This window comes from Flavobacterium poyangense, assembly GCF_011751075.1.
Taxonomy (GTDB): domain Bacteria; phylum Bacteroidota; class Bacteroidia; order Flavobacteriales; family Flavobacteriaceae; genus Flavobacterium; species Flavobacterium poyangense.
On sequence record NZ_JAALLN010000023.1, the window covers coordinates 1 to 57671 of the forward strand.

General features: G+C 34.0%; 47 protein-coding genes, 1 tRNA gene and 1 rRNA gene (1 of these 49 running past the window's edge). 29 read left to right on the top strand and 20 right to left on the bottom strand.

Annotation, left to right across the window (positions count from 1 at the left end; translation table 11 throughout):
• Together rrf and G3A47_RS20665 are read left to right on the top strand one after the other, a co-directional pair.
• Window positions 1-73, top strand: a 5S ribosomal RNA gene (gene rrf / locus G3A47_RS24765); the annotation flags it as partial.
• An 87-nt stretch (window positions 74-160) separates the two neighbouring features.
• Window positions 161-246 (top strand) — tRNA-Leu (locus G3A47_RS20665).
• A gap of 302 nt (window positions 247-548) precedes the next feature.
• Here G3A47_RS20665 and eptA read toward each other — a convergent pair.
• Both eptA and G3A47_RS20675 read right to left on the bottom strand, forming a co-directional pair.
• A complete protein-coding gene (gene eptA / locus G3A47_RS20670) occupies window positions 549-2069 on the bottom strand; it encodes a phosphoethanolamine--lipid A transferase EptA (protein WP_166925874.1) in 1521 nt (506 codons plus the stop codon).
• Entirely contained in the window at window positions 2056-2721 is a 666-nt protein-coding gene (locus G3A47_RS20675) for a phosphatase PAP2 family protein (RefSeq protein ID WP_306783662.1), read from the bottom strand. Before G3A47_RS20675 ends, eptA begins: the two co-directional genes overlap by 14 nt.
• A gap of 481 nt (window positions 2722-3202) precedes the next feature.
• On the opposite strand from G3A47_RS20675, the gene G3A47_RS20680 reads away from it, so the two are divergent.
• Both G3A47_RS20680 and G3A47_RS20685 read left to right on the top strand, forming a co-directional pair.
• Window positions 3203-3655, top strand: coding sequence for a DUF1569 domain-containing protein (locus G3A47_RS20680; protein WP_166925877.1), 453 nt, complete (start codon window positions 3203-3205; stop codon window positions 3653-3655).
• 15 nt (window positions 3656-3670) lie between these two features.
• Window positions 3671-4105: a nuclear transport factor 2 family protein gene (locus G3A47_RS20685; RefSeq protein ID WP_166925878.1), complete on the top strand. Its 435-nt coding sequence runs from the start codon at window positions 3671-3673 to the stop codon at window positions 4103-4105.
• A gap of 184 nt (window positions 4106-4289) precedes the next feature.
• Here the strand turns inward: G3A47_RS20685 and G3A47_RS20690 are convergent, their stop codons facing one another.
• Window positions 4290-4931, bottom strand: coding sequence for an endonuclease III domain-containing protein (locus G3A47_RS20690; RefSeq protein WP_166925880.1), 642 nt, complete (start codon window positions 4929-4931; stop codon window positions 4290-4292).
• Window positions 4932-4980: 49 nt separating this feature from the next.
• Window positions 4981-5847: an alpha/beta fold hydrolase gene (locus G3A47_RS20695; RefSeq protein WP_166925882.1), complete on the bottom strand. Its 867-nt coding sequence runs from the start codon at window positions 5845-5847 to the stop codon at window positions 4981-4983.
• Between the two features lie 140 nt (window positions 5848-5987).
• Between G3A47_RS20695 and G3A47_RS20700 the strand changes: the two genes are divergently transcribed.
• The 6 genes from G3A47_RS20700 to G3A47_RS20725 all read left to right on the top strand — a co-directional run bounded on the left by G3A47_RS20700 (window position 5988) and on the right by G3A47_RS20725 (window position 15848).
• Window positions 5988-7415: a glycogen synthase gene (locus tag G3A47_RS20700; RefSeq protein ID WP_166925884.1), complete on the top strand. Its 1428-nt coding sequence runs from the start codon at window positions 5988-5990 to the stop codon at window positions 7413-7415.
• Window positions 7405-8685, top strand: a complete 1281-nt coding sequence (locus G3A47_RS20705; protein WP_166925886.1) for a glucose-1-phosphate adenylyltransferase — start codon at window positions 7405-7407, stop codon at window positions 8683-8685. Before G3A47_RS20700 ends, G3A47_RS20705 begins: the two co-directional genes overlap by 11 nt.
• A gap of 139 nt (window positions 8686-8824) precedes the next feature.
• Window positions 8825-10729: a 1,4-alpha-glucan branching protein GlgB gene (gene glgB / locus G3A47_RS20710; protein WP_166925888.1), complete on the top strand. Its 1905-nt coding sequence runs from the start codon at window positions 8825-8827 to the stop codon at window positions 10727-10729.
• Between the two features lie 197 nt (window positions 10730-10926).
• Window positions 10927-13326 (top strand): glycoside hydrolase family 31 protein, encoded by a 2400-nt coding sequence (locus G3A47_RS20715; protein WP_166925890.1) that lies wholly within the window; start codon window positions 10927-10929, stop codon window positions 13324-13326.
• An 84-nt stretch (window positions 13327-13410) separates the two neighbouring features.
• Complete coding sequence (locus G3A47_RS20720; RefSeq protein WP_166925892.1) at window positions 13411-14223, top strand: M48 family metallopeptidase; 813 nt, start codon at window positions 13411-13413, stop codon at window positions 14221-14223.
• A gap of 320 nt (window positions 14224-14543) precedes the next feature.
• Window positions 14544-15848: an MFS transporter gene (locus tag G3A47_RS20725; protein WP_166925894.1), complete on the top strand. Its 1305-nt coding sequence runs from the start codon at window positions 14544-14546 to the stop codon at window positions 15846-15848.
• A gap of 214 nt (window positions 15849-16062) precedes the next feature.
• On the opposite strand, the gene G3A47_RS20730 is transcribed toward G3A47_RS20725, so the two are convergent.
• From G3A47_RS20730 to G3A47_RS20745, 4 genes are all read right to left on the bottom strand, one after another.
• Window positions 16063-16791: a head GIN domain-containing protein gene (locus G3A47_RS20730; RefSeq protein WP_166925896.1), complete on the bottom strand. Its 729-nt coding sequence runs from the start codon at window positions 16789-16791 to the stop codon at window positions 16063-16065.
• Between the two features lie 17 nt (window positions 16792-16808).
• A complete protein-coding gene (locus tag G3A47_RS20735) occupies window positions 16809-17870 on the bottom strand; it encodes a DUF4097 family beta strand repeat-containing protein (protein WP_166925898.1) in 1062 nt (353 codons plus the stop codon).
• Complete coding sequence (locus G3A47_RS20740; RefSeq protein ID WP_166925900.1) at window positions 17854-18393, bottom strand: anti-sigma factor; 540 nt, start codon at window positions 18391-18393, stop codon at window positions 17854-17856. The genes G3A47_RS20735 and G3A47_RS20740 overlap by 17 nt, the downstream gene beginning before the upstream one ends.
• An 88-nt stretch (window positions 18394-18481) precedes the next feature.
• Complete coding sequence (locus G3A47_RS20745) at window positions 18482-19036, bottom strand: RNA polymerase sigma factor (protein ID WP_166925902.1); 555 nt, start codon at window positions 19034-19036, stop codon at window positions 18482-18484.
• Between the two features lie 652 nt (window positions 19037-19688).
• Here G3A47_RS20745 and lon point away from each other — a divergent pair.
• The 8 genes from lon (at window position 19689) to rpsA (ending at window position 28895) form a co-directional block, all read left to right on the top strand.
• The gene (lon, locus tag G3A47_RS20750; RefSeq protein ID WP_166925904.1) at window positions 19689-22142 is read left to right on the top strand and encodes an endopeptidase La; all 2454 of its coding nucleotides are present in this window, start codon (window positions 19689-19691) and stop codon (window positions 22140-22142) included.
• Between the two features lie 139 nt (window positions 22143-22281).
• Window positions 22282-23301 (top strand): type IX secretion system protein PorQ, encoded by a 1020-nt coding sequence (gene porQ, locus G3A47_RS20755; RefSeq protein WP_166925905.1) that lies wholly within the window; start codon window positions 22282-22284, stop codon window positions 23299-23301.
• A 116-nt stretch (window positions 23302-23417) separates the two neighbouring features.
• Window positions 23418-23915, top strand: coding sequence for a murein L,D-transpeptidase catalytic domain-containing protein (locus G3A47_RS20760; protein WP_409994012.1), 498 nt, complete (start codon window positions 23418-23420; stop codon window positions 23913-23915).
• Between the two features lie 50 nt (window positions 23916-23965).
• A complete protein-coding gene (gene cmk / locus G3A47_RS20765) occupies window positions 23966-24658 on the top strand; it encodes a (d)CMP kinase (RefSeq protein WP_166925909.1) in 693 nt (230 codons plus the stop codon).
• A 69-nt stretch (window positions 24659-24727) separates the two neighbouring features.
• Window positions 24728-25990, top strand: a complete 1263-nt coding sequence (locus tag G3A47_RS20770; RefSeq protein WP_166925911.1) for a nucleoside permease — start codon at window positions 24728-24730, stop codon at window positions 25988-25990.
• A gap of 132 nt (window positions 25991-26122) precedes the next feature.
• Window positions 26123-26455, top strand: coding sequence for a type II toxin-antitoxin system RelE/ParE family toxin (locus G3A47_RS20775; protein WP_166925913.1), 333 nt, complete (start codon window positions 26123-26125; stop codon window positions 26453-26455).
• Window positions 26456-26463: 8 nt separating this feature from the next.
• Window positions 26464-26790 carry a helix-turn-helix domain-containing protein gene (locus G3A47_RS20780; protein ID WP_166925915.1) on the top strand — a complete coding sequence of 109 codons (327 nt, stop codon included), beginning with the start codon at window positions 26464-26466 and terminating at the stop codon, window positions 26788-26790.
• A 329-nt stretch (window positions 26791-27119) separates the two neighbouring features.
• Entirely contained in the window at window positions 27120-28895 is a 1776-nt protein-coding gene (gene rpsA / locus G3A47_RS20785) for a 30S ribosomal protein S1 (protein WP_166925917.1), read from the top strand.
• 372 nt (window positions 28896-29267) lie between these two features.
• On the opposite strand, the gene G3A47_RS20790 is transcribed toward rpsA, so the two are convergent.
• Window positions 29268-29801, bottom strand: coding sequence for an ExbD/TolR family protein (locus G3A47_RS20790; protein WP_166925919.1), 534 nt, complete (start codon window positions 29799-29801; stop codon window positions 29268-29270).
• Window positions 29802-30091: 290 nt separating this feature from the next.
• Here G3A47_RS20790 and G3A47_RS20795 point away from each other — a divergent pair, with 290 nt between their 5' ends.
• The 6 genes from G3A47_RS20795 (at window position 30092) to G3A47_RS20820 (ending at window position 40489) form a co-directional block, all read left to right on the top strand.
• The gene (locus G3A47_RS20795) at window positions 30092-33610 is read left to right on the top strand and encodes a patatin-like phospholipase family protein (RefSeq protein WP_166925921.1); all 3519 of its coding nucleotides are present in this window, start codon (window positions 30092-30094) and stop codon (window positions 33608-33610) included.
• A 670-nt stretch (window positions 33611-34280) separates the two neighbouring features.
• Window positions 34281-35360, top strand: coding sequence for a hypothetical protein (locus G3A47_RS20800; RefSeq protein WP_166925923.1), 1080 nt, complete (start codon window positions 34281-34283; stop codon window positions 35358-35360).
• Between the two features lie 88 nt (window positions 35361-35448).
• The gene (locus tag G3A47_RS20805; protein WP_166925925.1) at window positions 35449-36753 is read left to right on the top strand and encodes a hypothetical protein; all 1305 of its coding nucleotides are present in this window, start codon (window positions 35449-35451) and stop codon (window positions 36751-36753) included.
• 102 nt (window positions 36754-36855) lie between these two features.
• A complete protein-coding gene (locus tag G3A47_RS20810; protein ID WP_166925927.1) occupies window positions 36856-37926 on the top strand; it encodes a hypothetical protein in 1071 nt (356 codons plus the stop codon).
• A 105-nt stretch (window positions 37927-38031) separates the two neighbouring features.
• The gene (locus tag G3A47_RS20815; RefSeq protein ID WP_166925928.1) at window positions 38032-39741 is read left to right on the top strand and encodes a hypothetical protein; all 1710 of its coding nucleotides are present in this window, start codon (window positions 38032-38034) and stop codon (window positions 39739-39741) included.
• A gap of 193 nt (window positions 39742-39934) precedes the next feature.
• The gene (locus tag G3A47_RS20820; RefSeq protein WP_166925930.1) at window positions 39935-40489 is read left to right on the top strand and encodes a fasciclin domain-containing protein; all 555 of its coding nucleotides are present in this window, start codon (window positions 39935-39937) and stop codon (window positions 40487-40489) included.
• 284 nt (window positions 40490-40773) lie between these two features.
• Here the strand turns inward: G3A47_RS20820 and G3A47_RS20825 are convergent, their stop codons facing one another.
• The 8 genes from G3A47_RS20825 to G3A47_RS20860 all read right to left on the bottom strand — a co-directional run bounded on the left by G3A47_RS20825 (window position 40774) and on the right by G3A47_RS20860 (window position 49121).
• Window positions 40774-41619: an EamA family transporter gene (locus G3A47_RS20825; RefSeq protein ID WP_166925932.1), complete on the bottom strand. Its 846-nt coding sequence runs from the start codon at window positions 41617-41619 to the stop codon at window positions 40774-40776.
• Between the two features lie 208 nt (window positions 41620-41827).
• Complete coding sequence (locus G3A47_RS20830) at window positions 41828-41968, bottom strand: SsrA-binding protein (RefSeq protein ID WP_166925934.1); 141 nt, start codon at window positions 41966-41968, stop codon at window positions 41828-41830.
• 91 nt (window positions 41969-42059) lie between these two features.
• Window positions 42060-43517 carry a serine hydrolase domain-containing protein gene (locus G3A47_RS20835; protein ID WP_166925936.1) on the bottom strand — a complete coding sequence of 486 codons (1458 nt, stop codon included), beginning with the start codon at window positions 43515-43517 and terminating at the stop codon, window positions 42060-42062.
• Window positions 43518-43534: 17 nt separating this feature from the next.
• On the bottom strand, window positions 43535-45331 hold the full coding sequence (locus G3A47_RS20840; protein WP_166925938.1) for a M56 family metallopeptidase: 1797 nt from the start codon (window positions 45329-45331) through the stop codon (window positions 43535-43537).
• A gap of 10 nt (window positions 45332-45341) precedes the next feature.
• Window positions 45342-45707, bottom strand: a complete 366-nt coding sequence (locus G3A47_RS20845; protein ID WP_166925939.1) for a BlaI/MecI/CopY family transcriptional regulator — start codon at window positions 45705-45707, stop codon at window positions 45342-45344.
• A 29-nt stretch (window positions 45708-45736) separates the two neighbouring features.
• Window positions 45737-47362: a M56 family metallopeptidase gene (locus tag G3A47_RS20850; RefSeq protein WP_166925941.1), complete on the bottom strand. Its 1626-nt coding sequence runs from the start codon at window positions 47360-47362 to the stop codon at window positions 45737-45739.
• Between the two features lie 7 nt (window positions 47363-47369).
• Entirely contained in the window at window positions 47370-47738 is a 369-nt protein-coding gene (locus G3A47_RS20855) for a BlaI/MecI/CopY family transcriptional regulator (RefSeq protein ID WP_166925943.1), read from the bottom strand.
• A 165-nt stretch (window positions 47739-47903) separates the two neighbouring features.
• Window positions 47904-49121 (bottom strand): MDR family MFS transporter, encoded by a 1218-nt coding sequence (locus tag G3A47_RS20860; protein ID WP_166925945.1) that lies wholly within the window; start codon window positions 49119-49121, stop codon window positions 47904-47906.
• A 97-nt stretch (window positions 49122-49218) separates the two neighbouring features.
• On the opposite strand from G3A47_RS20860, the gene G3A47_RS20865 reads away from it, so the two are divergent.
• The 5 genes from G3A47_RS20865 (at window position 49219) to G3A47_RS20885 (ending at window position 52931) form a co-directional block, all read left to right on the top strand.
• Window positions 49219-49818: a DUF1684 domain-containing protein gene (locus G3A47_RS20865; RefSeq protein WP_166925947.1), complete on the top strand. Its 600-nt coding sequence runs from the start codon at window positions 49219-49221 to the stop codon at window positions 49816-49818.
• Entirely contained in the window at window positions 49818-50474 is a 657-nt protein-coding gene (locus G3A47_RS20870) for a TatD family hydrolase (RefSeq protein ID WP_166925949.1), read from the top strand. Before G3A47_RS20865 ends, G3A47_RS20870 begins: the two co-directional genes overlap by 1 nt.
• Before the next feature lie 79 nt (window positions 50475-50553).
• The gene (locus G3A47_RS20875) at window positions 50554-51270 is read left to right on the top strand and encodes a tRNA threonylcarbamoyladenosine dehydratase (protein ID WP_166925950.1); all 717 of its coding nucleotides are present in this window, start codon (window positions 50554-50556) and stop codon (window positions 51268-51270) included.
• Window positions 51271-51354: 84 nt separating this feature from the next.
• Window positions 51355-52017, top strand: a complete 663-nt coding sequence (locus G3A47_RS20880) for an HAD family hydrolase (protein WP_166925952.1) — start codon at window positions 51355-51357, stop codon at window positions 52015-52017.
• Window positions 52018-52088: 71 nt separating this feature from the next.
• Window positions 52089-52931, top strand: coding sequence for a DUF2911 domain-containing protein (locus G3A47_RS20885; protein ID WP_166925954.1), 843 nt, complete (start codon window positions 52089-52091; stop codon window positions 52929-52931).
• Between the two features lie 425 nt (window positions 52932-53356).
• Here the strand turns inward: G3A47_RS20885 and G3A47_RS20890 are convergent, their stop codons facing one another.
• The 3 genes from G3A47_RS20890 to G3A47_RS20900 form a co-directional block, all read right to left on the bottom strand.
• Window positions 53357-53983: an MCP four helix bundle domain-containing protein gene (locus G3A47_RS20890; RefSeq protein ID WP_166925956.1), complete on the bottom strand. Its 627-nt coding sequence runs from the start codon at window positions 53981-53983 to the stop codon at window positions 53357-53359.
• 179 nt (window positions 53984-54162) lie between these two features.
• Window positions 54163-55893, bottom strand: coding sequence for a sodium:solute symporter family protein (locus G3A47_RS20895; protein ID WP_166925958.1), 1731 nt, complete (start codon window positions 55891-55893; stop codon window positions 54163-54165).
• Between the two features lie 121 nt (window positions 55894-56014).
• Window positions 56015-57671, bottom strand: the 3' portion of a protein-coding gene (locus tag G3A47_RS20900) for a PIG-L family deacetylase (protein WP_166925960.1). It continues 878 nt past the right edge of the window; 1657 of the gene's 2535 nt are visible here — the last part of the coding sequence; its start codon lies beyond the right edge, outside the window; the stop codon is at window positions 56015-56017.

Consider the following 57671-nt stretch of genomic DNA (forward strand, 5'->3'; position numbering starts at 1 on the left):
CCCGAACAGAGAAGTTAAGCCCGCCTGCGCAGATGGTACTGCAGTTATGTGGGAGAGTATGTCGTCGCCTTTCTTTTTAAAAACCCTGTCGTAATAAACAGGGTTTTTTATTCTTTTCTTCAATACTAGAAAAGATATCTTCTCTGAAGATACTACTAATGCTCGGATGGTGAAATTGGTAGACACGCTGGACTTAAAATCCAGTGAACAGCAATGTTCGTGCGGGTTCAAGTCCCGCTCTGAGTACTAAAAACTCCAATTAGTTTAGCTAATTGGAGTTTTTTTTTGAAATAAATTTAGGAAAAACTTGAATTTACAATGAAATGGTAAAAAAAATCAACAAAGAAACGTCATCTTGAGACGAAGTTGAATCTTTGCAAGCATTACATTAGTTAAAACGCAAGGTTCACTAAGATAAAAAAAACAGTTTCGATAAAAGCTTTGCGTGCTTGGCGATAAAAACCAGCAAAAATCCTTGCGAACATTGCGGTTAAAAAAACTGTACATTTTGAGAGAAGAACAGTTTTTTAAAACTAGGGTTTTGTAAATTATTTAAATATACTCATCTTCTCCTCATAAACCGGACTTTGTATGTTTAAGAAATTTAAAACGCTATGAAAAACATAGTTCTGTGAAATTAATTTTTCAGACTTTAGTTGTTTTGAATTATCTGATAACCAGACTATAAAAGGAATTTCGTATTGTTCTTTTGGTGCAATACTCAAAGGTAATCCGTGCATATAGAGATTATTTTCTCCTAAAGATTCTCCATGGTCCGATACAAAAATCATGGCACTGTTATAGTCTTTTAATTGTTTCAGATCTTTAATCACCTTAGACAAAATGTAATCTGTATAAACAATAGTATTATCGTATGCGTTGATTAATTCTATCTGCGAGCATTTTCCCAGATCAACACTATTACAAACAGGCTTAAAAGTTTCAAATTTAGGCGGATACTTTTTGCTGTATGTTGGTCCGTGGCTTGTGCTTGTATGCAGTACTACCAATATTTTATTTTTTTTACTGGTCAGTATCTGCTCTTTAAGACCGTTTAAAAGAATTTCATCATAATTGCATTCCTCGCCTTTGCAGTTTTTTTGTAAAAAATCTCTCTTTTGATAATTTTTTATGTGCACAGGAGGTTCTCCCCAGTTTGAGGTCCTCCAAATTACCTCTACATTATTTCTGTATAAATAATTAGGAAGAATTTCATATAAAACATCAGTATTTTTGTATTCTAAAATACATTTTACACCTGCAGTTGTATAAGTAGCTCCAGAATTTGCATCAAAATGATATACATTAGGAGTTGTAGAAAGAAGCGGATTTGTATTTTTCTTATAACCGTAAAGTGAAAAATTTTGTCGCCTTGCAGATTCACCTATTACTAAAACTACGACAGATTTTTTAGTATCATTTATCGTTGCATTCGGCAATAGAATTTCTTTTTCATTTTTTTTGTATTTATGAATATAAAAAAGTGATGTATTTACAGTATACGACCATGGCATTGCTAGTCCGCCTAATGTTTTAGAGTTTTTATCAATCCACAACCAGTTGGTTGCATTTGCGAAAACTAGAATTAGAATGAATATCAAGGTAAGCGCAGAGGTAATCAAGAACTTCTTCAGTGTTACATTAATTATTTTGACTTTAATAATAAAAATGCCGGGAATAATCCCCAGAAAAATAATATACAATAGTAATTTTATAGAAAAAAAACTGCTGGACTCTTCATAATTAGTGTTAAATACGTTTCCAATCATGCTTTCATCAATTATAACACTATACGTACTAACAAAATAAATCGCGACCGCGTTAATAATAAAGAAAAAGAACACTAAAATTTTTCCAACTAAACGAAACAGGAAAAAAATCAGATAAAAAGCAAAAGCATTCAAAACCAGCATTACTATAATTAAGCTAATAATCAGAACGATTCCGTTGAAGCTTTGATAATCGACATTCTTAAAAACAAAAATGAAAAATGGAAGATGAAAGAAGAAAAAATTAAGAAGACTTATCAATAAAGCGAAGTGAGTTAGTTTTAAATTATCTTTTAACATACACAATAGTAATTTTAAATAATGAAATGACTAAACTAAAAAAGGATAAATAAAATAGGAACAAATTTTCATGAATTATTTTATTAATTACTGAAATAGAACAAATTAGAAGTAACAAGATAAAAACCGGATAATACTTTTTGTTGTTAATCCATTTCCATATTTTATATTTTCTATAGATAAAAATACCCAAAATTCCCGATATAGAACCTAAAATGCAACCTATGATAACATCCAACGGATGATGGGCTCCTACCGCAACTCTGGTAAACGCAAGGGTTAATCCTGTACTGATTATCAGTATAAACCACAAAATTTTAGACTTAAACTTATTTGGGCTAAAAGCAAACAATAAAACTGTGAGAATTGAAAAAATTGTAATACAATGCCCCGAAGGTAAGCTGTTATGACCAGACAATGTTTTTCCGATAATAACAAAACTTTTATCATCAAATACCGCTGCAGGTCTTGGGACATCAAATACTTCTTTTACCAGACAAGAAAATAGAGTTGCAATTAGTAAAGATGATAATAAAGCTTCCCATAATTTAGGTGCATAGATAATAAAAATGGTAAGAAAGGATAAAAAAATGGAGGCATCACCAAATTGGGTAAGATTATATTCGGTAGTAGGGAATTGTGATAATTTCAAATTTAGAAAAAAGAAACAATTCTTTTGAATTTGTACATATTTAGTAACGCATAAAGAATCCTGACTGTAAAGATATAAAACGATTGAAAATAAAAAAGTTATAGGTATTGAAACCAGAGATAGTTTTAGGTTTGAAAAATTTTTAACAACAATTTTGTTCATTATTTTTTGCGTACGAATTGATTTTCTATTTGGTAACGTTAGCTCTATGGTTTAGAAATGATGTCAAAATTTAAGTTTTAAGTTTTAGTCATTGAAAACAAACTAATAACTGTTTCATAGAAAATTATAGATGAAAGAAATGCAGCAAGAATAAGAGGGTTAAAAATCCAGTAACTAGTATAATAGTGGGAGCTGCATTTTTCTGAACTAAATATATTTTTAACATAAATGCCCTAACTTTTGTCTGCGATCTGTTATTTTGAAAAGAAATTTTATATTTTTACTACTTGCTTTTACTTAACAATAGAATTTTACGATTATGCAAAATATTTTTCTTAAAGAAGATTGTGATCAATTTATTGGACGAATTAATCAACTTAAACCAGATTCGAGAGGGCTTTGGGGTAAAATGTCAGTAGATCAGATGCTTGCTCATTGCAATGTGGCTTATGAAATGGTGTACGATGATATTCACCCGAAACCCGGTTTTTTTATGAAGTTTATTCTTAAGACGTTGGTAAAAAAAGAAGTAGTGAGCGACAAGCCTTTTTCAAAAAATAATAAGACTGCCCCGCAATTTATAATACAAGGAGATCGTGATTTTGAAGCTGAAAAAAGAAGGATAATTGTTTATTTGGTTAAAACTCAAGAGCTTGGTGTAGGTGAATTTGAGGGAAAAGAATCAAATTCTTTTGGTAAATTAACTTCGAAGGAATGGAATAATTTGTTTGCAAAACATTTGGATCACCATCTGAATCAGTTTGGTGTTTAAAAAAATTAGATTTTTATGAGAAATTATATCATGGTCCTATTTTTATTTATCGGACTAATTTCGAATGCGCAAAAACAAGATGTTCAGAAAAGTATTGAAGTATTCTTCGAAGGTTTTCATCAAAAAGACTCGATGAAAATTAAATCGGTTTGTTCGGATAATATTATTTTGCAGTCCATTAGCGAGAACTCTTTAAAAGGGAACAAATTATCTAATGAAACGGCAAAAGATTTTTATAAAGCCATAGTGTCAATTCCTGCTACAGTTAATTTTCGGGAGAAAATATTGAGTTATAATATTCAGATAGACGGGTCAATGGCTCATGTTTGGGCTCCTTATGAATTTTATCTTAATGACAAATTAAGTCATACCGGAGTAAATACATTTACTTTGTTTAAAGAAAAAGAGACATGGAAAATTATTTATTTAATCGATACAAGAAGAAAATAATATTTAATTAAGCTATTGATACTTAATTTAATTTGTTTGAAATATATTTAACTGATTGTCAAATTATGAGGTCTTCGAATTCGCTCAGACTGACAATTGAAATTTTAAATACGTGAAATACGTTTCTTGTTTTCAAAACTATGTTCCTATCTGTTAAAAGATAATTACTAAAATGAGGTAATTATTAGGCTTGAGTCGAATAGTAATTACAAACAGCTGTTATTAAACACTCTTCACATTTAGGTTTTGGCCTGCAAGTTTCTCTTCCAAGAAATGAAATTGCCATTCCAATTTCAGACCAAATTGACTTAGGGAGTACGAGCATAAGGTCTTTTTCTGCTTTAATGCCATCTTTAGCTTCTTTGATTAGTCCGATTTTTGGAGCTACTCGAATAACATGAAGATCGGCAATAATTCCTTCAGCAGCTTTATTTGTTTCCCTTAAAATTACATTAGCAGATTTTCTTCCAATGCCTTTTAAAGCGGTTAATTCTTTCATAGTCAAAGGAATATTTTGATCTTTTTGGATGGTTTTTGCTATTTCAAGGAGCCATTGCAATTTTGTCGGATAATTTTTAACCTTGCTAATATAAGATTTAAACACTTCAGGATCTGCGTATGCTAAACTTTCAAGTGTTGGAAATTTTTCGAATAGAGCAGGAGCGATTGAATTGATATTGGCGTCAGAATCTTGCGCAGACAACACTACCATTACAAGCAATTGGTAGGTGTTTTTATAGTCTAAAGGATGTTTTTTGCCTTTGTATTTTTTTAGAATAGGCTCCAATTTTGCTTCCCAGTTTGGTGTTTCTTCAAATAAATCCATCTCAGTTTTTCTTTAAAAGTGAATTATTAAAAATATAACTCTCACAAAATTAGGTTGTTTCTATGAATTCTATTGTCTTTTTGATCACATTTTGATTTCCAAGAATTTTTCGGTGCCCTAAACCATCCGTAAGTGTCAAAGTTCCGTTTTCCAAATGTTTATGAATATGAATTGCTGCTGTCACAGGCACCTCAGGGTCATCGTTGTCATGAATTACAAGTACCGGAATTTTAACTTCAGAAGCGGCTCTATAGGCTGAATAATGATCCATTTTTGTATGATATTTACGCTCAAAATGATCGCGTAAAAGCGTACTCATCTTAGGTTTTAGGCCTACTTTTGAAGTAAAATCATCTAATATATCCTGTACAATATCACCACTTCCAATAATCACCGCTTTTTTTACTTTTAGTCCATCTTTAATGGCGTTTAAAACCGACATCCCTCCTAATGAATGTCCAATTGCATATTCAAAAGGGCCGTACAATTTTTCGATCTCTAATATTGATTCAATAAAATCGGACATTATCGTTGTTTTTCCTTCCGATTTTCCATGTGCAGGAGCATCAAAGCTTATTGTTGAATAACCTTTTCGTAAAAGTTCATCGGCAATTTTAAACAATTGAGTACCACGCCCGGACCAGCCATGAACAAGAATAATCTTTCGTTCGCTTTTTCCATATTCATAGACAACAATATTTTTATTTATTGCAGGAACAAAAACGGTATGTTGAATGCTTTTGTAGTTCATTTCTGATTCCCTTTTAGGAATCTTGTGTTTTATAGGTGTTGTGAAAAGTTTTGCAGCATATTTTACAGCCAGTTTTGTAGAGATAAAAGCACAAATTTTACAGGATATTATAATAAACCGTGGAATTTTTAAAGATTGAATAGGATTAGAAGCCTTTTTTGTCATATTGGTAAATTTTGTATCAAGCTCAGTTTGTGGTTATTTTTCCTTAAATTTAAAGAACATAAAAGTAGTACAATTAATAAATTTTTGCTCCAAAAAAGTACACGAATTTAGTTTAGTAAGGGCGTTTTTAAAATTTTACAATGGAAATATTTCATCTTAGTGCAGAATGTTATCCTATGGCAAAGGTCGGAGGTCTGGCAGATGTTGTGGGGGCATTACCAAAATATCAAAGTAAAGCCGGTCATCTGGTTCGTGTTGTGGTACCTTGTTACGATACAAAATTTAAAAGGGAAAACGAATTCGAATGCGTTCATTGGGGAAATGTCAAATTGGGGAATTTTAATTTTCCGTTCAGCGTCTTAAAAGAAACAACAAACCAGTTGGGCTATGAACTGTATCTGATTGAGATAAATGAATTATTCGATCGGTCAAATGTTTACGGTTATGAAGATGATATTGAACGTTTTTTGTCTTTTCAGATAGCAACTTTAGATTGGATTATGGCGCGGGAAACAGTTCCCGATATTATAAATTGTCATGATCATCATACCGGATTAATTCCTTTTTTGGTAAAGTATGCTTATAAATATGAAAGTTTAAGAAAAGTTAAAACCTTGATTACCATTCATAATGGCTTGTATCAGGGATGGTTTGGTTTTGATAAGTTGCATTATCTGCCGGAGTTTGATTTAATTCATGTTGGCTTTTTAGAATGGGATAATTGCATCAACTCTTTAGCTGTTGGTATTAAGTGCGCACAGGCAGTTACGACCGTTTCACCAAGTTACTTAAATGAAATTAACAATTCCGCAAATGGTTTGGAGGGATTGTTTAATCAGGTTCGGACTAAATCAAAAGGAATATTAAACGGTATTGATATCGAAATTTGGGATCCTTCTAAGGATAGTATGATTGCAGAAAACTATTCGGTGAATACTTTTAGTTTGGGAAAACAAAAAAATAAAGAGAAGTTGTGCGAGCAGTTCGAATTAGATCCTTCAAAACCTTTGTTTAGTTTTATCGGAAGACTGTTTGAAGAAAAAGGAGGAGACTTATTACCTCAGGCTTCTGCATTGGCTTTATCGGAGCATTTTGAAAGCATCAATATTCTGATTTTGGGATCCGGAAATCCGGAAATTGAATCTCAGTTAGTGCAATTGAGAAATGATTATAATGGCAATTACAATGTTTTTATTGGTTATAATGAAGAATTGGCACATTTGATTTATGCGGGCTCTGATTTTATCTTAATGCCTTCTCGTGTTGAACCTTGTGGTTTAAATCAGATGTATGCGTTGCGTTATGGAACCGTGCCCATTGTTAGAAGAACCGGTGGATTGCGCGATACTGTAATTGATTTTGGGGACGATGGAAACGGGATTTGCCATGATCAGGCTTCTGTCGGGGATATCTGTTACTCGATTAATCGGGCTGTAAAACTGTATGCAGATAAATTAAATTTTAATAAAATAATTGAGAAGGGAATGAACACAGACCATTCCTGGGAAAGGGTGTGTGAGGAATACATCGAAATTTACAACTTAATAATTCAGAAAAATGAAGTTTAAAAAGAAAAATGTAGTTGCCATTATTTTAGGAGGAGGACAAGGATCACGTTTGTTCCCATTAACAGAAACCAGATCAAAACCGGCTGTTCCCATTGGAGGAAAATACAGATTGGTCGATATTCCAATTTCAAATTGTATTAATTCCGATATTTTCAAAATATTTGTATTAACACAATTCAATTCAGCTTCTTTGAATGCACACATTAAAAACACATTTAATTTCAGCATTTTCAGTCAGTCTTTTGTTGATATCCTGGCCGCTGAACAAACGCCTGATAATCCAACATGGTTTCAGGGAACGGCAGATGCGGTTCGACAGTGTATGGCACATTTTCAGAAACATGATTTTGAGCACGCTTTGATTTTGTCAGGCGATCAGTTGTATCAGATGGATTTTAATGAAATGCTGGAAGCTCATATTGCGAGTAATGCTGAAATTTCTATAGCTACACTGCCCGTAAATGCAAAGGATGCCCCTGAATTTGGGATTCTTAAAACCAATCACGAAAGTTGTATTGAAGCTTTTATTGAAAAACCGGATGTTTCGCTTTTACCACAATGGGAATCGGAAGTAAGTGAGCAAATGCAGGCCAAAGGCAAAAAGTATTTGGCTTCTATGGGAATTTACATCTTTAATAAAAAATTATTGGAAGAGTTAATGGCCAATCCGGACACAAAAGACTTCGGAAAAGAAATCATTCCGCAAGCGGTTGGCAAACATAAAATTCTAAGTTATCAGTACGAAGGATATTGGACCGATATTGGAAACATAGAATCCTTTTTTGAAGCCAATATTGGTTTAACAGCAGATATTCCGGAGTTTAATTTGTTTGATAATGAAAATAAGATTTTTACACGTCCAAGGTTACTTCCTCCGTCTAAATTTAGAAACACAACAATTAATCAATCGTTAATTTCTGAAGGAAGTATCATCAATGCCAAAGAAATTAAGAGTTCGGTGATTGGTATTCGTTCCAGAATTGGTGAAGGAACAATTCTTGAAAACTGTTATGTGATGGGGAACGATTTTTATCAGGATCTCGATGAATTGAAAGAAGAGAACGAAATAAATAAAATACACGTAGGAATAGGAGAAAATTGTTTTATAAAAAATGCCCTGATAGATAAAAATGTACGTATCGGAAACAATGTGCATATCAATGGCGGAAAACATTTGGCCAATTTCGGGAATGAATTATACAGTATTAAAGACGGAATAGTTGTCATTAAAAAGGATGTGATACTTTCGGACGGTTTTAGAATAGAATAGATAATTGTGGAAGGTTTCAAGTTTCAGGTTTCATGTTAATATAGGAACTTGAAACCTGAAACTTAGAGACCCCGTTGGTCTAATTTTACGAACGCCTCAGATTAAAAATAGAATTTAATTGTTGCCTTAAAAACCAAATATGAATAAAGTTATTACGCACTCTCTTTTTACTGATTTTGACATCAATTTGTTTAAGGCCGGAAAGCATTATAGGTTGTATGAAAAGCTCGGAGCACATTTGACAGAAGTTAATGGAGTAAAAGGAGTTTATTTTGCGGTTTGGGCTCCTACAGCTGCCAGTGTTTCTGTTGTTGGTGATTTTAATTACTGGAAAGAGGAGGAACATGAGCTACAGGTTCGCTGGGACTCTTCGGGAATATGGGAAGGGTTTATTCCGAATCTTGAAAAAGGATCACTTTACAAATATAAAATTCGATCCAATATAAATGGAGCAGTGACCGAAAAGGCTGATCCCTTTTCTTTGTACTGTGAAAAACCACCGCATACCGCTTCTGTAGTCTGGGATTTGAATTATGAGTGGAAGGATGAAAACTGGATGCAGTCGCGTCAGGAGCATAACGATCTCGATAAACCTTACTCTGTTTACGAAGTACATTTAGGTTCCTGGAAACGGGCAGAAAACAATCGTTTTTTGACCTATTTGGAGCTTGCCGAAGATTTGGTTTCTTATGTTAAAGAAACAGGATTTACGCACGTAGAATTTATGCCTGTTATGGAGTATCCGTATGATCCTTCCTGGGGGTATCAGTTAACGGGCTATTTTGCCCCGACTTCACGTTTTGGGAAACCACAGGATTTCATGGTCTTGGTAGATAAATTACATCAGGCCGGAATAGGAGTGATTTTAGATTGGGTTCCGTCTCACTTTCCTGATGATGCACACGGTTTAGGCTTTTTTGACGGATCGCATTTATACGAACATCCGGATCGAAGAAAAGGGTACCACCCCGATTGGAAAAGTCTGGTTTTTAATTATGGTCGTAATGAAGTTCGTGCCTTTCTGATTAGTAATGCTGTATTTTGGTTGCAGCAGTATCATGCAGACGGTTTAAGAGTAGATGCCGTCGCTTCGATGTTGTATCTTGATTATTCCAGAAAAGAAAGCGAATGGGAAGCTAATATTTATGGTGGAAGAGAAAATCTGGAGACCATTAGTTTTCTGAAAGAGTTTAACGAAGTGATTTATGCCAATTTTAATGGAGTCCAGACAATAGCTGAAGAAAGCACTTCTTTTCCGATGGTTTCCAGACCTGTTTTTACCGGTGGTCTGGGTTTCGGAATGAAATGGATGATGGGTTGGATGCACGATACTTTAAAGTACTTCCAAAAAGAAACAGTCTACAGAAAATACCATCAGAACGAATTGACTTTTTCGATGACCTATGCTTTTAGCGAAAATTTTATGTTGCCGTTTTCGCATGATGAAGTAGTCTACGGGAAAAAATCAATTGCGAACAAAATGCCGGGTGATGAATGGCAAAAGTTCGCCAATTTGCGTTTGTTGTATGGTTATATGTTTACGCATCCCGGAACCAAGCTGTTGTTTATGGGCTCTGAATTTGGACAAAGTGATGAATGGAATTTTGAGAAAAGTCTCGATTGGCATTTGTTGCAATACGATTATCACTCCGGAATAAAAAAAGTAATCACAGATTTAAATCAGTTGTATAAATCACGACCGGCATTGTACGAAAAACAATTTAGTAATGAAGGTTTTGAATGGATTAACTATTCCGATCATCAGAACGCAGTGTTGGCGTATATTCGAAAAGGAAATATTCCGAAAGAGAATTTGGTCGTTGTTTGTAATTTCACGCAAGTGATCCGCGAAAACTACAGAATCGGAATTCACCAGAAAGGAAAATTAAAGCAGATATTTAATAGCGATGATAAAAGCTATGGAGGAAGTGGAGTTAGTAATTCAGGATTCCTCAAAGTAGAAGCATCACCTTACGATGGAAGAGATTATTCTATTGAATTAACCTTGCCGCCATTGAGTGTGACGATTTATTCTTTTGAATAATACCAATTTGTTTTTTTGAGATGGGATTTTATCATTTTTGTGCCCCGAAACTATCGATTTTTTGCTTTTTTAAGAAGTAATTGATCACTCCAACAGAGAAATCGTTTTCGTGAATAAACCTCATATTTATAGAGGTTTAGCTGGTTTTTTTGTATGTTTGGAAGAGGTAGAATTGTTATAATTAATTTATCAGCAGTATGATTACAAACACATCATTAGAATACAAAGGCGATTTATATCCATCAAAAATTGTCTCGTTTGAACAGGATGGTGATTCCATTTTTTTTCACACAGACAATAAAGTAATCTTAAAAGTTACTATTCTTCGAGACAGTTTAATTCGGTTTCGTTTTACCACAAAAGGATATTTTAGTACTGATTTTTCATATGCGATTGATAAAACACAGTTACACGGATATAATTTTCTTGAGCTAACAGAAGAAGATACCTATTTCCAAATCAGAACAAGCAAAGTAAAATGTAAAATTCAAAAGGTCGATCTTCGTTTGTCTATTTTTGATTTGAACGATTTTCTTATTCTCGAAGATGAACTTGGTTTTCACTGGGAAGAAAGTTACGAATATGGTGGCAACATCGTAAAAATGAGTAAATCTTCCAAAGACGGGGAATGTTTTTATGGTTTGGGAGATAAGGCTACTCAAATGAATTTAAAAGGCAAAAGAGTTGAAAATTTTGCTACTGATCAATATGCGTATCAAAAAGAACAAGATCCATTATATAAGGTAGTTCCATTTTATGTTGGTTTACATAACAAACAGTCCTACGGTATTTTCTTTGACAATACCTTTAGGACTTTTTTTGATTTTTGTCAGGAAAGAAGGAATGTGACGAGTTTTTGGGCAGAAGGGGGAGAAATGAATTATTATTTTGTTTATGGCCCTCAAATGCAGGATGTTGTAACAACCTATACCGATCTTACAGGTAAGCCGGAATTACCACCACTGTGGGTTTTAGGATATCATCAATGTAAGTGGAGTTATTATCCGGAAAGTAAAGTAAGAGAAATCACATCAAAATTTAGGGAGCTCCAAATTCCATGCGACGCCATTTATCTGGATATCGATTATATGGAAGGCTTTCGCTGTTTTACCTGGAATAAAGACTATTTTCCCGATCCTAAACGAATGGTAGCCGAGTTGGCCGAAGAAGGTTTTAAGACGGTTGTCATCATCGATCCGGGTATAAAAATAGACAAAGACTATTGGGTTTATAAAGAAGCATTAGAGAAAGATTATTTCTGTAAAAGAGCCGATGGGCCTTATATGAAAGGGAAAGTATGGCCGGGAGAATGTAATTTTCCGGATTATACCAATCCTACCGTGAGAGAGTGGTGGGCGGGATTATTTAAGGAATTAATTTCAGACATTGGTGTAAAAGGGGTTTGGAATGATATGAATGAACCAGCCGTGATGGAAGTTCCTAATAAAACTTTTCCGATGGATGTTCGTCATGTTTATGATGGAAATCCATGCAGTCATAGAAAAGCGCATAACATTTACGGTACACAAATGGCCAGAGCCACTTATCATGGCGTAAAACGATTTGCTTACCCAAAACGACCTTTTGTAATCACAAGATCGGCTTATTCCGGTGCACAACGTTACACCTCGTCCTGGACAGGTGATAATGTTGCCACTTGGGAACATTTATGGATTGCTAATATTCAGGTACAACGCATGTCTATCTCGGGAATGGGTTTTACCGGTTCTGATATTGGTGGTTTTGCAGAGCAGCCGACGGGGGAATTATACGCACGTTGGATTCAATTGGGGGTTTTTCATCCGTTTTGCAGAACACATTCTTCGGGAGATCATGGCAATCAGGAACCTTGGGCTTTTGATGAAGAAGTGATTAATATTACCAGAAAGTTTGTCAGCCTTCGTTATCAGTTATTGCCGTATTTGTATACCATGTTCTGGCAATATATTGAAGAAGGAATTCCGATGCTGAAACCTTTGGTTTATTACGATCAGGAAGATACGCAAACCCATTATCGCAACGATGAATTTATTTTTGGAAACCAAATATTGGTTTGTCCGATATTGGAGCCTAATTCTTTAGGAAGACGTATGTACATTCCACGAGGAGAATGGTATAATTACTGGACCAATGAGTTCTCAAACGGAGGAAGAGAAGTATGGGTGGATACGAAGTTTGATGAAATTCCGATTTTTGTAAAAGGAGGCGCTATTATTCCAAAATATCCCGTTCAGCAATATGTCGGAGAATTAGAATTTGACGAGCTGACACTGGATTTGTATTTCAAAAACGGAAAGGAAAAGTCGTTTGTATACGAAGATTCTCAAGACGGTTATGATTATAAAAAAGGACGATATAGCTTTTTATCTTTCACCACTATCGGGAAAGAGAAGGAATTAATTGTACAGTTGCATAAAGAAGGTAAATTTGAAACCAATTATAGTAAATACAAGATCAATTTAATTGGACTGCCATTTAAAGTAACAGAAATCGAAATTGACAATGAGAAAGTAGCATTTGATGAAATTAGCTTTTTAGAAAGCCGGTTTTTGATAGTGGATAAAGAGTTTAGTGAGCTCCACATCATAGGAGTATAGTGCTATTTTGATATATTTTAATTGAATTATGTAAGTACGGATTTCAGAATAGTTGTATTTTTGTTTCTTTAAATATCACAAATTATGAAAAAATATGTGTTAGGAGGAACAGCTGCTATCCTTTTGATGGGCTGTGCAACAAATCCGATTACAGGAAAACAAAGTTTGAACTTTGTTTCAAACAGTGAGTTGTTTCCGTCTTCTTTTCAGCAATACAATCAATTTTTGACTGAAAACAAGGTCATTGCAGGAACAGCAGATGCGAAAAAGGTAGAGCTTGTTGGTATGAAAATTAAGGCTGCTGCAGAAAAATATCTGACTTTTTTAGGGCAAACACAATATTTAAATGACTACCGTTGGGAGTATAAGTTGGTTGACAATAAAGAAGTAAATGCCTGGTGTATGCCGGGAGGCAAAATTGTGGTGTACTCGGGTATTTTACCTGTAACAAAGGACGAAGCCGGTTTAGCGACTGTAATGGGGCATGAGGTTTCACACGCCTTAGCCAATCACGGAGCGCAAAGAATGAGTGCCGCACAATTACAACAAATCGGTAGTGTTGCTTTAGGAGCAGCTACCAGTGGAAAAACCGAACAAACACGACAAATATTCGCACAGGCGTACGGACTTGGTACACAGGTAGGAGTAATGCTTCCTTTTAGCAGAAGCAACGAAACAGAAGCCGATAAAATCGGATTGACACTTATGGCAATTGCCGGTTATAATCCCGACGATGCTGTTGCCTTTTGGAGCAGAATGTCTGCCAAATCCGGCGGAGCATCAACCCCTGAATTTATGAGTACACACCCGTCTGACGCGACCAGGATTGCCAATATAAGAGCATTAATCCCTGAAGCAAAAGCAACCGCACTTAAGGTTGGGGGTATTAAGAAATGATAATTTTAGTTTCAAGTTTCAAGTTTCAGGTTTCAAGTTAACGCTAAAACTAGGCACAACAACTTGAAACTTGAAACTTGAAACTTGAAACTTGAAACCTGAAACCTGAAACCTGAAACCTGAAACAAAACTTTGCTTTTACAGTTATAAATTAAAACCTGAAGCTTACAAAACAAAAATATTTTTCTCCTGATTTTTGTAGATTTTTGAAAGGCTCCGTTGATTTACTTTTTTTAGAAAAAAGAGGTTCTTAATATTGTAATAATGAATTCTTCATAAAAAATAGATAAATTCGCAGCTTAATTAACCAACCTATTTCTATGAAAAATTTACAAAAAGGAGATAAGAAATTGTTAAATGCCTGGGCGTTTTACGATTGGGCTAACTCTGTGTATACACTTACTATTGCATCTGCAGTCTTTCCGATTTTTTATGATGCCTTATTCTCAGACGATAATCATTATATTGATGTTTTTGGAATGCATTTAAAAAACTCCGCTCTGATTAGTTTTATAACAGCGGCAGCATTTTTAGTTGTTTCCTTTATTTCTCCTTTGTTATCGGGAATTGCTGATTATGTTGGAGATAAGAAAACCTTTATGAAGTTCTTTTGTTATACTGGAGCTTTATCTTGTATAGGATTGTATTGGTTTGAATTAACAAATATATACGTCGGCTTATTGTTTTATTTCCTTGGGCTTATTGGATACTGGGGAAGTTTAGTTTTTTATAATTCGTATTTACCGGATATTGCTTTTCCGGAACAACAAGATAAAATCAGCGCCAGAGGATATTCAATGGGATATATTGGGAGTGTGATTCTATTAGTTATCAATTTGGTGATGATCATGGGGGCAGAAGATGGGGAATCAAAGATGCAGGCGATGCGCTATTCTTTTGTAATGGTTGGAATTTGGTGGATTGTATTTAGCCAGTACACGTATTACTTTTTACCTAAGGGAAGTAAAGAAAACAGTCAAAAACTAACTAATGCTATTGTATTTAATGGTTTTAAAGAATTAAAGAAAGTTTGGGCTTTGTTAAATGAAAATATTCCATTGAAACGTTATTTAGGAGGTTTTTTTGTTTCAAGTATGGCGGTGCAAACGGTAATGTTGGTAGCCACTTATTTTGGAGCTCAGGAAATTCAATGGGCATCTGAAGAAGAAGGTACAACAGGCTTAATTATTTGTATTTTATTGATACAATTGGTAGCCGTTGTAGGAGCCGTTCTAACTTCGAGAGCTTCTAATAAATGGGGTAATATTCCAACTCTAATTGTGATCAATATTATTTGGGCCGTATTTTGTATTGGAGCTTTTTTTATTACTAAGCCAATGGAATTTTACGCAATGGCAACAATGGCAGGTTTGGTAATGGGAGGAATTCAAGCTTTGTCACGTTCTACCTATTCAAAATTATTACCGGAAACAGAGGATACAGCTTCATTTTTTAGTTTCTATGATGTCGCTGAAAAAATCGGAATTGTAATCGGAATGTGTGTGTATGGAATTATTGATCAGATTACCGGAAGTCCGCGTGCTGCAATTGTAGTTTTATGCGTTTTCTTTATTACGGCAATTTTCCTTTTAAGAAGAATACCCAAAAATGCTACTTCAAAGTAATGAACGTATGTGGATTTAAATAAGTGAAACGCCTTTTGATCGCTTTTTAAATTATGTTTCTATGCGTTAGAAAATGATTAGACCCAACGGGTTAATTATAATATTAGTAATGAAGAATCCCCTAATGAATCCGTTAAGATTTATTAGGGGATTAGTTTTTACAATCATTTGTTATGTGCTACTTTACAAATGATTGCTTTTTTAAATACTAATTTTAAACTTTTGAAATATTACCTGAACCTGAAACTTTTACATCACGTTTTTCCGGATTACCACCGTATTTGATATTACCTGAGCCTGAAACTCTTGCCGTTAGACTTTCATTACAATTTACACGACTATTCCCTGAACCGGAAACATTTACCTGAACATTTTTAGATTTCAAATCACCTGCATCGATGTCTCCGGAACCGGAAAGTTTGGTAGTAAAATTGTCTGCTGTACCTTTCAAACGTACATTTCCTGATCCGCTTAAACTCAAATCAAAATCATTTGAGTCAATTCCCAGATTAAAGTTTCCTGAACCTGAAAGTTTAGCTTTGAAAGTATCGCTTTTAATGTTGTTTTTAGTTTGAATATCACCCGAACCGGCTAAACTCACTTCTGATATTTTCTCAAACGGTACGGTAATTTGTACTCTTTTGCTTTTGCGAATAGAAGTGTTTTTTTTGGTGTAAATTTTTAGAATGTTGTCTTCAACTTCCACTATAATATAAGACATAAGATTCTCTTCTGCTTTTATAGAAATTGTCCCTTCTTTCCCGGAAACCAAATCAACATCAAAAGAACCGGAAATTTTTACACTGTCATAATCAGAAGTATTTCGGGTTTCGGTAACTATTTTACCGTTTCCGGTTACTTTGTTAGAACTGGACCACTGTGCATTAGCCATAAAACTTAAAAGAAATGCGCCGCAAACTAATAATTGAACTGATTTTTTCATTTTTTACACTTTTTTGGTTATTGTTTTCTAGTTAATGTTACACTGCCGTAATTTGAATTGACAGCAATTTTATTTTGTCCTCTTTTTTTATAGAAGCCGTTTATTTTTTTAGTACTATTTTTACTTTCCGAAACCGAGATGTCTAAAGAACCATCATTTCTAATATTTCCGTATCGGGTGTTGATATCAAAATCAAAAGCAAAATTGGTATCATATCCCAATGAAACATCAGAGTATTCAGAGGTAACAGTAATCGTATTAGCTTTTTCATTAATGACTCCTACATTGAGTTTACTGTAGGTGAGATCGGCACTTAAGCTATTTAAAAGCTCTCCGACATTAACCGTGATATAATTTCCGGAGCCCGCAACAGATCCTATTTTTTCAAACTTAAATTTCCCGTAATTACAATCGTACTTAATACTTTGACCACCGACAACAACAAGATCGGTATAATTGGTATCGAGGTTGATTTTTCCCGCATCCGTGACTTTTAATCCGGAATATCTGGCTTCAATAGTCCCGCCTTTAATATATTCAATACTTGAATTTTGACAATATTCAATGTGAACCATATTGTTATTTCCATTTAATTTACCGAGACCAATTTTGCCGTATTTGCAAAAAATATCAGTAGTTGACACCAGGTCACCCGTAACAATATTCCCGTATTTATTACTCAGCTTCACAGTTCCGTTTTTTGGAATTTTGATTACGTAGTTGATCTCAAAGCTATTATTACTTCCTTTGCTCATAATAGACGAACTTCCGAGCGAAGTAACAGCACTCACCATTGATTTTAAAGCGTTGATGTCTACTGTAATGCTATTGAGTCTTTCGTTAACCCAGTTTTCATTTTTCCCGGTCACTTTAATGGTAATGTCCAGATCAATTTTGTCTTCATCCCATGTTGTTACGGTTATATCGCCGTACTTATTCTCAATATCAATTCCTGCGTTTGAATTGACGATATAGGTTTTCTTGATTGTTTTTTGCTTTGAAATGAAATCGAAATTATTTGAGAAAGCCAAAAAAGGCATCAAAAGAATAAGAATTAAGAAGTTATAGTGTTTTTTCATGTGTCGTATTTTTTAAATTTTCATTTTCTTCTATTCGCTGCAAAACCGTTTGCAAAAATGATATTCGGGTTTGAAGATTGCTGATCATGGCGTAAATAATCTGCTTGTTTTCGCCGTTTTTTTGCAATTCGTTTATGATTTTCTGGTAATCGGCATCAAAAACTTTCATCTGATTTAAAGCATCGTTTATAATTTGCTCGTTTTCAGGTGAACTTTTTTCTTTTAATTTAACCAGTTCGTTATCTATTAAAATGTTGAAAATAGAATCCGTTCGTTTGGTTTCTCTTGAAGCAAACTGAAACTGCTTTGGTTTTGGATCATTGTTATAAAAGAGAGAGATTCCTATCAGTAAAGCAATAGAAGCAGCAATTCCCCAAATAGCATAGTTGTTTTTCTTCGGCTTCTTTTTGTGGTTTAATTTATTTAGGAAATCAAGCTGATGATCCGGATTGATTTCCTGTACATCCCATTGATTTTCAAATTTTTTAAAAAGTTGGTCTAAATTGTCATTTTCCTTTTTCATACATCTATAATTTATTTTTTACGGGCGATATAACATATCGCTTTACGACTTGGCTGTGCTTTGTTTGCGTTGGTTTTTCATGGAAGTTTTATATTTCCTCCAGTTTCTTTCGCAAGCTTTCTTTGGCTCTGCTTAAAGTGGTTCGACAGTTGGGATAGCTGATATTCAAAATTTCACAAATCTCTTCCTGATCATAACCTTCAATAAAAAAGAGGGTCAAAACCATTCTATAGTTGTCTTTTAACTCTGAAATAGCATCTAAAACCTGCTTTACTTTTAAGGAGTTCAAATCAATGTTTTCTGAAAAAAAACTGTCAGAGTCCTCTGTTTTGTAAAGTGTCTTGCTTAAATCCTCAAGCTGAAAAGCATTATTCTTTTTATAAAAATCAATACTGTAATTGACAATTATTTTTTTTAACCACGCACCAAAAGCGACTTCCTGCTTATAGTCATTAATCTTTGTAAAAGCTTTCAAAAAACCTTCCTGCATGACGTCTTGTGCAAAATGTTCGTCTTTTACAATTCTATAAGCCACATTATACATGGCTTTGCAATAGCGATTGTAAACTTCAAATTGTGCTTTTTGATTTTTTTCTTTACAAAGCGTGATTAATTCTTCGATATTTTGGTTAGTTATATTCAAGTAATGGTTGCTAGTTTTTTATAAGGACGGTACTTTTTTTGGTTTGTTACAGTTTTGATGATTTTTTTTTAAAATTATTTAAGTCAGGTTGTGAGATGTGGGATGTGGGATGTGGGATGTGGGTTGTAGGTTGTGGGTTGTGAGATTTAAAATGTTAATCTTAGATTTGATACGTTTTACTTTATAGCTGTATTTTATAAGACAGGCATAGCAAGTAATAAAGATTATAGTAATTGTCGGAATACAGTAGGTAAAAGGAATTTCACGCACGTTTCTAAGTAAGATATGCAATCCGTGAAATAGAATTCAGTATTCCCTTTTTTGTTTTGGCCAGCATTTTACTCATTAAGTTTTTTTTGCTTGCTAAAAAAAACAAATAATTTCTCAGACTCACATCTCATAACTCACAACCCACAAGTAGCAACTTGAATTACACAGTCATAATAATGAAGATTCAAATTAGTAAGTAAGCTTTAAACAATGCACACAATAAAATTAATGTTAAAATTTGTTTTGGCACAATGATTGTCTATTTTTACGGTCTATCTTGTGGAGGATACACTTATGAGTATTTTGCAAAAAACTACAGTATCTAAGAGTGTATCTACAGTTAGGATTGAACTTTTAATGACAAAACGACTTATATATTATTATGTCAAACCATAAAATACTTACTATTGACAATCTGTCACTTCAGGAATTTGATTCCGAGGCAGAATTAATTCCATTATTGACACCAGAAGACGAAGAAGAAATGAATAACGAGGAGCTTCCGCTTTCGTTACCTATTTTGCCTTTGCGTAATACTGTTTTATTTCCCGGTGTTGTTATTCCTATTTCAGCAGGAAGGGATAAGTCTATAAAATTGATTAATGATGCAAACGCCGGTGGTAAAATCATAGGGGTTGTTTCTCAAATTAATGAAGAAGATGAAGATCCGTCTAAAGATGATATTCATAAAATCGGAACTGTAGCAAGAATTCTGCGTGTTCTAAAAATGCCTGACGGAAATGTTACCGTAATTCTACAAGGAAAAAAACGTTTTGAAATTGACGATGTCGTTTCAGAAGATCCTTATATTACAGCAACTATAAAAGAAGTGTCAGAAGAGCGTCCGGACGAAAATGATACGGAATTTACGGCAATTTTAGATTCTGTAAAAGAGTTGGCAATTCAAATCATTAAAGAAAGTCCAAACATTCCTTCAGAAGCTACTTTTGCTATTAAAAACATTGAAAGCCAGTCGTTTTTAATCAATTTTGTTTCTTCTAATATGAATTTATCGGTAAAGGAAAAACAAGGTTTGTTATCGATAAATGGGTTAAAAGACAGAGCGCTTGAGACTTTGCGTTATATGAATGTAGAGTTGCAAAAATTAGAATTGAAAAATGACATTCAGTCAAAAGTTCGTTTTGATTTAGATCAGCAACAGCGTGAGTATTTCCTTCATCAGCAAATGAAAACCATTCAGGAAGAATTGGGAGGCGTTTCGCAGGAAGAGGAGATGGACGAAATGGGGCTGAAGGCAAAAACTAAAAAATGGGACGAAAAAACGCAAAAACATTTCGAGAAAGAATTGTCTAAAATGCGAAGAATGAACCCACAATCACCTGATTTTGGGATTCAGCGTAACTATTTAGAGCTGTTTTTAGAATTGCCTTGGGGCGAATATTCTACAGATAAATTTGATTTAAAACACGCTCAGAAAATATTAGATAAAGACCATTTTGGACTTGAGGAAGTTAAGAAAAGAATGGTAGAACATTTGGCTGTATTAAAACTTCGTAACGATATGAAATCGCCAATTATTTGTTTGACAGGACCTCCGGGTGTTGGTAAAACATCTATTGGTCGTTCTGTTGCGGAAGCTTTAGGGCGTGAGTATGTTCGTATTTCATTAGGTGGTTTACGTGACGAAGCAGAAATTCGCGGACACAGAAAAACCTATATCGGTGCTATGCCGGGAAGAATTATTCAAAGTTTGAAAAAAGCAGGAACTTCAAATCCGGTTTTTATTTTAGATGAGATCGATAAACTTTCAAGCGGAAACAGCGGAGATCCTTCTTCTGCCTTGCTGGAAGTTTTAGATCCGGAGCAAAACAATTCTTTCTATGACAATTTCCTTGAAATGGGATATGATTTGTCTAAAGTAATGTTTATTGCGACTTCAAATAATATGGCAGCCATTCAACCTGCATTGCGAGACAGAATGGAAGTGATTAAAATGTCAGGATATACTATTGAAGAAAAAGTAGAGATTGCCAAAAGACACCTTTTTCCAAAACAATTGGAAGCACACGGTTTAACCGCTAAAGATTTGACAATTGGTAAAAAACAGTTGGAGAAGATTGTAGAAGGTTATACGCGTGAATCCGGTGTTCGTAATCTTGAAACTAAAATTGCTCAGGTTATTCGTAATGCTGCAAAAGCAGTTGCAATGGAGGAGGAGTACAATAAAAAAGTGACAGACGAAGACATTGTAACGGTTTTGGGCGTGCCAAGATTAGAACGCGATAAATACGAAAATAACGATGTTGCCGGAGTGGTTACAGGTTTGGCCTGGACCAGTGTTGGTGGAGATATTTTATTTATAGAATCATTAATCTCCGAAGGAAAAGGAGCACTTACTATTACCGGAAATTTAGGTAATGTAATGAAAGAATCCGCTACAATTGCTCTAGAATATATAAAAGCAAATGCCAAGAAATTAGGTCTTAATGTAGAGCTGTTTCAAAAATATAATATTCATTTACACGTTCCGGAAGGCGCTACACCTAAAGATGGTCCAAGTGCCGGTATAGCAATGCTGACTTCATTGGTTTCTTTGTTAACGCAAAAGAAAGTAAAGAAAAGCCTTGCTATGACAGGAGAGATTACACTTCGTGGTAAAGTTTTACCTGTAGGTGGAATTAAAGAGAAGATTTTGGCAGCCAAAAGAGCGAACATCAAAGAAATTATTTTGTGTCACGAAAACAAAAGTGATATTGATGAGATAAAAGCAGAGTATTTAGAAGGACTGACTTTTCATTACGTAAAGGAAATGAGCGAAGTTCTGACTTTGGCCTTGACGGATCAAAGTGTTAAAAATGCTAAAACACTTAAATAAATTCCAATTTTTAAATTCCAAATTCCAAATTGACACCTCAGTTTGGAATTTGGAATTTTTTTATTGGATTTTTATTTTTTATAGGATATAATTTTATCTTCGCACCTGCGTTATTCTCCTATAGGAACGCCTCAAAAGCATGTTGAAACGACTTGTTGTATTTTTTATGGTAATGATTTGTTCGATTTCTTTCGGGCAGATAGGAGGTCGTTACACCTATCAGTTTCTTAATTTAACTACTTCACCAAGGCAGGCAGCGTTAGGAGGAAAAACGATTACGATTTACGATGAAGATGTTAATCAGGTTATGTTTAATCCGGCTACTTTAAACGAAGATATGGATAATCATCTGGCCATGAATTACGGGAGTTATTACGGGCAGGCTTCTTACGGGACAGCTTCGTACGCTTATACTTACGACAGACATCTACAGACTTTTTATGCAGGAGTGAGTTATGTGAATTATGGTACATTTGAGGGATATGACGAAAACGGTCAGACAACTTCAGATTTTACAGGTAGTGAAGGTGCGCTTTCTTTAGGATATGCTTATAATATTCCTTTTACAGATGTTCATGTGGGAGCGAATGTGAAGTTAATAACCTCTACGTTAGAAAGTTATAATTCTATTGGAGGTGCAATTGATTTAGGTTTTTTGTATATAATTGAAAAAAATGACTTAAATTTGGCTCTTGTAGTTCGAAATATCGGAACTCAGTTTACAACTTATTCAGGAATACAGGAAAAATTGCCCCTTGAAATTATTGCGGGAATATCGCAAGAGCTAGAGCACGTGCCGCTTCGTTGGCATCTTACTTTAGAAAATTTGCAACAGTGGAATGTTTCATTTTCGAATCCGGTTCGAGGCGAAACTAATTTAGACGGTACAGCGAGTAAAGAGAAAGTTTCTTTTGTAAACAATGCCTTACGACATGTTATTGTAGGTGTTGAACTTTTTCCGAAGAAAGCATTTAATATTAGATTGGGGTATAATTTTAGAAGAGGGGAAGAATTAAGAATTGAAGAACAACGTAATTTTTCGGGAGTTTCTTTAGGATTTGGTTTAAAAATGAATCGATTAAAGTTTAATTACTCCTATTCAAAATATACTTTAGCGGCTAATACCAGTCTTTTTGGACTAATGTTTAACTTTCAATAGGTGATTTTATGAAGCTATTTTATTTAATTCTCTTGGTAACTGCAGGTTTTTTTAATACCTCAAATGCTGTATTGGAAGACGAAGACGACGTCCTGACTGCTGTTGATATTGAAAGAATGAATTCTAAGATCAGCGAAATCAAAGAAAAGATTGCTGTTGGCTCTACCTATAATACAAAAATTGCTTTTTTAATTGATATGAAAATCAAATCAGGCAGAAATCGCTTTTTTGTTTATGATCTGGTAAATGATGCTATTATAGATCAGGGACTTGTGGCTCACGGATCAGGATCAGAGACCGCTATTAAAGGGGATTTGAAATTTAGCAATGAACCCAATTCAAACTGCACTTCATTAGGCCGATATTCTATTGAAAAATGTTATAAAGGAATGTTTGGTAAAGCTTATCGTTTGTCAGGATTAGACGCTACCAATAGCAATGCACTAAAAAGAGCCATAGTGCTACATTCCTATTCTGCCGTTCCTTGTGAGGAGCAAGATTACTATATCTCAAATAGTAAGGGATGTCCGATGGTTAATGAAGACTTCTTTAAAAGAATAGAAAAATTAATCGATACTTCTAAATCGAAAATTATTCTGGATATCTATTATTAAAGACACATACACACACTTTTATTATAAATTTTAAAATCAAAAAGATTATTTTGAAAAAAATAACCATTGCAATTGACGGATTTTCGTCAACAGGAAAAAGTACGTTAGCAAAACAGTTGGCAAAAGAATTGGAATATGTATACGTCGATACAGGAGCAATGTACAGAGCAGTCGCTTTATTTGCAATGCAAAATCAATTAATAGGGCCTGAATTCCTTGATAAAGCAGGTCTTGTGGGTTCTCTTCCTAAAATTCAATTAGAGTTTAAATTCAATGCAGATTTAGGATTTGCAGAAATGTACCTGAATGGTGATAATGTTGAGAAACAGATCAGAACCATTGAGGTATCCAGCTATGTGAGTAAAGTGGCTGAAATTTCAGAAGTGCGTTCTAAATTGGTAGAACAACAGCAGGAAATGGGAAAAAATAAAGCTATAGTAATGGATGGCAGAGATATTGGTACGGTAGTTTTTCCTAACGCAGAACTTAAAATTTTTATGACAGCAAGTGCTGAAACGCGTGCGCAAAGACGTTTTGACGAGTTGCAGGAAAAAGGAGATGATGTTTCATATGAAGAGGTTTTAAAAAATGTTGTCGAAAGAGATTATATCGATACGCATCGTGCAGATTCTCCATTAGTAATTGCAGATGACGCAATTGAAATCGATAATTCTTATTTAAGCAGAGAAGAACAATTTTCAGCTGTTCTTGAATTAATAAATGATGTTGTTAAAACGGTTTAATTTTTTGTAGATATCATTTTTAATGGTAGTTTTACCGCTTTATTTATTTTACAAAGACAATTTTTTTATATGAATATAAAATTAAGGCTGACAATTATGAATTTTCTCCAATTTTTTGTTTGGGGAATATGGTTGATTTCATTAGGCGGATATATGGGCCAGGTTTTTGGTCCTTTAGAAGGAGGTAGTATTGGTTTGTCAATAGGAAGAACCTATGGTTCTATGGGTTGGGCCAGTTTGTTTATGCCAGCTTTACTTGGAATTATTGCAGATAAGTACTTTAGCGCACAAAAAGTTTTAGGAATTGCACATATAATTGCGGGTATTGCCATTTTCTTCGCTACTAAAGCAACTAATTCAACAGAGATGTATTGGATTATTTTTGCAACAAGCTGTTTTTATATGCCGACCATAGCATTGAATAATTCTGTAAGTTACGCTGTTTTAAATAAATATAATTTTGATGTTCAAAAAACATTTACTCCAATTCGTGTTTGGGGAACTGTTGGTTTTGTATTGGCAATGTGGACAACCGATTTGACAGATTGGAAATCAAACACCAATCAGTTTATTTTTGCTTCAGTGGCCATGATTGTTACCGGTTTGTTTTGTTTTAGCTTGCCAAATGTTCCGGCAGAGAATAAGAGTACAAACAAATCTTTAGCCAGTAAATTTGGTTTAGACGGCTTTGTTCTTTTTAAACAAAAGAAGATGGTGATATTTTTTGTTTTCGCCATGTTGTTAGGAGCAGCTTTACAGGTTACCAATATGTTTGGTGATACTTTTATTAGAGATTTTGGTTCTAATCCTGAGTATAAAGGTACATTTGGTGTGGATCATTCTGTATTTATTATTTCATTATCTCAAATTTCTGAAACACTTTTTATTCTTACGATTCCATTCTTTCTTAAGAGATTTGGTATCAAGCAGGTTATGATATTTAGTATGGTTGCCTGGGTATTGCGTTTTGCTTTGTTTGGTATTGGAAATCCGGGATCAGGCGTTATTTTCCTTATATTATCAATGATCGTTTACGGAATGGCTTTTGATTTCTTTAATATATCAGGTTCATTGTTTGTAGAAAAAGAAACAGACAGCAAGATCAGATCAAGTGCACAGGGGTTGTTTATGTTGATGACTAATGGCATTGGTGCTATATTAGGAGGAGAGTTTGCCGGCAGAACAGTGAGTTATTTTACAATTGGAAGTAAAGTACAGTGGCCTAGTGTATGGTTTTCATTTGCGGCCTATGCTCTTGTAATTACAATATTATTTGCTGTACTGTTTAAGTACAAACACAATCCAAATGAAATTGATGTTTCTAATCATTAAGTAAGATTATTAATGTAAAAAAAGTAGGATATTACATCTTTTTTGATTTAATTTGCTACATAAACAAAAAAAATACCACAAAAGTTTCTAAAATTAGAAACTTTTGTGGTATTTTTGTTATTACATAACCGTATGAAGTATTTTGAAACGGAATTTTTGGAGGAAGCTCAAGAATTTATATTGAAATTAGACAAAAAAGTCAGCACTAAAGTTTTGTACAATATTGATTTGGCACAAGAAAATCTGGACCCCAATTTGTTTAAAAAATTAAATGGTAGTATTTGGGAATTTAGAACAAGATATGCCGGGAATCAAATTAGACTTTTGGCTTTTTGGGACAAAAGCAATCAAGTCAGAACTTTTGTTTTTGCGACTCATGGTTTTGTGAAAAAGACCGATAAAGTTTCAAAAAATGAAATTGAAAGAGCTGAGAAAATCAGGCAAAACTATTTTGATACTAAATAATTTAAATTATGACAAAAGTAAAAATAAAATCCTATTCGCTTTCTGAAATGAAAGACAAGGTTATTGGGGAAATAGGCACAGCGGAAAGAGACAAATATGAATACGAGCTTACTATGGAACTCCTGGCGAGGATGATAAAAACGGCAAGAAAAGAAAGAGATTTGACTCAAGAACAACTTGGTGAATTAATTGGAGTAAAAAAAGCTCAGATCTCTAAATTAGAAAGTAGTGCTAATAGCGCAACAATTGATACTATAATAAAGGTTTTTAAAGCATTAAAAGCTGAAATTAGTTTTAATGTGAAAATTGAAAACCAAACTTTACAGGTTTCATAAACTTTCCGGAGGAGAGAAGACAAACCTAACAAGTTTTGAAATCCTGTTAAGTTTTGTACCGGTAACACGATGTAAACGAAAAAGAAGACAAAAGTTTTTGCGGATTACGTAAATTTTCCGTTTCAGCAAACCCGACAGGCTTTGAAACCTGTCGGGTTTGTTAATTTTGATTTGTTTTATTTTGCCGGTACAAATAAATGTAGTACTTTTGCAGTCCTTTTGGCAGAGTAGAGTTTCCACTAGGTATCAACAATTTATGTAAAACAACTTCTGTTTTTTCTATCGCTTAATGAAACTCAAGAAAAACAGAATACAAATTTTTTATCAGCATGTCTGAACAATTGAAATCACAAGAAGAGTTTTTAGCAAATTTTAACTGGCACAATTTCCAAGAAGGAATTGATGCAGTAGATGAGAAAAACTTATTAGAATTCGAAGAACTAGTTTCAAAAACTTTCATCGCTACAGATCAGGAAGAAGTAGTAGAAGGTGTAGTTGTTAGAATTACAGATAGAGACGTTATCGTTGATATCAACGCAAAATCGGAAGGTGTTATTTCTTTAAACGAATTCCGTTACAACCCAAACTTAAAAGTAGGTGACAAAGTAGAAGTATTAATCGACATCCGTGAGGACAAAACTGGTCAATTAGTATTATCTCACAGAAAAGCACGTACTATCAAATCTTGGGATAGAGTTATCGCTGCAAATGAAACAGGAGAAATCGTTAATGGTTTTGTAAAATGCAGAACTAAAGGTGGTATGATCGTTGACGTTTTCGGTATTGAGGCTTTCTTACCTGGATCTCAAATTGACGTTAAGCCAATTAGAGACTACGATGTATATGTAAACAAAATGATGGAATTCAAAGTGGTAAAAATTAACCACGAATTCAAAAACGTTGTTGTATCTCATAAAGCGCTTATCGAGGCTGATATCGAAGTACAGAAAAAAGAAATCATCGGTCAATTACAAAAAGGACAAGTATTAGAAGGTGTTGTTAAAAACATTACTTCTTATGGTGTGTTTATTGACTTAGGTGGTGTTGACGGATTAATTCACATTACTGACCTTTCTTGGAGTAGAATCAACCACCCAAGTGAAGTTCTTGAATTAGACCAAAAATTAAACGTTGTAATCCTTGATTTCGATGATGAGAAAACAAGAATTCAATTAGGATTGAAACAATTAAACGCTCACCCATGGGATGCTTTAGATGCTAATTTAACTATTGGTGATAAAGTAAAAGGTAAAGTAGTTGTAATCGCTGATTACGGTGCATTTATTGAAGTTGCTGAAGGTGTTGAAGGTTTAATCCACGTTTCTGAAATGTCATGGTCAACTCATTTACGTTCTGCTCAGGATTTCGTAAAAGTTGGAGATGTTGTTGAGGCAGTTATCTTAACTTTAGACAGAGACGATCGTAAGATGTCATTAGGTATCAAACAATTGACTCAAGATCCATGGACTGATATCACTTCTAAATACCCAGTAGGTTCTAAACATACAGGTATCGTTAGAAACTTTACAAACTTTGGTATTTTCGTAGAATTAGAAGAAGGAATTGATGGATTAATTTACATCTCTGACTTATCTTGGACTAAGAAAATCAAACACCCATCTGAATTTGTAAATGTTGGTGAAAAACTTGATGTAGTAGTATTAGAATTAGATGTTGAAGGACGTAAATTATCTTTAGGTCACAAACAAACTACTGCTAATCCTTGGGATCAATACGAAGATTCTTTCGCTGTAGGAACTATCCACAATGGTGAGATTTCTGAAATCGTTGACAAAGGAGCTACTGTAGAATTCGGAGATGATATCGTTGCTTTCATTCCTACTCGTCACCTTGAAAAAGAAGACGGAAAGAAATTGAAAAAAGGTGATACTGCTGATTTCAAAGTAATCGAATTCAACAAAGAATTCAAAAGAGTAGTTGCTTCTCACACTGCTATCTTCCGTGAAGAAGAAGAGAAAAACGTGAAAGCTGCAACTGAAAATACTTCATCTGCATCTACTAATGCACCAGCTGCAACTTTAGGAGATAACAATGATGTATTAGCTGCATTAAAAGCTAAAATGGAAAAAACTGAGAAAAAATAATTCTTAGTTTCCTTTAAATAGAAAGTCCCACAGTGATGTGGGACTTTTTTTTTGCTATAACTTTAAAGTTTAAATTCCAAGTTTCAAATTCCAAATTCCAAATTCCAAGTTTCAAGTTTCAAGTTTCAAGTTTTAGAAAAATGTTATCAAAAATTCGTTGAATAGTTTTTTTCTTCGGATTGCAGTTAAAAATTAAAAAAAGCTTATTCTGTTATTTTAAAAGCGTTTCTGGACAGAAAATATTCTATTATTTAGAGAAATTTGCAAAGGTTCTTATCTGTTTTTACAGATTGATTATTAAGTTTTTTTTGAGGAAACTTCGGTTTCCTCTTTTTTGTTGATCATATGGTTTTATGGTTTGAGTATATTAAATTATTTAGAGGCTAATAATTCAGATTCTTCAGGAGTGAAATCATTAACAATTACATAAGTATTAATTTTTGCAATTGCCATTTCATCTAGAATATCGACCAGATTCCCGTAGTTCGATTTTTTACCCGGTTTTATGATTACCGTTATTCCTCTTCCCGGTTTTCCCATAGCTGCAGAATAGTTTAGTACTGCTTTATTTCTCAATAATAATTCTTTACGAATACCATTAGTTCCATAGCTTATTTTCTTAGGAGCTTGAAGCGGATAGTCTAGTAATCCTGAATACGTTATAATTTTGTCATCTTTATCAAGTAAAATTGTCATCATTCGAACCTCAAGGCCTGCACCACAATTTACACGTCCGCAAGTAGTATAATCGTTATCAGGTAGATTTAGATCCATAACTTTTGGTTTAGCCAGTTCGGTTACCATCATAAAGAATATAATCAGCAGAAAAGAAACATTTACCATGGCAGTTAAATCAACTTTTGAGCTTAGTTTTTTACTTCTGATTTTTTGTGGTAGATTTTGCATAATAAAGATGTTTTTTCTTAAAACTATGAAAAATATATCAAGTTGTATGTGGTTTTGTGAAATATATTTTTGCTTTTTAATATAATGCATTTCAAGAGCTTTGTAAACAGGTACTTATACGTGATTTTTAAATGTGCTTTTTATGTAATTTAGTTTATCGTTTTCAAAATTAGAAAGACTACTATTTTGAAATAAGAACTCTAATGGATACTTAACTTTCTCTGCTATTGGAGAAGAATTGTTCGAACTTTTTAGCATTTGTACTACATTAATATTTAACCTTATTTGCTATGGATATAGTAACCGATTTAACAGCTGAGGCAATATCCTATTTGACCCTTTTTCAGGATATCTTAAAAAGCAATCCGCAGAACACTTTTCCAAAAGAGTTACTGAACAAAGAATCATGGAAAAATCTTGGAGAAAATATAGAGGATGACTATGGCATCAATGGACTGACTCCCGGTCAGATTGATATGATAACAGATCTGGTCTGGCATAGTCCAAGTAAATTTGGAGATAAGAAACTGACGAAAGTATATTTAGCGATACTATATGATCTTTTGAAATGGCTTGCCGCCAATATTGATAAAAAACATATGGATAAGTCAGGAACGACTGAGCTTTTATTATTTAGGGTTCCCTTTTTTTGGAGACAACAAATACGAGCCGCACTTTATAAAGGAACATTAGAAGAACGAAAAAAACTGGTAGAAATACTCAGATACATGCCGGTTCAGGTGGTACAGGCAATGGCCGGGCAAAATAAATCCTCATACGAGATACGTCTCTATCAATTTTACGTCTCTAAAGAAAAAGATTATGCAGAGCTTCTGAGCGATATTGATTTAAAAAATCATAAAACATGGTGGAGTAAGGAAAATAGAGAAGCTGCGATTGATTATCTCACAAATGATAAAAAACTTCTCAGACAGTTACTCAATGATAACCCAAAAGATAAAATAAAAAGAGAATTCACGTTGCCATTTGAGACATTGTTTAATGACGAGCTTAATGAAATCGAAAAAGCACGTGAAAAAAGGAGGAAAGAGTGGCAGGCCTCGGTGACGAATGATGAAAATATATTTAAGAGTGCTGCTGCGGAAAAAACATTGCATGAAGGAAACAAAGGCGATCCTATGATAAGAGCTGTGGATATGAAACTTTTAGGCATTGCTTTCTCGGGAGGAGGGATCCGTTCGGCTACTTTTAACCTGGGGATACTCCAACGATTGGCAAGCCTTGACGTCTTAGAAAAAATTGATTACATTTCTACAGTTTCAGGAGGTGGTTACATAGGCACATGGTATACGTCGTGGATTAAACGTTCTGGATCTTTTAGTAAAGTTACCGATCAGTTATGTCCTGAAAAGTCGTCCGATCCGTTTGCTGATGAAGTTCGTCCGATCCGTTGGCTCAGAATGTTCAGCAATTATCTGTCTCCAAACGTGGGAATGATGTCTCCGGATGCCTGGACGTCCGGGATGACCTGGTTAAGAAATACTCTTGTCAATCAAACCCTTTTATTGCTGGTATTACTAACTGTTTTTTCCCTGATTTTGGACCTTTACAAAGGCTGGGAGATGCTAGGAGGTTATTTTAAAGAGCTAGAAGAGAAGGATAGAATCCCGTTTTTTTGGTTGAATACTCTTATGTTGTCTGTCGGAGCGCTTATTGCGGCTCTCGCGATGCGATCCTACTACAAAGTAAAGCAAAAAAGGAAAGTGGTACGGTATGCAAAAATTTGGAACGTATTTAATATTGATGTTTCTTTTCTTACAAATGTAACAGGTACTCTGCCTTATTTGCTTATTATATGGACGATTATTTGCGCCTTTCTGGTGAGTACATTTATTTTTAATGTAAACATAAATGAAGTCTGCGGTAAACATGAGGATATTAATTTCTGGTTTATTTTTAACACTTCTCTTCCGTCATTTATTGCGTTGATTTTTGTTGCATTTATGGGAAACTATCATAAAAGATATGATCTTGTCCAGCTAGGTAAAGTAAATATAATGGAGAAGAAAGTCTCTGAAGATGAACAAAACAGTATAAAAAAGGAAAAAAATAAGACAGCATTTAAAAGTTGGTTGGCGATAATTACGTCTTCGGCTGTTGCTTCGATGGTTTTAGGAGTATTGCTTTACTTGTTTTGGAAAAATTACGAAGCTATATTGGTTCTAGTCAGAAATTTTAACTCAAGAATATGTACAGATAAAGTAATGTTGTTATTTGGTCTCCCTATAGTTCTTGAAATTTTTTCCATTGCTATTATCACAAGAATGGCGATAATGGGCAGAATTTTTCCTGACTATCGTCGGGAATGGTGGGGAAGAACAGGAGGTTATGTAAATCGTTTTATACTTTTCTGGATACTTATTTGTTTTGGTGTGTTCATTATGCCTGATTTATGGGCGAATATTAAAGATAGTTTAGACGCTAAGAAAGTGGGGGCACTAATTTCTGTGCCTGTCGGCTTGGGTGGCTTGGGTGGCTGGGCCGCGATCGTGGCTTGGGGCGTGAAAAAAGCGTTTGAGTCTAAAGAAACTGATGATCCGACTAAATCTAAAAGTATTACGAATACATTTGTCAAGATGGTACCATTTATTTTTATGATTGGCGTTTTACTTATAGGTTCTGCTATCATAAACGTAATAAGAGAAGGGCATTCCGATTTTGATAATCTGATGATAACGGTTATACTATTTATAGTTACACTTATTTTGAGCTCGAGGGTTGGTGTAAATGAGTTTTCTCTTCATCACTTTTACCGAAATCGCTTAATCAGAGCCTTTATGGGTGCAACTCGCACGAGAGAAGACCGTATAAAAACAGCCAATGCATTTACCGGTTTTGACACAAATGATGATATATTGTTATCGTCTATGCAGGTTAAAGACGGGTATTTTGGTCCGTATCCGATTCTTAATACAGCACTTAATGCTACTGTGGTTTCAGCATTGGACCGACAAGATCGCAAAGCAGAATCATTTGTTTTTACCCCTTTGTATTGTGGCTACGATTTTAGTCCAACACGTCCGTCTACTTATGATGTCGACCATGTTTATGAATACGGTTATCGCCCTACAAATAAATTTTCGAACGAAAAAGGAGGTCCAACTATTGGAACCGCGATGGCGATATCCGGAGCAGCAGTTAATCCCAACTGGGGATATCATTCTTCAGCACCTATGGCTTTTTTGTTAACCATTTTTAATGTCCGTTTGGGATGGTGGATTGGTAATACGAGACTTAAAAGATGGAAAGACTCTGATCCGAGAGGTGGATTGTTGTACCTCATTCATGATTTAACAGGCAAATCAGATATTAATATGGATTATGTATGCCTTTCTGATGGAGGACATTTTGACAACATGGGATTGTATGAGCTCATTAGGAGACGTTGTCGCTATATTATTTTAGGCGATGGCGAACAGGATCAGGATGTTGCCTGTGAGGGCTTGGCAAATGCGATCAGAAGATGCCGAATTGATTTTGGTGTTGAAATAGTCTTCGATAATTTTGAGGATATTACCAAACATGCAGAAAAATCCAAAAAGAAACATATTCTTAAAGGAAAAATCAATTACCCGGGTACCAAACAGAAAGGGATATTAATTTATATAAAAGCTGGCTTAACAGGTGATGAACCTATTGATATTAGGGAATATGCCTTAGCCAATCCTGATTTTCCGCAGCAGTCTACAGCAGATCAGTTTTTTGATGAAGCACAGTTTGAAAGTTATCGTAAGTTAGGTTATCATTCTATAAAAGATCTATCGGAGCTACATTTGCCTTCAAAGTAAATACCAAAGGTAAAATTTCAAATTCCAAATTTCAAATTCCAAATTTCAATGTTGAGCACCATTTGGAATTTGGATTTTTTTTGTCCAATAAACAAAGTGTGCCTAAAATGATTGTGGCTTGTAGAAGCACAAGAGAGACTAACAACTTTCAAATTTGCGGATATAAGCTATAAAAAGCTTATTCTGTTATAAAAAAAACGTTTTTGGGCAAAAGACCATTACTTAATGAGAGATATTTGCAATAGTTCTTAGCAGTTTTTACAGATTGATTATTAAGTTTTTTCGGTTTCTGCTTTTTTCGTTGACAATATGGTTTTATAGTTTGTGTACACTAAAATTATTTAAACACTAATAATTCAATTCTTCAGGAGTATATCATTCACAATGACATAAGATTTAATTCCTGTTATTTTTATTTCATCAAGAATATCGACCAAATTACCACAATTAAATTTTTTACCTAATTATTTGATCTCTGTTATTCTCCTTTCCGGTTTATCGAGACTAGCAGAATAATTTGGTAATAATTTATTATTGATTAACAATTCTTTGCGAATTCTTTTTTCTATAGGAAATTCCTTTTGATGCTTCGTTGAGATACCTTAATAAAACCGCATACAACACTATTTTAGTATTTTAATCCAGTAAACACACCAAAATAAGTAACTATATGCCAACAATAACAAATGTCTTTTTAGACTTCGATAACACTCAATTTGATGGACATCTTCATAATATTTTGTCCGATTATCTAAACAATTATAAAGATGATGATGTTTACCTTTTATCAAAAGAAAGATTAAGGGCGGAACTTACTGGCGAACATCCAATTACAAGTGATTCTGAAGTTGCAATAATTAAAGCAATAGGTCTTTACAAAGAAAAATTGAAGTTGCACAAGCAAAATAAAAGTCTTGATTTTTTTGATGCACAGAAGCTTAATGAAGTAGTAGGAATTCTTAAAAAGAATGGGGTTAATGTTATGGTATTGACATCATCTGATTTCCCAAATGTGATCAATTCGTTATACAGAATATACAATCTAACTAGTCTTCAAGGTATTCCAATTATAAATTGTGCTGTTACTCCTAATATCCAGCAAGAGGCTAATGATAAAATTGAAAAAATAACCGCTATTGAAAAACAGCTTCTTTTAGAAAATGCAGCTAATAGAGTTATTAATTTTTTTGTAGATGATTCTTCAGAGCCTATTAGAGCGTTTAACAAAGATAGAGACAGGAGTAATAATTTTGGATTTAATGTCTTACGAGGAATGAACAAACCATTTTTAGAGACTTTTCAAAATTTTGTACTTACAACGATACAAACTAACAATAATTTGTTGGAAGAGGCTGGTCAAGCAGCGAGTTTAGAGTATATGAGTGCTTCTTATGATAAGAAAAACGTAAAAACTGATAAAAGTGCTATAAATGAACAAAAAGATAATGAGAGCATATTAGGTTTAACATCTTCGACTGACACTAAAGAAGAGAAAAAGGCAGGACTGTTACAAAAACTTAAAAGTATCAGTATTTTAAGCTCTAAAGATAAGCATGGAGCATCGGCTCCTTCTCCGGAAAGTAAGGAAGCGAGTGATCTTTCAGCCATGGCGAAACCAATCAATATTGAGCAACAGTTTGTAGAGAATCCTATTTTTATTCCGGGAGCCCAGACACATAAAAAATCACAAGAAACAGACAAGACTAAAGAATCTGCATCTAAAGAATTGAAACACACTAAAAAACTTTAGACAGATGAGAGGATCTGGAGAATATTCTTAGAGAATAAGATTTTAAAGCAAATTCATATATCAAGGATGCAATTTAAAAAATAACAATATGCAAACAGTAACAAATGTCTTTCTAGACTTCGACAACACTCAGTTTGAGGGACACTTTCAGAATGCTTTGACTAAGTATTTAAATAATTATAAAGATGATAGTATTAAGGATTTATCAAAGGAACGATTAAGAGCTGAACTTACTGGTGAAAGTTCAATTTCGAATGAGTCTGAAATTGCTATATTAGAAGCACTTCGCAAAAAAATTGAATTGAATGAAGATAATGGTTTTGACTTTTTTGATGGAAAAAGACTTAATGAAGTAGTAGGAGAGCTTAAGCGTGCTGGCGCTACTGTTATGGTGTTGACAACGTCAAGTTATCCAAATGTAATTAGAACTGTATACCGAATGAATGAACTTTCTAATTTGCAAAGTCTTTCTATTCTTAGGGTACCTATTACCACTTCGCAGCAAATTGCTCAAGATAAAATCAGTAGAATACAGAAGCTTGAAGATGAATTACTTAAAGGCGGGTATGATAAAGTTGTTAATTTCTTTGTTGATAGTTCTAAATATAATATTGATGAATTTAAAAAAGGAAGAGATTTGAATTTTAATTTCGGAATTCACGCTAAGGATGGAATGACAGAAAAGGTTCTTAGTGATTTGAAAAGAGATGTAATTGCTTTATTAGCTCTCCACAAAGAAACAATACCAGCCGAGAAAGTAAAATCAAAAAAAGCAGATTTATTAAAATTTTCGAAAGTCAACAAAAAAGACAACAAAAAAATAAACCTTGAGTTAATTAGCTCAGAAAAGAATATACCAAAAAAGGAGGCAGAATACGTAAACATAGGCCCTCTTACAGAAAAAGCTAAACAACAGTCTAAAAGCAATGAAAATCTTTTGTCTATAACAGGAAAGGTTGCAAATAAAAGTGTACTTACGAAAAAAACGAAACAGTTGTCAAAGAGTAATGATGACCTTTTATCCGCAGGTTTAAAAAGTAATAAAAACAACAGAGATTCAGACATATTCGGACAGATTTCTTCTAAAGGAGTGCTTACGACAAGTAAGGAAAAGTATACTGAGGTAAAACCTAGTTTACTTAAAACTTTTAAGGGAATTTTTAAAAAAGAGAAAAAAAATTCTGAAGCCTCATCTCATACTACTGCAAGTACAAAGGATCTTTCAAAACTGACTGCGCCAGCTAATAAAAAACAAGAAATAGCAAAACAGCACTCTGATTCTGCGACAACCAGAACACAAAGTCAGTCGCAAACGGTTGATAAAACAAAAGGAGCTATACCTAAAAAAACATATCCTCAGGTTGCTCTTAAACCTCAATCTCCAAAGCACTAGTTTAAAAAGATTTTAGAGTAAAAAGTTTAGGGAGAATATTCTAAATGACAAAAAAGTATTAAGGTATCGAGTATTGTAACGTCTAATCAATAAACATACAAAATGGAAAAAAGAATAAATATCTTTTTAGAGTTCAGCAACACGCAGTTTTCAACTGATATCGACTCTGTTGTTGAAAATTATTTAAGAGGGTACGAAAAAGATAAATATAAACTTGATAGTATTCCAAATTTATCAAAGAAACAATTAGAGGAAGAATTTACCGGTGAAAAACCACTTTCATCACTTTCTAAAGAAGCCATACAAAAGGCAATCGAATTGTATACTTCTAAGAATATTTTGCAGGAGGGAATTGTTTCTCTTCTTGGAGCAGATAAACTTGATAAAGTAGTGGGAGAGTTTAAAGAAAAAGAAAACACAAAATTTATGATATTAACAAAGTCTAGATATCCAAATGCTATTAAAGCTTTATATGAGATAAATGATTTTGAAAATTTGAAAGTGCTGCAGATTCTTCCAAACAATGAAGGAATTCAAAATAAAAAGGAAACAATAGATACTATTGAGAAAGAAGCGTTTAGAAAAGGTGCAGACAAGGTATGCAACATTTTTATTCATCATGACAATGCTGAAATTAAATCTTTTAGAAAAAATAGAAATCCAGATTGTAATCTCGGAATACATGTTACTAATGGTGTGAGCGATCATACTATTAGTAAGTTAAAGAATGCTGTTTGTTATGTTAATTTAGAAGAAGCCTTTCAATCAGATTTAAAAGACTTGTCGAAAAGTAAAAATGTATATAAAAGCATTGATAATTTATTGCGTACAGACTTAGACAAAACCATTGAAAAAAAGTTTAAAAGCACAGATAATTTACCAGAAACTTCTTCTGTTGGTAAAGAAAAGAAGGGAGCATTCCAAACTATTAAAGATTTGTTTACCAAAAGAAAAAGAAGCGATCCTGAAAGTATGCTGTTGGTAGAACATGATGCTACACTTGGAGCTGTAGGTGGTGAAGATCTTTCAAAGATGACCGGAGCTATCAATAAAAAACAGCAAAAACCAAGACAGACTTCTGACTCGCCGTCATATATAGCAAGACAACACAACTTACAGTTTAATGCTAAAAAAGCGGAAGCTGCTGCTCGTAAAGCTATGAAAAAGCATTAATTAAAAATAGTTGCCAAAGTACAATTTTAAAGACTATAAACTCTTAATGAATTAGAAAGGCAAAAAAAATAAAAAGAATTGGATATTTTAACTATAAACAATAAAATGGATAAAACAATAAACCTTTTTTTAGAGTTCGACAACACACAGTTTGATGGAAATCTTCATGATATTCTCGCTAATTATTTAAATAAATATAAAGACAATCAAATTCCGGATCTAACAAAGAAACAATTACAGTCCGAACTTATTGGTGAAAATGAAGTTACGGAGCTTTCTAAAAAAGCAATACAGGAAGCAATAAAAAATCACACTCGTAATTCAATATTAAACGAAAGAGATCATACAGGTGATTTTTTTGATGGAAACCGCCTTAATGAAATCGTAGGAAATTTTCAGAAACTTGGAATTAATGTAATAGTGTTAACGGCATCTCCTCATAAGGCTATTCGTGCCCTATATGATATGCATCACCTTGATCATTTGAAAAATCTTGAAATTAAAAGTGTTCCGGCGAATTATTCTCCTGAAATGAGAGCTAATTCTAAAATTAATATCATATCTAAATTAGAAGGCGAAGCTTCTCACAATGGTTCAGATAAGATTGTTAACTTTTTAGTTGATAGTTCTAAGAGTAGTATTGATGCTTTTACAAAAAATAGAAATCCAGATTCTAATATAGGAATGCATACCCCTAAAGGGCTACATGGAACGCTTCTTAATAATTTGAAAAAACAAGTACTTTCCAATATAAAATATCAGAAAAATAAAAACCGTAAGACTTTTTCTGAAAGTCTTAGTGAGTATTTTATTAAAAAACTAAATCTACCACTACCTAAGGACGCTTTTACAGAGAATATGGAAAGTGGTACTAGTAAGAAAGAATCAGGTCTATCTAATACTGATAATTTTAATAAAGGGAAAAATAAAGAAAGTTTAGAAAAAATTGATGCCATATTGAAGAAGGATAAAAATAGCAAAATAGAAAATGTTAATCTTAAAAAAGAATCAGCTCTATGTGATACTCATACTTTTTATAGGGGTACAAATAAAGAAATTTTAGGAAAAATAAGATTAATTTTAAAAAAAGATAATAGTAGTAAATTAGAAAGTGTTAATATTAGAGGAGGATCAGGTCTAATTTACACTTATAATTTTGATCAGGGAAAGAACAAAGAAAGCTTAAAAAAAATTAATGGCATATTAAAGAAGGATAAAAGTAGTAAAGTACAAAGCGTTAATATTAGGAAAGAATCACCTCTAAAAATAAGTGAAAGTGATCGTATTAAAAACGAATCAAAAGAATCTTACACTTATACTTTTTCAGGGAGTACGAATAGTCATGTTTTAGAAAAAGTACACTTTGTATTAAGGAACGATCAAGATAGTACAATCGAAAACTTTAAAATTAAGAATAAATCAGGTTTTGATGTTGTTGAAAGAGGTTTTGCAGGAACAAATGAAACAATGTTAGCAGATATAGCCTTGAGGTTAAAGAAGGATAATAGTAGAATAACTAGTGTTACTATCGAAGGTAAGTCTGGCATGTTTCATCCCAATAGTATTGAAAAGGATATGATCAATGAAATTTTAAGGAAAAATGAATTGAAATTAGCGAAAGAAAATAAAAATGCGTCAATAGTTTCTTCTCAGAAAAAGGACAATAAAAACACGACACATATTCCTCAAAAAAATGATCTATCAGCAATGACTCAGCCTGTTAATAAAGAGCAACAAAAAACGCGTCAGTCTTCTGCTACCACAACATGTAAAACATCTCAAAAAGTCCCGAAAATTGTTAGACCCAGAAAGTAAAGCAAAGACGCAGAAAAATCTGGAAAAGCAAATCCCAAAAAGTGAAATTCCAAATTCCAATGTTGAGAGCCATTTGGAATTTGGAATTTCACTTTTTGGGATTTATTGAATACAGTACTTACATTTTTGCTATCTCTTTAAAACCAAAACGATTATTACAGCGTAAATGCCTTTATAACTTAAAACATTAATTATGAAAACTAGAAAATTTTTATCAGCAGCAGTTTTAGTCTTAGGATTTGCATTTACTTCAAATGCACAAAAAACAGTAATGGTTGGCGGAGCAGCAATGTATCCGAACAAAAATATTATTGAAAATGCAGTAAACTCAAAAGATCATACTACTTTGGTAGCTGCCGTAAAAGCAGCAGATTTGGTAGCAACTTTACAAAGTAAAGGACCATTTACTGTTTTTGCCCCAACAAATGCAGCGTTTGATAAATTACCCGCAGGAACAGTAACAACATTATTGAAACCGGAAAACAAAAAAATGCTTCAGAATATTTTAACGTATCACGTTGTGGCCGGAAAAATGAATGCTTCCGACATTGCAAAAGCAATTAAAAACGGTAAAGGCAAAGCAACACTGAAAACAGTAAGCGGAGGCACATTAACTGCCTGGATGGATGGCAAAACTTTATATATCAGCGATGAGAGTGGTAACAAAGCTAAAGTTACAATTGCAGACGTAAATCAGTCCAATGGTGTAATTCATGTAGTTGACACTGTTTTATTACCAAAAAGCTAATTTGATAGAGTAAGAAAGCAAAAAAAGAACTGTAGATGCATCATTTATAGTTCTTTTTTTATGCAATATAAATTGAGAAATAGCAGTATTTAGTCGATTGTATGTAACTCTTTAAAAAATGTAATTAGAATATTTAAACAAAGAGTTTGCGTATAAAACTAGTAGAAATAGCAAACGCATTTCTACTGCATAATCATGCTATGAGTACTAAAAGAAGTAAAACGTCTTTTTCCGTTTTCAAAACTATGTTTTTATGTGTTAAAAAGCATTTGAATTCAAATAACTTATCGTTTGGCTGTTAAAGTGGAACCAGCCGAGGCAATAACAACACAAGCAACCGCTAGTATTTCATAAAAACTTAAACGTTCCTGAAGAAAAATAAACCCGCAAATAGCAGCTGCAGCAGGTTCTAAACTCATTAATATACTGAAAGTACGCGGAGGAAGTTGTCCTAAAGCTTTCATTTCTAAGGTAAACGGAATTGCACTTGATAAAAGCGCTAAAGCGATACTTAGCCCAAAAAGCTTTGGAGTTAGATTGACAAGTCCATTTTCGTAAAAGCCAAAAGGCAGAATTAAAAGAGCAGCAAAGAGCATTCCGACAGAAACAGCCTCACCATCTTTCATAATTTTTGAAACTTTTCCACCTAAAACAATATAAGTAGCCCAAAGTCCTCCGGCCAAAAGGGCAAAAATAACTCCTAATGTGTCTATTCTGCTATTGGTCCAGGGGGCAATTAAAAGTATTCCGACCGCTGCGAGTAGTACCCAGCAATAATCCAGTAGACGCCTGGACCCGATTATGGCGAGTAATAAAGGACCTATGAATTCCAGAGTAACTGATAAGCCAATTGGGATTCTCTCTATCGCCAGATAAAATATTAAATTCATTGCACCCAAATTCAAACCGTATGGAATGACAATTTTCCACTGTTGTTTGGTAATTTTAAATAAATTGGGGCGATAAGCGGCAAATAAGATAAGAGCTGAGATACCAATTCGTATAGAAGCTGTTCCCGCCGCACCAAGAGCCGGAAAAATTGTTTTAGCAATAGCAGCACCACATTGTACACTAATAATTGCCAATAGCACAGCCGGAACCGGAGAGAGGTTAAATTCTTTGTTCTTCATTGAAAGTTTATGCTGAAAAAGCAAAACTACAAATAACTAAGCAGAAAAGGCTTTAGGTTAGTATAAAAGTATGGCCTTTGCAGTAAAGACAATAAAACTGATAGGATTCTTTTAGAAGGGTGTATTTTAGGAAATCACACAAATTCTCAAAAGAAAACATCGGGCAGCATAAAATGTTTTGCCAATTCGCAAGAAATATTCCAGTGAATTAATCTAAAGCACGCTTGGTCACAAAGTAGCGGTAACCTATAAGAGCCAATTGCCATTTCTTTGCTTTAGTAATATCTAGGCCCTGCTTGGTTAAACTGGGCAAAAGTACCTTATTTAGTTTGGCTAAAATTTTATACATAGTAGGTTAATTTTTTTCAAAGATATAAAAAAAGACTTTGCTATTTAGTAAAGTCTTTCTTAGTAATAAATTAGATGTATTTTTTATTCTGTTAAGGTTTTTGTTTCGCAATCAGTAACTTAATTTTTTCAAGCATTTCTTTCGCATTGGTATTTTCGGGCGAAAGCACTACTGATTTTTCGTAATTCTGTTTCGCAAGTTGTAGCTGATTATTTTTGTAATAGCTCTCTGCCAGACTGTCAAATGCATTGCCTGATTTTGGATTTTCTTTGGCATTTAATTCAAAGATTTTTATGGCATCGTTCAATCTTCCATAGTTCATGAGGGTATAGGCAATCTCGTTTAATCGGTACTCAAAATTCCAGTCCGGATGTGTCTTTTTGGTCGTAAGATAGTTTTGTTTTGATTTTTTAATGTCAAGTCTTAAAAAATCATAATTTATCTTTTCTGCAGCCAAGGAATAAGCATCAACAAGAGTTTTGTCTACAATTCCTGCAACATGATCGACCACTTGTGATTGTACATATAAATCTAAATATTTGTGTCCGTTAGATAAAAATATAATGGTCATATCATTCTTAATAAACTTTCGAAAGGCCGTTTCGTTGCCTCCCGTAAATCCATAAGAAGGTATTTTGTTCAAAGAAACAACTTCCCAACCATATGTAAAAGCACGTGTATCATTAGCGTATTGAAATGGCTCCCACATTGCATATTTAGTATCACTTCTCATAAACGTATTGTTATCAAGATTCTCATTCCAACGAATAAATTCGGGAAGCGTGATAACCAGCCCGTTTGCTGAATGCGAATCAATACCAAAGTTCATCGGTTTGTTTTCGTATTTTTTAGTTTCAGGATTGTAAGTATATCTAATGCCGTCGGCAGGTAAAGCACCTGCTGTATCGGATAAAAAAGAAACACCGGATTTTACAGCTGCAAATTGATTTTTTAAGATATATTCGTCAAAAGTCAAACCTGTTATTTTCTCAATTATCTTGGCCAGGAACAAATAGTTGGTTTGATTGTAACGGTATCTGGCTCCTGTTGCAAATTCCATTGGTTTTGTTGCTAATATTTCAATTCTTTTTTCATAAGGTAAGGTAATCGGAATGTCGTTGAATGCAATTATATTGGGCAAGCCTGAAGAATGAGACAATAAATGAGCAACTTTTATTCCTTGCCATTCTTTTGGAATATTGTTTAAATATTTTGAAATAGAATCATCTAATGACAACTTTTTGTTTTCTATCAACTGAAAAACACCAACATTAGTAATCAATTTTGTGGTTGAGAAAATTTTAAAACCAGTGTTTTTATCCACTGGTTTATGCTCTTCTAATGATGCTTTTCCATAATATTTCTCATAAATCACTTTTCCGTTTTTGATTACTGCTAATGCAGCTCCCGGGATCTCATTTACCTGTATTACTTCTTTGAGATAGGTATCAATTTTCTGTGCTGTTTCCTTAGCATCAATAGTGACACTCTGACTAAAGCAGCAGTTTAAAAATGCAAAAAACGAAGCGATAAAGAGAGATTTTTTCATTGACTTAAGATGTGTTTTTAATTTGTTTTCTGTCTTTTAGCCATACTTTTTTGCTGTTGGATAATAGCTCTTTGCTGTTGTCTCATGTCTCTCTCATGTTGTCTCATATCTCTTTCATACTGCCTCATGTCTTTCTCATGTTGCTTCATGTCAATTTCATATTGTCTCATATCTTTTTCATGTTGCTTCATGTCTATCTCATGTTGTTTGCTATCGCCATTTTTTTGATAGTTATTGAGATTGTACTTTTCCATATCAGCATTGTATTTGTCCATCGCTAATTCGTATTTCTGCATTTCTTTTTCGAAAACAGCTTCGTATTTTGACATGATTTCGTTTACCTCGTTTTCGTAAGCAGCTAATTTTGGCTCAAGTTCATTCATTTTTTTTTCAAATTCATCCATATCCCTTTCGTAATTTTTCATCGCCTTTTCATCATTTAGATTTGCAGGAGGAACAGGAGGTTTAGGCATATTAGCCATGGCAGTTGGAGGTGATGGTATTGCAGCACTTGCAAAAACCGGAGGTGCTGGCGGAGTAGGAGGTGCCGCATAGGTTCCGTTTTGATATACGGTTTTACTTTCTCTAACCTGTACCGGATCATCAATATCAGCTACATCGTCAAGTTCACCATCTGAGATTAATTTGATTTTTTTGGTACCATTATCATTCGTTACAATTACAATTCCACAATCTTTAATGGCTTCAGTGCCTTGTATTTGCATGGTTTGTGCTTCTCTGGCTTCTCTTTTAATATCTAATCTGATGGCTGTTAATTCATTAGCTGAATTTCTTTTCACTTTCGATATAACAATATCAACATTGTGATTTGACTTTAATTGTGCTGTAATTTCCTTTAATTCCTGATCGGTAGTGTTCTTTTTGATTTTGTAAACATCTTGCGTCTGATTATTTTCTTTAGTAACTTCCTGCGTCTGTTTTTTCTCCTGTGCTATGGTTTTGATTTGAAACAGGATTACGAAAGTTAGAAGTGCCGGAAGTATGGCATAATACTTCCAATAGTTCCTTTTTTTTGATTGATTTTTGTTTAACATGACAATTCGTTTTTTGATTAATGATTGATAAAAATGATTGGTGATTGTAACACAACTTTCGTGTGTTGTTATTTTTAAAAGCGTGTATTGGTACGCTTTTTTGTCCGAAAGTTTTTTTGCAGCTTCACTATCTGCAATGAACTCAAGGTTTTGAATGATGGCTTTTTTATAAAACCAGATTATTGGATTGAACCAAAACAGTACACAGAAGATTCTGGAAATCAAAACGTCGACAGTATGCTTCTGATCGCTGTGTACCTTTTCATGTTCAATAATATTCTCTAATTCTGAAGCAGTGTACAGTGATGAGTTGTAAACGATATAATCAAAATAAGAGAAGGGAGCAATATTTTCGTTTGTATCTATAAATTTAAAATCAGCTTGTTGTTGCACTTTTTTACCTTTCAGTACAGAATTCAAACTATAAAAGTCTATTCCAAATTTGGTTAAGAAAGCAATAAAACCAATCGCATAAACAACCATATAAACCAGGTTCCAGTTGATTTCAAAAGACTCTTCTTCTATAACATGCGTAATTGAAGCAGGAGAGTAACTTATATTTGAAACCGGCACAGGATCGATCCAGATAATTTTGGTGTACACTATAAAAGGTAAAACCAGTGAGGTAATTAATCCGGTCAATAAAAACCATCTGTTACTGGTAAAGAAGGTCTCTTTGCGTAATAAGAAATGATAAGCAGTATAAAACAAAAGTAATAAGCTACCTGATTTTGCGATATAAACGAATAGTGCTTCCATAAAATGATGATTATTTTTGTTTTGGATTTTCGATCATGACTAAAATTTCACGCAGTTCAGCGGCAGAAATTTTCTCTTCTTTAGCAAAAAAAGAGACCATACTTTTATAGGAACTATTAAAGTAATTATCAATAGCAGTGTTCATAAAACCTTTTCGATACTCTTCAATACTTACAATCGGATAATATTGATGGGTGTTTCCGAAAGCATTATGGCTCACATATTCTTTTTCCTCCAGATTACGAACAATAGTCGAAAGGGTATTGTAATGCGGCTGATCTTCCGTGATCTCGGCTTGAACCTCTTTTACGAAGGCTTTTTTGAGCTTCCATAAAATGTGCATGATTTCCTCTTCTTTATTGGTTAACTTTTGCATGGCTTAAGGTTTTAAATTATGGAGAAGACCTATTTTTTGGTTGTAATTTCAATCACGCCATTTCGACCTTTTTCGCCATATTTTTGTACAGCCTGAGGACCTTTGAAAACACTCATTTTTTCGATATTAACCGAATCAAGATCATCTAATTCTGTATCGTCTGATTGTACAACGCCATCAACGATTAAAAGTCTTTTAGCAGAACTGCCACCGGATTTTACTACAAGCTTTGGTTTTGCTTCGCTATTGTATACAATAGTTGTTGTTTCTTCATTGTCACCATTTGTAGTTACACTTACATTTGTGTTTACATTGGTTTTTACTGTAGTGCTTACATTAGTATTTGTAGTAGCATTTGCGCCAGCATTTTCACTAGTAGTATCATCAGTTTGAACATAGGTAAAGCTATTAGTTTTTTGAGATTTCTTATTTTTTATTTTTGATTCTTCAACAGACTCTTTTTCTTTATTGTTTTTAGTAACTAAGATTATTCTTTTAGACCCGTTTTCATCGGTTTTAATAATAATACCACATTCTTTAATAGGCTCAGAACCCGAAAGATGAATTGCCTGAGTTTCTGTTGTACCGTTTTTAAGATCCACTTTAATAGCTGTTAATTCATTTTTTGAGTTTCTTTTTGTTTCAGAAACAACAGCTTCAACATTGTGATTTGCTTTTAATTTTTCTACCATTTCAGCAAGTTCCTGATCTGTAGTAGATTTTTGGATCTTATAAACATCCATCGCTTTCGTTTCTTTTGAAAGGCTGCTTTTTACTGTTAGTTCTTTTTCATGAGCGACAACTTCAACCTGAAATAGAAGTGCAAACGCTACAAGTGCCGGAATTACAGTACAATACTTCCAATAATTCCTTTTGTGTGATTGATTTTGATTTAACATAACAATTCGTTTTTTGATTAATGATTGATAAAAATGATTGGTAATGGCAACACCGTTTTCATGTGTTGTTATTTTTAAAAGAGTATACTGATAGGCTTTTTTATCAGTAAGTTTTTTGGAAGCTTCATGATCTGCAATAAACTCAAGATTTTGAAAAATTGCTTTTTTGTAAAGCCAGATAATTGGATTGAACCAAAAAAGTATGCAGAAGATTCTGGAAATCAAAACATCTACGGTATGATTCTGATCGCTGTGTACTTTTTCATGTTCAATAATACTCTCTAATTCTGATGTAGTGTAAAGTGATGAGTTGTACACTATATATTCGAAATAAGAGAAGGGGGCTATATTCTCCTTAATATCAATAAATTTAAAATCTGCTTGTTGCTGTACTTTTTTGCCTTTTAGAATGATATTTAAACTATAAAAATCCAGAGCAAATTTTATCAGGAAAGCCAGAAATCCAATACTATAGAAGGTCAGGAGTACATAGTACCAATTGATTTCAAAAGTCTGATTTTCAATTGTTTGTGCTAAAACAGGTTGAAAATCCAGATTTTGTGCTGAAGTCGGAGCAACCCATACATTTTTGGTATACACTATAAACGGTACTATCAGCGAGGTAGCCAAACCGGTTAATAAAAACCATCTGTTATTGGTAAAGAATGTTTCTTTGCGCAGTAAAAAATAATAGGCAACATAAAACAACAGTAACAGCCCACCTGATTTTGCGATATAAACGAATAGTGCTTCCATAAAATGATTATTTGTCTTCCTTAGGATTTTCGATCATGGCTAAGATTTCACGCAATTCAGCTGCAGAAATTTTTTCTTCTTTAGCAAAAAAAGACACCATACTTTTATAAGAACTATTAAAATAATTATCAATAGCAGTACTCATAAAACCTTTTCGATAATCTTCAATACTTACAATCGGATAATATTGATGGGTGTTTCCGAAAGCATTATGACTCACGTATCCTTTTTCTTCGAGATTGCGTACAATAGTCGATAGTGTGTTGTAATGAGGCTGATCCTCAGTAATCTCGGCTTGAACTTCTTTCACGAAAGCTTTTTTGAGCTTCCATAAAATGTGCATGATTTCCTCTTCTTTGTTCGTTAGCTTTTGCATGTTTTCTAATTTTAATTCAAAACTACAACTATTTTTATAGTTACGCAACTACAAAAGTAGTTAATTAACTATTTTTTAAGTTTGCTTTGAATTCAGCGCATAGAAAAACGGTTCAATTTAGAGGTATTAAATTGAAAATGAATTGATTGTATTTTAAAGGAACTACTAACGAATTTTTTCGTCGATCAAAGCTTTTTTGATCCAGAAGCAACAAAATGCTGCGATAAGTCCGGTACAAGCCATAACAAACCAGTTGATTTGATAACCTAAACGGGTAATAATTTCAAAGCCGATTTTTGAACTTATAATATGAGCCAAACTAAAACTCATGGTGTAAAGTGCCATATAACGGCCTTCCTGACCACGTGGTGCGCGACTTAAAGCAAATGCATTAGAGAAAGGGAAGGTCAGAATTTCTCCAATAGAGATGCAAATCATACTGATAACGAGTATCCCGGCCCAAACATTAATGAGTAACAAAAAGAAACTTAGACTCATTATTAAGGAACCTACAATGATGATTTTTATTTTTGGAAAGCCTTTTCTTTCCATAAAGCCAACTGTTGGCATTTCGAGAAAAAAGATCAGAAGTCCGTTTAGCGTCATTAGTAAGCCGGTCTGAAATTCGCTTAAACCAAATTTTTCGTTGTGGTATAAAGGTAAGGTCGTAAAAAGCTGAAAGAAAATCATAGCAGTCGCAAAACTTACAAACAAGAAAACCCAGAAGATTTTATCATGAAAAACTGATTTTACGTTTGCGCTGCTCTCAATTTTGTCATCGTGAGTCACTTTTTTCTTTTCTTTAACCAATAAAGCAAAAATTAAAATAGAAACAATACAGGACGCTCCATCAACCCAAAACAAGCCGGAATACCCAATTCCCATAATAATCAAACCACCCAAAGCAGGACCTGCGGCAAAACCCAGATTTACAGCTAAACGCACCAATGTTAGTGCTCGCGTTCTGTTTTCCGGTTTAGCATAAGCTCCTAAAGAGACAAACATGGCAGGTCTAAACATATCTGCAATAACCATCAGAACAAACATAGCAGCACAAAGCGCCCAGAAAGTGGTTATATATTGAATAAAGAAAAGCGATACCCCACTGGTAAATAAACTAAAAATCATGATTTTGTAAAACCCGATTTTATCCGATAATTTGCCGCCTAACCAGGAACCCAACATAGAGCCAAGACCAAACGAAACCATAATCCAACCCACCTGATTGTAAGAGAAATGAAGGTCTTCTTTTAAGTATTTGGACAAAAAAGGAAGTACCATAGTACCGGCACGATTAATAAAAGTTACAAGGGTAAGTATCCAAATTTCTCTTGAAAATCCTTTAAAATTATTGATGTAGTGGGTAAAAGCAGTTTTGAGCATTATAAATTGGTTATTTACAGCAAAGTTAGAAAACTTTGTAACGTAGAGCGGTTGCTGCTTTGTTACTTTTAAACTATTTTTGCATAAAATTGTAAAGATGAAAAAAATTGTCGCATTTGTTTTGCTGTTGACCTTTACTTTAGGTTTTAGCCAAAAGAAATTTAAACAGAGTGATGCTGAAAAATTTCAGAAGAAAATTAATTCAGAATATGCTGATGCTAAGACAAGTCCGCTGATGGAGCAGGATTTGAGAACGTTTAAGGCCTTAGCGTTTTATCCGATAAATCAATCTTTTTTCGTGAATGCTGTTTTTGAAAAAGCGGTAAATGAAAAGGTTTTCGAAATGAAAACCACGGGAACAAGAACACCAAAATATATTAAATACGGAACGGTAAGTTTTAAGATTAATGGAGTTGACTGTCGGTTGAATGTATATAGAAATATAGAACTTTCGAAAAATCCGGAGTATAAGAATCATTTATTCTTGCCTTTTTCAGATTTAACCTGTGGTAAAGAGAGTTATATCGGAGGCCGCTATATTGATTTAGAAATCCCGAAGGGCAATACGATTGCAATTGATTTTAATCAGGCATACAATCCGTATTGTGCTTATAATCATAAATATTCCTGTCCGATTGTTCCGTTAGAGAATGATTTGAAGGTTGAAATTAAAGCAGGTGTGAAAACGTTTCATTAATGGAATTTTTCAATTTTCATACGCATCATTTTAGCAATCAGTCTAATATTTTAGAATTGGTCAATCAGTATCCGCAAGATTTTGATAGTGCTGTGCCGTTTTATTCTATTGGAATTCATCCTTGGTACATTGTAAAAGAACGAATTGAAAGTGATCTGGAAATTATTGAAGAAAAATTGCAAACTAAAAATTGTCTGGCAATTGGAGAATGCGGTTTAGACAAGCGGGTTGAAGTTCCGCTGGAGTTGCAGATTTTGGTTTTTGAAAAACAATTGATTCTGGCAGAAAAGTACAAAAAGCCGGTAGTGATACATTGTGTAGCCGCTTTTCAGGAAGTGATTACCATTAGAAAAAAAATGAAAATCACCGTTCCGATGATTATACATGGCTTTTCGAAAAATGGTCAGATTGCGAAACAATTGGTTAAAGAAGGATTTTATATTTCGTTTGGAAAATACCTGCTTAAAAACCCTGATTTGAAAACGGTTTTTCAAGAGGTACCAAACAATCGTTTTTTTCTGGAAACCGATACAATACAAGAAACAATTGAGCAAGTATACGATTTAGCCGCAGCATACAAGGGTTTGAACAGCAAAGAGCTGGAAAAGACTATCTTAAATAACTATAGAGTTGTTTTTGAGGGGAGTGAGATGTGAGATGTGAAACCTGAAACTTGAAACTTGAAACTTGAAACAAAAGATAACAAAAAATAAATTATAAAATCAATAAAGATATATGGCAGAGTGGACAGAAAGAGCCGAGCTTTTATTTACTAAAGAAGGATTAGAAAACCTGCAAAACTCAAATGTTTTGGTAGTTGGTTTAGGCGGTGTAGGATCATTTGCAGCTGAATTTTTGGCCAGAGCAGGAGTGGGGAACATGACAATTGTAGATGGAGATGTAGTGGACATTACCAATATAAACAGACAACTACCGGCTTTGCATTCTACAGTGGGTGAGCCAAAAATCAAAATAGTAGGAGATCGCTTGATGGACATTAATCCGGAATTAAAACTGACACGAGTTCAGGAATTTTTATCGCCGGAACGTGCTTTTGAGATTGTGACTCCAGAATTTGATTATGTTTTGGACTGTATTGACAGTATTACTCCAAAGTTAAATTTGATTTTTGCCGCAAAACGAAATAGAGTAAAAATCATAAGCAGTATGGGTGCGGGGGGAAAAATGTTAGCTTCAAAAGTAAAAGTTACTGATATTTCTAAAACGATAAACTGTTACTTTTCGAAAACAATTCGCAAGCGTTTGAAAGAAGCTAAAATCAATAAATTGAAAGTTGTCTTCTCTTCAGAAATTCAAGATGAGAAAAGTTTGAAATTAACGGACGGAAAGAACTTCAAAAAATCATTTTACGGGACCAATAGTTATATGCCAGGTTTATTTGGCCTACATGCTGCTGAAACAGTAATTCGATATTTACTGAAAAAAGAATAGTGGCGATTTTGCATAAACAGTTTGCAGTAACAATTAGAAACCTTTGAACCTTTGCTATTTAGAACCTTTGTACCTTAAAAAAAAATGATAAAAACAGTAATTTTTGATATGGACGGTGTTATTGTCGATACAGAACCCGTTCACCGTTACGCTTATTACAAACAATTTTCTGAGCTTGATATTGAGGTTTCAGAAGAAATGTACACTTCGTTTACCGGATTTTCGACTCGAAATACATTTCAAACACTGAAAGGGCATTTTCCAGCGATAACGCAGGAAGTAGAAGATCTGATTCAAAGAAAAAGAACCATTTTCAATGATGCTTTCGATACTAAGGAAGACTTGTATTTACTTGATGGTGTTGAAGATTTGATTAAAGATTTACATGCGAACGGAATTCAGTTAATTTTAGCGTCTTCTGCATCGAAGGTAACTATTGAGCGTGTTTTTACCCGATTTAATTTATATCCTTATTTTACAGATACGGTAAGCGGTGAAGACTTTCCGCAATCAAAGCCCAACCCTGCTATTTTTTTGCATGCGGCATCATTGTCAAAAGCGCCAAAAGAGAACTGTATCGTGATTGAAGATAGCACAAATGGCGTACTGGCAGCCAAAGGAGCGGGTCTCTTTTGTATAGGCTACAACAGTCATCATTCTAAAATGCAGGACTTATCCGCTTCTGATTTAATTATCAATGATTTCAAGGAGTTAAATGCTGAAAAAATATCGCAATTAGGCGCTTGAATTAAGTAAAATTTAACATTTGTTAACTGATTGAGTTGTAAATTTGAATAAAAACAAATAAACCTAGAACAATGAAAAAAATACTTATTGCATTAGCTATTTTTATGGCTCCTTTTGCTTCAGAAGCGCAGGTTAAAACACCACAAGCGAGTCCAAAAGCTTATATCAAACAAACGGTTGGTTTAACTGATGTTGAAGTTACTTATTCACGACCAGGCGCAAGAGGAAGAGCTGTATTTGGGAATTTAGTCCCATTTGGAAAGTTGTGGAGAACCGGTGCCAACGAAAATACGATCATCAATTTTAGTGATGATGTTGTAATTGATGGTAAAACATTGAAAAAAGGAAAGTATGCAATTTATACTATTCCAAAAATCGAAAGCTGGGAAGTGATTTTCTACCTTTCTACAGATAACTGGGGATTACCTGAAAACTGGAATGATGCTTATGTTGCTTTAAGAACTACGGTTAAAGAAGATGCTTTACCAAAACCGGTTGAAAGTTTTACAATTGGTATTAACGGTTTAGATCCTAATTATGGATTTCTGGAAATTGCATGGGAAAACTCACATGTTGCTTTAAAATTTGAAGTTCCAACGGCAAAAACAGCAACAGCAAGTATCGAAAAAACATTAGCAGGACCAACTTCAAATGATTATTTTGCTTCAGCACAATATTTATTTCAATCTAATGGAAATATTGCTGATGCCAGAAGTTATGTTGACAAATCATTAGACATGAGTGCTGAAAAACCGTATTATATTTTAAGACTTAAATCATTGATTCAGGCAAAACAAGGCGACAAAAAAGGAGCTATTGAAACTGCAAAAGCATCTTTGGCTGCTGCTGAAACAGCAAACAACCAAGATTATGTTAAAATGAATAAAGACAGTATTACAGAATGGAGCAGATAAAAAGATTCTGTGAATCTTTAAAATTCTAGAAATATTTTAAAATCCAAATTCCAATTTTTTATGGAATTTGGATTTTTTTTATGTTTTTACTTTGGGGATTATAGGAACGCTTTTTGGACGCGGATTATACGGGTTCGCTATCGCGAAGACGCGGATAAAAACGGATTTTTTATATTTTTTGAATGAGTTAAATGTCTATTTAATCTGCAAGATCTATAGCAATCTCCTGTCTCACTCTCAGTAAAGTAAAGAATGAAACCTGCACCAATTTCCTATGTAACTCTGGGCAAGGCAAAGAATGAAGTCCATATCAATTCCCTGTGTCACCCTGAATGAAGTAGAAGAGGGAAATCTGAAACTTGAAACTTGAAACCTGAAACTTGAAACCTGCCAAGTGTAACACGAGAACTGAGACTTAAGAAACTCTAGTTCATACTCGGTGGTTCAGGGATTTTTATGGTTTTCTTTTTCTTAATAATCAGGAGGTAAAAAGTGATTCCGCCCAGAATAATAAGCAAGGCAATTTGCAGTTGTCCCAAACTGTTATTGCCGCTGTGCGTTGCATTTGCCGCTTTTAGTTTTTCTTTTCCTTCGGCAATCTGAATTTTTGATAGTAGTTCTAAAGTTTTTAAAGCTTCATCACTTGCTTTCGATATTTGTACCCAGTCTTTATTTTGAGATTGTTTATGGATTGTTTGACAGGAATTTAAAAAAGTTTGAAAATGAGTCTTCTCGTTTGGTGTCAGAACCGTTTTAGCATAGAGATCATCTATAGTATGAATGATTTTTAAGGTACTTGCGATCTCATTTTTTTTGATGGTATCGCTCAGATTTAGCTTTTCGGCTTCTGTTTTTATAAAATGAAGTTCTTTGGAGTATTGAAAGATGTAATGTGCGACTACCAAACGATCTTTATAGATGGCATTAATGTTTTCATTGACTTTTTTGGAGTTCAGTAAGGTGTTGAAATTACTCAAAATAATGAGAAGCATTACAATGAGCAAAATGAAAGCAGCTTTGGTTTTATTGCTGTACTTTTTAGGATCCTTCATAATGAGGTTTTTGGAGTGGTTTCTCAAAGATAGAGATTTTGATTAATTAACCTACGTTTCATTATTTAAAACATTAAGCCTTCTTATCAAGAAGGCTTAAACATATTAATATGAACTAATTTAAGATTAAAAAAATCTGTCAAATCTGCATGAAATTTTATTCACCAAAAAGTATAAATCTACAATTCATTTACTTCGAGTTCATTTCTTTTAAAAAACAAAAGTTGCATGATCAAAGCCAGAACAATGGTCAGAATCGCCCCGATAAAGTTCAACCATAAATAACCTAATTTTTCCTGACCGCTTGGGTAAATGTGTATCATGAAATAATAGATGATAAAAATGGTAATCTGACTGATAATGGCGCTGTAAAACATGGCCTTTGCCTGAACATTACGCAAATAAAAACCAACCAGAAAGATACCTAAAACTGTTCCGTAGAAAATAGAACCAATAATGTTGACCAACTGAATAAGATTCTCAAATAATGTTCCTACGCAGGCAAAAAGGATGGCGATAATTCCCCAGAAAAGGGTAAAGAATTTGGTTGCATTTAGATAATGTTTGTCTGATTTTTCGGTTTTTAAGTTTCGTTTGTAAATGTCGATTGCGGTTGTCGAAGCCAATGCATTCAATCCGGAAGCTGTTGAAGACATGGCGGCCGAAAGAATTACAGCTAGCAATAGTCCGATAAGGCCTTTTGGCAGGTAGTTCAGGATAAAATGGAAGAATACATAATCTTTATCGTTAGTTTCACTGTTGCTGTCTGCTTTTGAAATGATTTCTTTGGCACGATCGCGTAGGTCTTTTTCTTTGTTGGATAAAGTCACTAGTTCTTTTCTTAGAATTGGATTGTCATAATCCTGATTCAACTGATCTATATAAAGTAGGTTGATTACCTTTTTATCTTCAGAAAGGGTATTTAGTTTTTTCTCTAAAGCGTGGTACTCTTCTTTGAATGCCGATTTTTCGATGACAGTTTTGTTGTTCGGATTAAAATTTAAAGGAACGGGATTAAATTGAAAAAACACAAAAACCATAATTCCTGTAAGCAGGATAAAGAATTGCATAGGTACTTTTAAAAGTCCGTTCATTATTAATCCCATCTGACTCTCGCGAATCGATTTCCCAGACAGATAACGACCAACCTGTGACTGATCTGTTCCAAAATAAGCAAGAGCCAGGAAGAAACCTCCGGTAATTCCACTCCAGAAAGTGTATTTCTCTTCGGGATTAAAAGAAAAATCTACAATATTCATTTTATCATTAGCTCCGGCAATATGCAGGGCACTGGTGAAAGTCATATCATTTGGCAGGTAATGTAAAATCAGGAAAAAGGTGATAAACATTCCCGTCATAATTACGAACATCTGCTGTTTTTGTGTCACATTAACGGCTTTTGTACCTCCTGAAAAAGTATAAATTATGACCAGTAAACCGATCACGACATTCATAAAGGTTAAGTTCCAGCCCAAAAGAGCCGATAAGATAATTGCCGGCGCATAAATGGTCAGTCCGGTTCCTAAACCTCTTTGAACAAGGAAAAGAATCGCGGCCAGAGAGCGTGTTTTCAGATCAAAACGTTTTTCAAGAAATTCATAAGCAGTAAATACTTTGGCTTTATGATACAGTGGAATGAAAGTCACACAAATAACAATCATGGCAATTGGCAATCCAAAATAAAACTGAACAAACCCCATTCCGTCATGATAGGCTTGCCCGGGTGTTGACAAAAAAGTAATGGCGCTGGCCTGAGTTGCCATTACAGAGAGCCCGACCGTATACCAAGGGGTTTCATTGTTGCCCAGAATAAAATCCTCGACATTTTTACTTCCTTTGGTTTTCCAGGAGCCGTATCCTACAATAAATAAAAGGGTAACAATTAGAACGATCCAATCAAATAGTTGCATAAGTTATGAGTATAATTGCATGATTAACAGAAAAATCAGAATGTAAACGGCATTTGCTACCAAAACGTAGGTGTAGCTTTTTTTCCATTTTTTTGTTTTTTTATCTTCCATTTTTGAAAATTTAGTTCTTTAATTGTGGCTTAGGCGCTTCGATAGGCTGCTTTAGCGAGATAATATTCGAAAGCAATCGATAAGCTCCAATAACACCTTCAGGCAGCTCTCTAAAGAAGCTTAAACCAGTGTAAATGTAATATCCTTTTCCGTATGGCGCTACTAGTAAGGCTCCATTTTTAGCAGATTCTCCTTTGTCATGTGACGATATAATAGGAGTGAAGGCAGGATCATATTGGTCCGGATAATAGAGTCCTTGTTCTTGCGTCCAGCCTTCAAAATCTTTAGTACTGATTTTATTTGGTGTGTTCAGTACAGGATGATTAGGTGCCAGAAATGTGATTTTTGCATTTTCTTCTGTGACACGGTCATTTGATATTTTTAGCGGATATGGAGCGATCTGATCGGTTACCATTCTGCCGTACGTATTGTATTGCACAATCATATTTTTTCCGCTTTTTATAAAATCAAACAATATTTTTTGCTTGTTGGCTAAAGCATTGACCGTATTATAAGCGCGAACTCCTGTAATAACAGCATTAAAAGAATCTAATTTTTCAGGTGTAATTTCCTCAGGTTTTAAGATTGTCACTTTGTAACCCATCTGAGTAAGACTTTCAGGCACCTCATCACCCGCGCCCATAATGTATCCAATAGCATCGCCTGCCGTTTTTAAGTCAATACGAATGACTTTTGATTCAGCCGATTTTAGGATCATTTGTTTGGTAATATGACTGTAATCAATGATGGTGATGTCTTTGTCAAAACGCTCTTTGTCAATAGTAATAATGCTTTTTGCAACAGCTTCTTCAGGTTGAACCGGAGGGGTAACTTCGAAGTAATAGGTTTGTTCGATTCCCTTTTTTTCTAAGGCAAATGAAATTTGGTTTGGTGAAATCAACCAGCCTTTTCCTAATTCTAATTGTACAGTTCCTTTTATATTATCTTTTCCGGCACGCACTTTTACAGGAACCAATTTGCTTTTGGTGTCCTTAAAAAGGAGTACTTTTTCTAAGATTGAAGTGGTGGCTTCCGGCACAATGTCCAAAAAATTGTACATTTCGCCTTTTACGCTGTCATTGTATTTATAAATGACAATACGCTCAAATGGAATTACAATACCATTAATTTTTACATTAAAAATGACTTTCACTTCTCTGATGATATCAGGAATTCCGATATTTTCCTGATTTTGTACCGTATAGATTCCTTCTGAGGCTTTTTCTTTTAGCCAGTAGGGTTGTGTATATTCAATTCCGGTAGGAAGTTGAGTTTGCAGAATGATTTTTTGATCGTTATTGTTTTTTAAGATCGTGTTTTGGACGGTAGTTTTATTTTCTGGTAAAGTTGTTACACTTGTTAATTCCATTTCAACAGCAGACCTGTTAATGGCTTCAAGGCTTAATTTAACAACACTTCCCGGAGTTGCTTCCTGTTCGCTTGCAGCTGCTTCAAGATATAAACCGGCGCAAGAAGCAATTATATTTTTTATGGCGGCAGATTTCACACTTTTCCAGTGTTCGTCTTCTAAAGATTCGATCATGGTATAGACTTTTACCAAATCAGGTATACTTGCCGATGGATTACTGAAATTGTAATTGCTAATAATTTTAGAAACCAATTCTCCGATAGGTTTTCCGTTTTTTACACGATTCCAACTTGTGTCA

What these genes read in the sequence shown, in the direction of transcription:
- eptA (WP_166925874.1), bottom strand. Translation starts at nt 2,069, where the DNA reads ATGTTAAAAGATAATTTAAAACTAACTCACTTCGCTTTATTGATAAGT.
- G3A47_RS20680 (WP_166925877.1), top strand. Translation starts at nt 3,203, where the DNA reads ATGCAAAATATTTTTCTTAAAGAAGATTGTGATCAATTTATTGGACGA.
- G3A47_RS20685 (WP_166925878.1), top strand. Translation starts at nt 3,671, where the DNA reads ATGAGAAATTATATCATGGTCCTATTTTTATTTATCGGACTAATTTCG.
- G3A47_RS20690 (WP_166925880.1), bottom strand. Translation starts at nt 4,931, where the DNA reads ATGGATTTATTTGAAGAAACACCAAACTGGGAAGCAAAATTGGAGCCT.
- G3A47_RS20695 (WP_166925882.1), bottom strand. Translation starts at nt 5,847, where the DNA reads ATGACAAAAAAGGCTTCTAATCCTATTCAATCTTTAAAAATTCCACGG.
- G3A47_RS20700 (WP_166925884.1), top strand. Translation starts at nt 5,988, where the DNA reads ATGGAAATATTTCATCTTAGTGCAGAATGTTATCCTATGGCAAAGGTC.
- G3A47_RS20705 (WP_166925886.1), top strand. Translation starts at nt 7,405, where the DNA reads ATGAAGTTTAAAAAGAAAAATGTAGTTGCCATTATTTTAGGAGGAGGA.
- glgB (WP_166925888.1), top strand. Translation starts at nt 8,825, where the DNA reads ATGAATAAAGTTATTACGCACTCTCTTTTTACTGATTTTGACATCAAT.
- G3A47_RS20715 (WP_166925890.1), top strand. Translation starts at nt 10,927, where the DNA reads ATGATTACAAACACATCATTAGAATACAAAGGCGATTTATATCCATCA.
- G3A47_RS20720 (WP_166925892.1), top strand. Translation starts at nt 13,411, where the DNA reads ATGAAAAAATATGTGTTAGGAGGAACAGCTGCTATCCTTTTGATGGGC.
- G3A47_RS20725 (WP_166925894.1), top strand. Translation starts at nt 14,544, where the DNA reads ATGAAAAATTTACAAAAAGGAGATAAGAAATTGTTAAATGCCTGGGCG.
- G3A47_RS20730 (WP_166925896.1), bottom strand. Translation starts at nt 16,791, where the DNA reads ATGAAAAAATCAGTTCAATTATTAGTTTGCGGCGCATTTCTTTTAAGT.
- G3A47_RS20735 (WP_166925898.1), bottom strand. Translation starts at nt 17,870, where the DNA reads ATGAAAAAACACTATAACTTCTTAATTCTTATTCTTTTGATGCCTTTT.
- G3A47_RS20740 (WP_166925900.1), bottom strand. Translation starts at nt 18,393, where the DNA reads ATGAAAAAGGAAAATGACAATTTAGACCAACTTTTTAAAAAATTTGAA.
- lon (WP_166925904.1), top strand. Translation starts at nt 19,689, where the DNA reads ATGTCAAACCATAAAATACTTACTATTGACAATCTGTCACTTCAGGAA.
- porQ (WP_166925905.1), top strand. Translation starts at nt 22,282, where the DNA reads ATGTTGAAACGACTTGTTGTATTTTTTATGGTAATGATTTGTTCGATT.
- G3A47_RS20760 (WP_409994012.1), top strand. Translation starts at nt 23,418, where the DNA reads ATGAATTCTAAGATCAGCGAAATCAAAGAAAAGATTGCTGTTGGCTCT.
- G3A47_RS20770 (WP_166925911.1), top strand. Translation starts at nt 24,728, where the DNA reads ATGAATATAAAATTAAGGCTGACAATTATGAATTTTCTCCAATTTTTT.
- G3A47_RS20775 (WP_166925913.1), top strand. Translation starts at nt 26,123, where the DNA reads ATGAAGTATTTTGAAACGGAATTTTTGGAGGAAGCTCAAGAATTTATA.
- G3A47_RS20780 (WP_166925915.1), top strand. Translation starts at nt 26,464, where the DNA reads ATGACAAAAGTAAAAATAAAATCCTATTCGCTTTCTGAAATGAAAGAC.
- rpsA (WP_166925917.1), top strand. Translation starts at nt 27,120, where the DNA reads ATGTCTGAACAATTGAAATCACAAGAAGAGTTTTTAGCAAATTTTAAC.
- G3A47_RS20790 (WP_166925919.1), bottom strand. Translation starts at nt 29,801, where the DNA reads ATGCAAAATCTACCACAAAAAATCAGAAGTAAAAAACTAAGCTCAAAA.
- G3A47_RS20795 (WP_166925921.1), top strand. Translation starts at nt 30,092, where the DNA reads ATGGATATAGTAACCGATTTAACAGCTGAGGCAATATCCTATTTGACC.
- G3A47_RS20800 (WP_166925923.1), top strand. Translation starts at nt 34,281, where the DNA reads ATGCCAACAATAACAAATGTCTTTTTAGACTTCGATAACACTCAATTT.
- G3A47_RS20805 (WP_166925925.1), top strand. Translation starts at nt 35,449, where the DNA reads ATGCAAACAGTAACAAATGTCTTTCTAGACTTCGACAACACTCAGTTT.
- G3A47_RS20810 (WP_166925927.1), top strand. Translation starts at nt 36,856, where the DNA reads ATGGAAAAAAGAATAAATATCTTTTTAGAGTTCAGCAACACGCAGTTT.
- G3A47_RS20815 (WP_166925928.1), top strand. Translation starts at nt 38,032, where the DNA reads ATGGATAAAACAATAAACCTTTTTTTAGAGTTCGACAACACACAGTTT.
- G3A47_RS20820 (WP_166925930.1), top strand. Translation starts at nt 39,935, where the DNA reads ATGAAAACTAGAAAATTTTTATCAGCAGCAGTTTTAGTCTTAGGATTT.
- G3A47_RS20825 (WP_166925932.1), bottom strand. Translation starts at nt 41,619, where the DNA reads ATGAAGAACAAAGAATTTAACCTCTCTCCGGTTCCGGCTGTGCTATTG.
- G3A47_RS20830 (WP_166925934.1), bottom strand. Translation starts at nt 41,968, where the DNA reads ATGTATAAAATTTTAGCCAAACTAAATAAGGTACTTTTGCCCAGTTTA.
- G3A47_RS20835 (WP_166925936.1), bottom strand. Translation starts at nt 43,517, where the DNA reads ATGAAAAAATCTCTCTTTATCGCTTCGTTTTTTGCATTTTTAAACTGC.
- G3A47_RS20840 (WP_166925938.1), bottom strand. Translation starts at nt 45,331, where the DNA reads ATGGAAGCACTATTCGTTTATATCGCAAAATCAGGTAGCTTATTACTT.
- G3A47_RS20845 (WP_166925939.1), bottom strand. Translation starts at nt 45,707, where the DNA reads ATGCAAAAGTTAACCAATAAAGAAGAGGAAATCATGCACATTTTATGG.
- G3A47_RS20850 (WP_166925941.1), bottom strand. Translation starts at nt 47,362, where the DNA reads ATGGAAGCACTATTCGTTTATATCGCAAAATCAGGTGGGCTGTTACTG.
- G3A47_RS20855 (WP_166925943.1), bottom strand. Translation starts at nt 47,738, where the DNA reads ATGCAAAAGCTAACGAACAAAGAAGAGGAAATCATGCACATTTTATGG.
- G3A47_RS20860 (WP_166925945.1), bottom strand. Translation starts at nt 49,121, where the DNA reads ATGCTCAAAACTGCTTTTACCCACTACATCAATAATTTTAAAGGATTT.
- G3A47_RS20865 (WP_166925947.1), top strand. Translation starts at nt 49,219, where the DNA reads ATGAAAAAAATTGTCGCATTTGTTTTGCTGTTGACCTTTACTTTAGGT.
- G3A47_RS20870 (WP_166925949.1), top strand. Translation starts at nt 49,818, where the DNA reads ATGGAATTTTTCAATTTTCATACGCATCATTTTAGCAATCAGTCTAAT.
- G3A47_RS20875 (WP_166925950.1), top strand. Translation starts at nt 50,554, where the DNA reads ATGGCAGAGTGGACAGAAAGAGCCGAGCTTTTATTTACTAAAGAAGGA.
- G3A47_RS20880 (WP_166925952.1), top strand. Translation starts at nt 51,355, where the DNA reads ATGATAAAAACAGTAATTTTTGATATGGACGGTGTTATTGTCGATACA.
- G3A47_RS20885 (WP_166925954.1), top strand. Translation starts at nt 52,089, where the DNA reads ATGAAAAAAATACTTATTGCATTAGCTATTTTTATGGCTCCTTTTGCT.
- G3A47_RS20890 (WP_166925956.1), bottom strand. Translation starts at nt 53,983, where the DNA reads ATGAAGGATCCTAAAAAGTACAGCAATAAAACCAAAGCTGCTTTCATT.
- G3A47_RS20895 (WP_166925958.1), bottom strand. Translation starts at nt 55,893, where the DNA reads ATGCAACTATTTGATTGGATCGTTCTAATTGTTACCCTTTTATTTATT.